Annotated in this window: 48 protein-coding genes (2 of these 48 running past the window's edge); 19 read left to right on the top strand and 29 right to left on the bottom strand. The window is 71.9% G+C overall.

Going from position 1 to position 57,671, the window contains the following annotated elements:
• On the top strand, positions 1-190 hold the end of the coding sequence (locus ACSYGO_RS30170) for a ThiF family adenylyltransferase (RefSeq protein ID WP_432174204.1). It extends 1,031 nt beyond the left edge of the window; only the last 190 of its 1,221 coding nucleotides appear in the window; its start codon lies off the left edge, out of view; the stop codon is at positions 188-190.
• Positions 183-1,571 (top strand): ABC1 kinase family protein, encoded by a 1,389-nt coding sequence (locus tag ACSYGO_RS30165; protein WP_426679779.1) that lies wholly within the window; start codon positions 183-185, stop codon positions 1,569-1,571. The genes ACSYGO_RS30170 and ACSYGO_RS30165 overlap by 8 nt, the downstream gene beginning before the upstream one ends.
• A 58-nt stretch (positions 1,572-1,629) precedes the next feature.
• On the opposite strand, the gene ACSYGO_RS30160 is transcribed toward ACSYGO_RS30165, so the two are convergent.
• From ACSYGO_RS30160 to ACSYGO_RS30140, 5 genes are all read right to left on the bottom strand, one after another.
• On the bottom strand, positions 1,630-1,854 hold the full coding sequence (locus ACSYGO_RS30160) for a hypothetical protein (RefSeq protein ID WP_426679780.1): 225 nt from the start codon (positions 1,852-1,854) through the stop codon (positions 1,630-1,632).
• A 109-nt stretch (positions 1,855-1,963) separates the two neighbouring features.
• Positions 1,964-2,287 carry a hypothetical protein gene (locus ACSYGO_RS30155; protein ID WP_095936511.1) on the bottom strand — a complete coding sequence of 108 codons (324 nt, stop codon included), beginning with the start codon at positions 2,285-2,287 and terminating at the stop codon, positions 1,964-1,966.
• Positions 2,284-2,652: a WhiB family transcriptional regulator gene (locus ACSYGO_RS30150; protein WP_028802016.1), complete on the bottom strand. Its 369-nt coding sequence runs from the start codon at positions 2,650-2,652 to the stop codon at positions 2,284-2,286. Before ACSYGO_RS30150 ends, ACSYGO_RS30155 begins: the two co-directional genes overlap by 4 nt.
• 174 nt (positions 2,653-2,826) lie before the next feature.
• A complete protein-coding gene (locus ACSYGO_RS30145; protein WP_426679781.1) occupies positions 2,827-3,150 on the bottom strand; it encodes a hypothetical protein in 324 nt (107 codons plus the stop codon).
• A gap of 163 nt (positions 3,151-3,313) precedes the next feature.
• Positions 3,314-5,596, bottom strand: coding sequence for an ATP-dependent DNA helicase UvrD2 (locus tag ACSYGO_RS30140; protein ID WP_460388342.1), 2,283 nt, complete (start codon positions 5,594-5,596; stop codon positions 3,314-3,316).
• A gap of 132 nt (positions 5,597-5,728) precedes the next feature.
• Between ACSYGO_RS30140 and ACSYGO_RS30135 the strand changes: the two genes are divergently transcribed.
• Complete coding sequence (locus ACSYGO_RS30135; RefSeq protein ID WP_095936509.1) at positions 5,729-5,971, top strand: mycoredoxin; 243 nt, start codon at positions 5,729-5,731, stop codon at positions 5,969-5,971.
• 6 nt (positions 5,972-5,977) lie between these two features.
• On the opposite strand, the gene nudC is transcribed toward ACSYGO_RS30135, so the two are convergent.
• From nudC to ACSYGO_RS30110, 5 genes are all read right to left on the bottom strand, one after another.
• Positions 5,978-6,934: an NAD(+) diphosphatase gene (nudC, locus tag ACSYGO_RS30130; RefSeq protein ID WP_432174203.1), complete on the bottom strand. Its 957-nt coding sequence runs from the start codon at positions 6,932-6,934 to the stop codon at positions 5,978-5,980.
• An 83-nt stretch (positions 6,935-7,017) separates the two neighbouring features.
• Positions 7,018-8,430, bottom strand: coding sequence for a dipeptidase (locus tag ACSYGO_RS30125; RefSeq protein ID WP_432174202.1), 1,413 nt, complete (start codon positions 8,428-8,430; stop codon positions 7,018-7,020).
• A 10-nt stretch (positions 8,431-8,440) separates the two neighbouring features.
• Positions 8,441-12,163, bottom strand: coding sequence for a UvrD-helicase domain-containing protein (locus ACSYGO_RS30120; protein WP_460388340.1), 3,723 nt, complete (start codon positions 12,161-12,163; stop codon positions 8,441-8,443).
• Between the two features lie 187 nt (positions 12,164-12,350).
• Positions 12,351-16,034: an ATP-dependent helicase gene (locus ACSYGO_RS30115; protein WP_460388338.1), complete on the bottom strand. Its 3,684-nt coding sequence runs from the start codon at positions 16,032-16,034 to the stop codon at positions 12,351-12,353.
• 311 nt (positions 16,035-16,345) lie between these two features.
• Positions 16,346-16,711 carry an MGMT family protein gene (locus tag ACSYGO_RS30110; protein WP_257004945.1) on the bottom strand — a complete coding sequence of 122 codons (366 nt, stop codon included), beginning with the start codon at positions 16,709-16,711 and terminating at the stop codon, positions 16,346-16,348.
• 186 nt (positions 16,712-16,897) lie between these two features.
• On the opposite strand from ACSYGO_RS30110, the gene ACSYGO_RS30105 reads away from it, so the two are divergent.
• The 3 genes from ACSYGO_RS30105 (at position 16,898) to ACSYGO_RS30095 (ending at position 23,108) form a co-directional block, all read left to right on the top strand.
• On the top strand, positions 16,898-19,690 hold the full coding sequence (locus ACSYGO_RS30105; protein WP_426679787.1) for a lysylphosphatidylglycerol synthase domain-containing protein: 2,793 nt from the start codon (positions 16,898-16,900) through the stop codon (positions 19,688-19,690).
• Between the two features lie 190 nt (positions 19,691-19,880).
• Positions 19,881-21,437 carry an alpha/beta hydrolase gene (locus ACSYGO_RS30100; protein ID WP_460388336.1) on the top strand — a complete coding sequence of 519 codons (1,557 nt, stop codon included), beginning with the start codon at positions 19,881-19,883 and terminating at the stop codon, positions 21,435-21,437.
• 114 nt (positions 21,438-21,551) lie between these two features.
• A complete protein-coding gene (locus ACSYGO_RS30095; protein WP_460388334.1) occupies positions 21,552-23,108 on the top strand; it encodes an alpha/beta hydrolase in 1,557 nt (518 codons plus the stop codon).
• Positions 23,109-23,206: 98 nt separating this feature from the next.
• Here ACSYGO_RS30095 and moeZ read toward each other — a convergent pair whose 3' ends face one another.
• The 12 genes from moeZ to ACSYGO_RS30035 form a co-directional block, all read right to left on the bottom strand.
• Positions 23,207-24,385: an adenylyltransferase/sulfurtransferase MoeZ gene (gene moeZ, locus ACSYGO_RS30090; RefSeq protein ID WP_426679790.1), complete on the bottom strand. Its 1,179-nt coding sequence runs from the start codon at positions 24,383-24,385 to the stop codon at positions 23,207-23,209.
• 63 nt (positions 24,386-24,448) lie between these two features.
• Positions 24,449-25,198: a spherulation-specific family 4 protein gene (locus tag ACSYGO_RS30085; protein ID WP_460388332.1), complete on the bottom strand. Its 750-nt coding sequence runs from the start codon at positions 25,196-25,198 to the stop codon at positions 24,449-24,451.
• Positions 25,186-26,145: an NAD-dependent epimerase/dehydratase family protein gene (locus ACSYGO_RS30080; RefSeq protein WP_426679792.1), complete on the bottom strand. Its 960-nt coding sequence runs from the start codon at positions 26,143-26,145 to the stop codon at positions 25,186-25,188. Before ACSYGO_RS30080 ends, ACSYGO_RS30085 begins: the two co-directional genes overlap by 13 nt.
• Positions 26,146-26,294: 149 nt before the next feature.
• A complete protein-coding gene (locus ACSYGO_RS30075) occupies positions 26,295-27,692 on the bottom strand; it encodes a hypothetical protein (RefSeq protein WP_426679793.1) in 1,398 nt (465 codons plus the stop codon).
• Positions 27,689-29,443: a DUF3492 domain-containing protein gene (locus ACSYGO_RS30070; protein ID WP_460388330.1), complete on the bottom strand. Its 1,755-nt coding sequence runs from the start codon at positions 29,441-29,443 to the stop codon at positions 27,689-27,691. The genes ACSYGO_RS30075 and ACSYGO_RS30070 overlap by 4 nt, the downstream gene beginning before the upstream one ends.
• Positions 29,444-29,791: 348 nt before the next feature.
• Positions 29,792-31,357 (bottom strand): dipeptide ABC transporter ATP-binding protein, encoded by a 1,566-nt coding sequence (locus ACSYGO_RS30065; protein ID WP_460389780.1) that lies wholly within the window; start codon positions 31,355-31,357, stop codon positions 29,792-29,794.
• Between the two features lie 287 nt (positions 31,358-31,644).
• Entirely contained in the window at positions 31,645-32,673 is a 1,029-nt protein-coding gene (locus tag ACSYGO_RS30060; RefSeq protein ID WP_426682748.1) for an ABC transporter permease, read from the bottom strand.
• Entirely contained in the window at positions 32,670-33,662 is a 993-nt protein-coding gene (locus ACSYGO_RS30055; protein WP_460388328.1) for an ABC transporter permease, read from the bottom strand. The genes ACSYGO_RS30060 and ACSYGO_RS30055 overlap by 4 nt, the downstream gene beginning before the upstream one ends.
• Before the next feature lie 4 nt (positions 33,663-33,666).
• Positions 33,667-35,385, bottom strand: coding sequence for an ABC transporter substrate-binding protein (locus ACSYGO_RS30050; RefSeq protein WP_460388326.1), 1,719 nt, complete (start codon positions 35,383-35,385; stop codon positions 33,667-33,669).
• A 174-nt stretch (positions 35,386-35,559) separates the two neighbouring features.
• Positions 35,560-35,652: an Ms4533A family Cys-rich leader peptide gene (locus ACSYGO_RS30045; protein WP_324608112.1), complete on the bottom strand. Its 93-nt coding sequence runs from the start codon at positions 35,650-35,652 to the stop codon at positions 35,560-35,562.
• Between the two features lie 56 nt (positions 35,653-35,708).
• Entirely contained in the window at positions 35,709-37,292 is a 1,584-nt protein-coding gene (locus ACSYGO_RS30040; protein WP_460388324.1) for a DUF3152 domain-containing protein, read from the bottom strand.
• A gap of 8 nt (positions 37,293-37,300) precedes the next feature.
• Positions 37,301-38,290 (bottom strand): alpha/beta fold hydrolase, encoded by a 990-nt coding sequence (locus tag ACSYGO_RS30035; RefSeq protein WP_460388323.1) that lies wholly within the window; start codon positions 38,288-38,290, stop codon positions 37,301-37,303.
• A 159-nt stretch (positions 38,291-38,449) separates the two neighbouring features.
• Between ACSYGO_RS30035 and ACSYGO_RS30030 the strand changes: the two genes are divergently transcribed.
• From ACSYGO_RS30030 to ACSYGO_RS30015, 4 genes are all read left to right on the top strand, one after another.
• Entirely contained in the window at positions 38,450-38,665 is a 216-nt protein-coding gene (locus ACSYGO_RS30030; RefSeq protein ID WP_426682753.1) for a hypothetical protein, read from the top strand.
• 186 nt (positions 38,666-38,851) lie between these two features.
• Positions 38,852-39,493: a TetR/AcrR family transcriptional regulator gene (locus ACSYGO_RS30025; RefSeq protein WP_426682754.1), complete on the top strand. Its 642-nt coding sequence runs from the start codon at positions 38,852-38,854 to the stop codon at positions 39,491-39,493.
• Between the two features lie 135 nt (positions 39,494-39,628).
• Positions 39,629-39,856, top strand: coding sequence for a DUF3107 domain-containing protein (locus tag ACSYGO_RS30020; protein ID WP_028801993.1), 228 nt, complete (start codon positions 39,629-39,631; stop codon positions 39,854-39,856).
• Between the two features lie 256 nt (positions 39,857-40,112).
• On the top strand, positions 40,113-40,382 hold the full coding sequence (locus ACSYGO_RS30015; protein WP_028801992.1) for a hypothetical protein: 270 nt from the start codon (positions 40,113-40,115) through the stop codon (positions 40,380-40,382).
• A 127-nt stretch (positions 40,383-40,509) separates the two neighbouring features.
• Here ACSYGO_RS30015 and ACSYGO_RS30010 read toward each other — a convergent pair whose 3' ends face one another.
• Positions 40,510-41,277, bottom strand: a complete 768-nt coding sequence (locus ACSYGO_RS30010) for a ferritin-like fold-containing protein (protein WP_095936491.1) — start codon at positions 41,275-41,277, stop codon at positions 40,510-40,512.
• A gap of 460 nt (positions 41,278-41,737) precedes the next feature.
• Here ACSYGO_RS30010 and ACSYGO_RS30005 point away from each other — a divergent pair, with 460 nt between their 5' ends.
• Positions 41,738-44,080, top strand: a complete 2,343-nt coding sequence (locus ACSYGO_RS30005; protein WP_460389779.1) for a DEAD/DEAH box helicase — start codon at positions 41,738-41,740, stop codon at positions 44,078-44,080.
• A 235-nt stretch (positions 44,081-44,315) separates the two neighbouring features.
• A complete protein-coding gene (locus ACSYGO_RS30000; protein ID WP_460388320.1) occupies positions 44,316-45,191 on the top strand; it encodes an alpha/beta fold hydrolase in 876 nt (291 codons plus the stop codon).
• Positions 45,192-45,197: 6 nt separating this feature from the next.
• On the opposite strand, the gene ACSYGO_RS29995 is transcribed toward ACSYGO_RS30000, so the two are convergent.
• Positions 45,198-46,094: an NYN domain-containing protein gene (locus tag ACSYGO_RS29995; RefSeq protein ID WP_426680037.1), complete on the bottom strand. Its 897-nt coding sequence runs from the start codon at positions 46,092-46,094 to the stop codon at positions 45,198-45,200.
• 237 nt (positions 46,095-46,331) lie between these two features.
• Here ACSYGO_RS29995 and ACSYGO_RS29990 point away from each other — a divergent pair, with 237 nt between their 5' ends.
• Complete coding sequence (locus ACSYGO_RS29990) at positions 46,332-46,484, top strand: hypothetical protein (protein ID WP_095936476.1); 153 nt, start codon at positions 46,332-46,334, stop codon at positions 46,482-46,484.
• A 110-nt stretch (positions 46,485-46,594) separates the two neighbouring features.
• On the opposite strand, the gene ACSYGO_RS29985 is transcribed toward ACSYGO_RS29990, so the two are convergent.
• From ACSYGO_RS29985 to ACSYGO_RS29975, 3 genes are all read right to left on the bottom strand, one after another.
• Positions 46,595-47,200, bottom strand: coding sequence for a MarC family protein (locus ACSYGO_RS29985; protein WP_028801987.1), 606 nt, complete (start codon positions 47,198-47,200; stop codon positions 46,595-46,597).
• Between the two features lie 312 nt (positions 47,201-47,512).
• Positions 47,513-48,385: a PHP domain-containing protein gene (locus ACSYGO_RS29980; RefSeq protein ID WP_460388318.1), complete on the bottom strand. Its 873-nt coding sequence runs from the start codon at positions 48,383-48,385 to the stop codon at positions 47,513-47,515.
• Positions 48,386-48,815: 430 nt separating this feature from the next.
• Positions 48,816-49,457 carry a DUF6758 family protein gene (locus ACSYGO_RS29975; protein WP_095936473.1) on the bottom strand — a complete coding sequence of 214 codons (642 nt, stop codon included), beginning with the start codon at positions 49,455-49,457 and terminating at the stop codon, positions 48,816-48,818.
• 163 nt (positions 49,458-49,620) lie between these two features.
• On the opposite strand from ACSYGO_RS29975, the gene ACSYGO_RS29970 reads away from it, so the two are divergent.
• On the top strand, positions 49,621-50,874 hold the full coding sequence (locus tag ACSYGO_RS29970; protein WP_460388316.1) for an MFS transporter: 1,254 nt from the start codon (positions 49,621-49,623) through the stop codon (positions 50,872-50,874).
• Positions 50,875-50,902: 28 nt separating this feature from the next.
• On the opposite strand, the gene ACSYGO_RS29965 is transcribed toward ACSYGO_RS29970, so the two are convergent.
• Positions 50,903-51,487 carry a suppressor of fused domain protein gene (locus tag ACSYGO_RS29965; RefSeq protein ID WP_345652782.1) on the bottom strand — a complete coding sequence of 195 codons (585 nt, stop codon included), beginning with the start codon at positions 51,485-51,487 and terminating at the stop codon, positions 50,903-50,905.
• 548 nt (positions 51,488-52,035) lie between these two features.
• Here ACSYGO_RS29965 and ACSYGO_RS29960 point away from each other — a divergent pair.
• Positions 52,036-53,148, top strand: a complete 1,113-nt coding sequence (locus ACSYGO_RS29960) for a magnesium and cobalt transport protein CorA (protein WP_028801982.1) — start codon at positions 52,036-52,038, stop codon at positions 53,146-53,148.
• Positions 53,149-53,231: 83 nt separating this feature from the next.
• Positions 53,232-53,771 (top strand): hypothetical protein, encoded by a 540-nt coding sequence (locus ACSYGO_RS29955; protein WP_432174188.1) that lies wholly within the window; start codon positions 53,232-53,234, stop codon positions 53,769-53,771.
• A 206-nt stretch (positions 53,772-53,977) separates the two neighbouring features.
• On the opposite strand, the gene ACSYGO_RS29950 is transcribed toward ACSYGO_RS29955, so the two are convergent.
• Positions 53,978-54,739, bottom strand: a complete 762-nt coding sequence (locus ACSYGO_RS29950; RefSeq protein WP_426680042.1) for a hypothetical protein — start codon at positions 54,737-54,739, stop codon at positions 53,978-53,980.
• 290 nt (positions 54,740-55,029) lie between these two features.
• Here ACSYGO_RS29950 and ACSYGO_RS29945 point away from each other — a divergent pair, with 290 nt between their 5' ends.
• The 3 genes in view from ACSYGO_RS29945 to ACSYGO_RS29935 are tightly spaced (at most 44 nt apart) and all read left to right on the top strand, a layout consistent with a single transcriptional unit that may run on beyond the window.
• Positions 55,030-56,310: a magnesium transporter MgtE N-terminal domain-containing protein gene (locus ACSYGO_RS29945; RefSeq protein ID WP_426680043.1), complete on the top strand. Its 1,281-nt coding sequence runs from the start codon at positions 55,030-55,032 to the stop codon at positions 56,308-56,310.
• Entirely contained in the window at positions 56,300-56,884 is a 585-nt protein-coding gene (locus ACSYGO_RS29940; protein WP_426680044.1) for a DUF1003 domain-containing protein, read from the top strand. The genes ACSYGO_RS29945 and ACSYGO_RS29940 overlap by 11 nt, the downstream gene beginning before the upstream one ends.
• 44 nt (positions 56,885-56,928) lie before the next feature.
• Positions 56,929-57,671 carry the 5' portion of an Mrp/NBP35 family ATP-binding protein gene (locus tag ACSYGO_RS29935; protein ID WP_426680045.1) on the top strand. Its footprint extends 391 nt past the window's final position, so 743 of the gene's 1,134 nt are visible here — the first part of the coding sequence; its start codon is at positions 56,929-56,931; the stop codon falls past the right edge of the window.

Raw genomic sequence — 57,671 nt, 5'->3', positions numbered from 1 at the left:
CTGGGAGGCGTCGATCCCCGGATTCGACTGGCACGCGAGGCCGGTCTGGGGGCATGCTGCATGCCCCTGCGGCGCCGGCGCGAAAGCCAAGGGGGAGCGCCCCTCGGAGGACGCAGGGCCGCACGAGACAATGGCGGGGCAACAGCCGTACGCGGCACGGCCGTCTGGGACTTGGAGGGCGCATGTCTGATCTTCCCCGGAAGGCGGTCACCCGTACCGCCAAACTCGCCGCGCTACCGCTCGGCTTCGCCGGGCGGGCCACCTGGGGCCTCGGGAAACGGATCGGCGGGAAGTCGGCGGAGATCGTGGGCCGCGAGCTCCAGCAGCGCACGGCGGAGCAGTTGTTCCGTGTGCTCGGCGAGCTGAAGGGCGGCGCGATGAAGTTCGGGCAGGCGCTGTCCGTCTTCGAGTCGGCGCTCCCCGAGGAGGTCGCCGGGCCCTACCGCGCTGCACTGACCAAACTCCAGGAGGCGGCGCCTCCCATGCCGACCCGCACCGTGCACTCCGTGCTTGAGGAGCGGCTCGGCGAGGACTGGTCCGAGTTGTTCCTGGAGTTCGAGGACAAGCCGTCCGCGGCAGCCTCGATCGGCCAGGTGCACCGGGCCGTGTGGCACGACGGACGCGAGGTCGCGGTCAAGGTCCAGTACCCCGGAGCGGGCGAGGCCCTCCTGTCCGATCTGACACAACTGAGCCGATTCGCCCGGCTTCTGGGTCCGCTGATCCCCGGCATGGACATCAAACCGCTCATCGCGGAGCTGCGCGACCGGGTCTCCGAGGAGCTCGACTACGCCCTGGAGGCGCAGGCCCAGACGGCTCACGCGGAGGAGTTCGCGGACGACCCGGACGTTCTCGTGCCGGCCGTGGTCCACCAGTGCGACCAGATCCTGGTGACCGAGTGGATCGACGGAACACCCCTGTCGGAGGTGATCGCCGACGGCAGTCAGGAGCAGCGGGACCGCGCCGGACAGTTGCTGGCACGCTTCCTCTTCTCGGGGCCCGCGCGCACCGGTCTGCTGCACGCCGACCCGCACCCGGGCAATTTCCGTCTCCTCCCGGACGAGGAGAGCGGCTGGCGGCTGGGCGTGCTGGACTTCGGCACGGTGGACCGGCTTCCCGGCGGGCTGCCCCTGCCCATCGGCCACTCCCTGCGCATGACCCTGGACGGCGAGGCCGAGTCGGTCTACGGACTGCTCTGCGAGGAAGGCTTCGTCAAGGAGTCCATAGACCTCGACCCCGACGCGGTCCTGGACTATCTGCTGCCGATCATCGAGCCGGCCCAGGCCGACGAGTTCACCTTCACCCGAGGCTGGATGCGCAGTCAGGCCGCCCGCATCGCCGACCCGCGTTCCCCCGCCTACCAACTGGGCAAGCAGCTCAACCTGCCTCCGTCCTACCTGCTGATACACCGGGTGACGCTCAGCACCATCGGTGTCCTGTGCCAGTTGGGTGCGACGGTCCGTCTGCGCGACGAACTGGAGGAGTGGCTGCCGGGATTCCTGACCGACGAGGAGATCGCGGAGGATCTGGTGGAGGACATGGTGGACGAGGAGGTGTCGGCGGCGGAGGCATGAGCCCGCGAGATGCCCGCCGAGCGGCGAGGCGTCGACGAGCAAGGCCTGAGTCCGGCCACTACCACCAGGCCGAGTCGAGCCGGCCCTCGATGGCCCTGAGGTTGCTGCGGGCGCAGTTGTCGCAGAAGTAGTGGCGGGCGCCGTTCTCCACGGAACAGGTCCATGTCGGCTGAGGACCGTCGGCCGAGGTCCCGCAGCGTGCGCACACGATGCGCTCGTCCTCGCCGCCGTCGGACCGCGGTGCGGAGTCGGTGCTGTCACTGTCCCCGGGAAGACTCGTCACTCGGTGACGATATCCCCGCGACCGGTGCGCGGCCCGGCACAACGCACCGCGGGGGCCGGTCCCTTCGGACCGACCCCCGCGAGGAGTTGCTGACTGCGACTGCTTCGGCTTACTGCATGACCGCCATGGCCAGCGCGCGCCGGGCTCGCATCGAAGCGCGCTCGGCCCGACGCTGCATCCGGCGGGCGGTCGCCAGGCGCACGGCCCTGCGTTCCTGCTCGGCCTCGTGCAGTCGCTCGTGCATATGCGCACGAGCCAAGGCTTCTGGGATGAGTTGCATCTCTCGGGTCCTGTTCTGACGCGAGTCGTTCGCGCCGGTGGTGGTGAAGTCTGGGATGGCGGAGCCGGCGGGCTCGCTGGTGGACGGCTTCATCGGGGCCTGCTTCTTGGGGTCGTGCGTCAGGGGGCGATCAATGGTTCCGCGGATGTTCATGCCGCGACCGGGTTCTTGCGCGGGCGGCCACGCGGCCGCTTGCGGGCCACGACGACACCCTGGACGAAGAGCTCGCCACCCCAGACGCCCCAGGGCTCACGCCGCTCCTTGGCGCCGGCGAGGCAGGCCTCCATCAGCGGGCAGGTGCGGCAGAGGGACTTGGCGTACTCGACGTCGGCCGGCGACTCGGCGAAGAAGACCTCCGGGTCGTAGGAGCGGCACGGGACGGGTACGCCGAGGTTCTCGATGGCGTCGTCGAGCGCGGTGAGCGCGGTGAGCGGGATCAAGGTGGAGTCCTCCGTGAGGCCGGGCGGGGGGATCGTTTCGGAAGGCGGTACGGACGGGGCGTGCGCTTCGAGTTGCACGGTTCGTCTTCCTCGTCTGGTCGTGCCGGCCTGTTGGCCGGTTGGCGGCTGGTACCGGGTTCTTTTCTTGTCCCGAGGCCCCTTCGCTCTGCTGTCCCTGGTCGGGGACAAACAGAAGGGCCGCGGATCCCGGGTGGGGTTCCGCGGCCCTGAAGGCGCCGGCCTGATCGGGGATCAGGCTGGATCACTCCAGGGTTCAGGCCCACGGAAGGCCCACATCGTGTGGTGCTGCGTCGTCTGCTTCAGGGCTCCGGCACCGGCCGCCGCAAAGGCATAGGCCTGCGCCTCTGCCACTACTGCCGCTTCCAGTGCCTGGGTCGGTCGCTCATTGCGCTCACGGACGGGAAGGCCCGCGAGAGACAGGGAGGACATCGGCCGGGCGGCACGGATGCCGGACAGACCGGTGCCCAGGTTCGAGACGCCGAGCGCGCACGTGGAGACGACCGAGCGATCGGTCATTTTGACGGTGCTGATGGAGCTGGCGTTGATGCTGATCACTGGAATCGCCTCCTCTCGGCGTCTTGGGGGACCAGGGTGAGCCGGTCCGACGGTTATTAAGTACAGCACGGAAGCGGGGCCTTGGAGAAGGCCGCCGTTTCCGTGCTTAGAACCTATGGGGATTGCTGGGGCATGCGCAAACTATTTTTTCGACGAGTTTGCATCAGTCACCCTCGTCTTCCCCCTCGGGCTCCTGACCTGCACAGATGGCCAGAACGTCGGCTCCGAAGCGGTTGAGCTTGCGTACTCCGACGCCGGGGATCCGGGCGAGCTCTCCCTCGTCCTCGGGCACGGTCTCGGCGATCGCCATGAGCGTCTTGTCGGTGAAGACGCAGAACGCGGGCTGTCCGCTGCGCTCCGCCTGCACGGCACGCCACTCGCGCAACCGCTCGTAGAGGCCCTCGTCCATGTCGGAGGGGCAGTCCTCGCAGCGCATCAGCTTCATCTCACCGGCGTCGGTGAGGGTGCGGCCGCAGACCCGGCAGCGAGCCGGAGTCCGGCCGGTACGCCGCACGGCCGGGCCGCCACTGCTCCCGACACCGCGCTCGACACCTCCCGCGCCGCCGAACCCGGTGCGGCCCGCGGTTCTGACGGAGCCGGGGCGCAGGCCGTCCAGAAATCGGCTGGGGCGCCGGCTGGCGCGTCCGCCGGGCGAGCGGGACAACGCCCAGGAGACGAAGAGGTGCTCTCTGGCGCGGGTGACACCCACGTAGAGGAGGCGGCGCTCCTCCTCGATCTGTTCGTCGGTCTTTGCGTAGGTGATCGGCATCATGCCCTCGGCCACACCGACCAGAAAGACGACGTCCCACTCCAGTCCCTTGGCGGAGTGGAGGGAGGCGAGGGTGACACCCTGCACGGTCGGTGCGTGCTGCGCGCTCGCCCGCTCGTCGAGCTCGGCGACGAGGTCACCGAGCGTGGCGGCGGGCTTGGCCGCGGCGAAGTCCTGCGCGAGGTTCACCAGGGCGGCGAGCGACTCCCAGCGCTCCCTGACCGCGCCGGAACCGGCGGGCGGCCGGCTGGTCCAGCCCTCGCCCGACAACACGGCACGGACCTGCGAGGGCAGGTCGACAGTGTCGTCGAGCAGTGCGTCGTTGCCGCCGAACCGGGCCGCGGCGCGCAGCGCGGCACCCGCTTTGCGCACCTCGGGACGGTCGAAGAACCGCTCGGCACCACGCAGCTGATAGGGCACACCGGCGTCGGCGAGGGCCTGCTCGTAGATCTCCGACTGGGAGTTCGTACGGAAGAGGATGGCGATCTCGCCCGCGGGGACGCCGGAGGCGACGAGGTCACGGATGCGGCGCGCGGCTCCTTCGGCCTCGGCGGGCTCGTCCGTGTACTCCGCGTACACGGGCTCGGGGCCGGGGGCGCGCTGCGAGATCAGTTCGAGGCGGTGTTCGGCGGCCCGGCCACGGGCCTGGGCGAGCAGGCCGTTGGCCAGATGGACGACCTGGGGCGAGGAGCGGTAGTCGCGGACGAGCTTGACGACGGTGGCCGAGGGGTGGCGGGTGCGGAAGTCGAGAAGATGGTCGGGAGTTGCACCGGTGAACGAATAGATCGTCTGGCTGGCGTCGCCGACCACGCAGAGGCTGTCGCGCTCACCGAGCCACAGTTCGAGCAGGCGCTGCTGGAGCGGGCTGACGTCCTGGTACTCGTCGACCACGAAGTGCTGGTACTGGGAGCGCACCTGCTCGGCGATGTCGTGCCGGTCCTGAAGGATGGCGACCGTCAGCAGCAGGACGTCCTCGAAGTCGATGACCGCGCGGTCCCGCTTGAGGTCCTCGTACGCCGCGTAGAGCTGGGCGATCTCGGCCGGGTCGCGAGGGGCCTCGCGTCCGGCCTTGGCGGCGGCTGCCGCGTAGTCGGCGGGGATGGTCTGGGTGACCTTGGACCATTCGATCTCACCGGAGACGTCCCGCAGCTCGCCCCGGTCGAGGCGGATGCGGCAGGCGGCCGCCGCGTCCGCGACGAGCTGGATCTTGCGGTCGACGAGCCGGGGCAGGCCGCCGCCGACCGCCTTCGGCCAGAAGTACTGGAGCTGGCGCAGGGCGGCGGAGTGGAAGGTGCGGGCCTGGACTCCCCCGGCGCCGAGCTGGCGCAGCCGGCCGCGCATCTCGCCGGCGGCGCGGTTGGTGAAGGTGACGGCCAGCACGCTGGAGGGGTGGAGTATCCCCGCCCGGACTCCGTAGGCGATGCGGTGGGTGATCGCCCGCGTCTTGCCGGTGCCCGCCCCCGCCAGCACGCACACCGGACCGTGCAGCGCGGTGGCGACCTCGCGCTGCTCCGGGTCGAGCCCGTCGAGCACCGCGTCGGCCGTGTCCGGAACCTGCGGGAAGAGGGTGGAGTGCGTTGCTGCTGTCACCCCGCCATGCTGCCAGGTCGCCGGAGGCGGATGAGCCGGTTGTCCACAGGGAGGCGTCCGCAGTCGTACTAATGCGACAGGCGTCACGCGCCTGATCCGACGGGAGGGCCGGATCAGGAGCGACGTATCGCATACCCCCGGTGGGAATGCCGGGCAGGTCACTTGCGTTCCACTGGCAGCTACGACGCACCCCCCGAGCCGTGAAGGAGCGCAAACGACATGCAGGGCACTGTGACGATGTACAGCACCACGTGGTGCGGTTACTGCCGTCGGCTGAAGAGCCAGATGGACCGCGAGGGCATCGCGTACACGGAGATCAACATCGAGCAGGACCCGCAGTCCGCGGCGTTCGTGGAGAAGGCGAACGGCGGAAACCAGACGGTTCCCACCGTTCTCTTCCCGGACGGTTCGACGCTCACGAACCCTTCGCTGGCGCAGGTCAAGCAGAAGATCGGCGTCTGAGCCGGATCAAGCGACCGCCCGCGTGGGCAGGGGCTTGCCGTACCAGAGTTCGATGAGGCGGGCCGCGATCGAGATTCCGTAGGGAGGCAGCACCTCCCCGGACTCGAAAGCGGCCCGCAGCTCGTCCCGGGAGAACCAGCGGGCTTCGTGGATCTCCTCGCCGTCGACGTCGATCTCCGACGAGGTGGCACGGGCCATGAAGCCGAGCATGAGGCTGGAGGGGAAGGGCCAGGGCTGGCTGGCGACGTACTCGACCTCGCCGACCGTGACGCCGACCTCCTCGAAGACCTCGCGGCGCACGGAATGCTCGATGGACTCACCGGGCTCGACGAAGCCGGCGAGCGTGGAGAAGCGTCCCTCGGGCCAGTGCACCTGGCGGCCGAGCAGGATGCGGTCGGTGTCGTCCGTCACCGCCATGATCACGGCCGGGTCGGTGCGGGGGTAGTGCTCGGCCCCGCAGGCGGGGCAGCGGCGGATGTGCCCGGCGGCGGCGATGACCGTGCGTTCCCCGCAGCGCGAGCAGAACCGGTGCAGTCGCTGCCAGTTCTCCAGGGCGACCGCGTGCACCATGAGGCCCGAGTCGCGCGGCGAGAGCAGGAGTCCGGCCTCGCGCAGTCCCGCCGGTCGCGCGGACTGGTCGATGCGGCCCGGCAGTGTGTCCTTCTGGAGTGCGAAGTAGCTCACACCGTCGTCGTCCGTGCCGAGGAAGTAGCGGTGTGCCTCGGTGAGCGGGGCTTCGAAGGCGGGCGTCATCACCAGTTCGGTGGTGCCGTCCGCGGTCTCGTCGATGAGTACCTGACCGCCCGAGACCACGAAGACACGGGTCTTGGGGTGGCTCCAGGCCGCCGCGAGCCAGGCCTCGTCGAGGCGGTGGTGGGCGGCGCGGTCGATGCCGCTCGGGGCGGTGAGCGAGATGGGACGGTCGGCGGTGCTGTCGGTCCAGGTGGTCACGGGTGCTTCCAACTCCCCCGGTGTAACGGTTGTTTCGGCGGGCGGTTCAGCAGGACGGATGTGCGGGACGCCCTCCAGGGCGCGGATCGGCTCCTTCAGTGTGCCTCGCGCCAGTTCTCGGCCAGATCGCCCCACAGGTGGGCTGTGGTCTCGACGCCCTTCATGAGGAGATCGAGTTCGACCTTCTCGTTCGGGGCGTGCCAGCCGTCGGACGGGACGGAGATCCCGAGGAAGAGCACGGGGGCCCCGAGGACTTCCTGAAGGTCGGCCGCGGGCCCGGAGCCACCCTCTCGCGTGAAGCGGATCGGCTGCTCGAAGGCGCGGCCCATGGCGCGTGCGACGGACTGGAGCGCCGGGTGGTCCAGGGGCGTGAGGCACGGGCGCGTGGCCGCGCCGAAGGTGATCTCGTACCGGATGCCGGCGGGCAGCTGCCCGGAGGCCCAGGCGCGTACCGCCTTCTCGATGTGGTCCGGGTCCTGCCCCGCGACCAGCCGGAAGGAGAGCTTGACCATGGCCGAGGACGGGATGATCGTCTTGCTGCCGGGACCCTGGTAGCCGCCGCCGATGCCGTTGACCTCCGCGGTCGGCCGGGCCCAGATGCGCTCCAGGGTGGTGTGGCCGGCCTCCCCGTGGGTGGCCGTCGACCTGGCCGTGCGCAGCCACGTCTCCTCGTCGAAGGGCAGCTCGGCGAAGAGCTCGCGCTCGCGGTCGGTGAGTGGGGTGATGCCGTCGTAGAAGCCGGGCACGGCCACGCGCGCGTGCTCGTCGTGCAGGGCGGCGACGAGCCGGGCGGCGGCGGTCGCGGGGTTGGGCACGGCGCCGCCGAAGGAGCCGGAGTGGATGTCCTGGTCGGGGCCGTGCAGCTCGATCTCGCACTCGGCGAGACCGCGCATGCCGGTGCACACCGTGGGGGTGTCCTCGGACCACATGCCGGTGTCGGAGACGATCACCGCGTCGGCGGCGAGCCGGTCCGCGTGCGCCTCTACGAGGTCGCGGAAGTGCGGGGAGCCGGACTCCTCCTCGCCCTCGATCAGGAGCTTGAGGTGCACGGCCGGGGTGGTGCGCCCGGTGGCGGCGAGGTGGGCGCGGACACCGAGTGTGTGGAAGAACACTTGGCCCTTGTCGTCGGCGGCCCCGCGCGCGTGGAGGCGGTTCCCCCGGATCACCGGCTCGAAGGGCTCGCTGTCCCAGCCGTCCTCGCGGGCGGCGGGCTGCACGTCGTGGTGGCCGTAGACGAGGACGGTGGGTGCCTCGGGGTCGTCGGAGGGCCACTCGGCGAAGACGGCCGGGGCGCCGGCGGTCGGCCAGACCTCCGCGGTGGTGAAACCGGTCTCCTGGAGCTTGGCGGCAAGCCAGTCGGCGCTGCGTGCCACGTCCGCGGCATGGTCGGGCTGGGCCGACACGGAGGGGATGCGCAGCCATTCCGCGAGGTCGTCGAGGAAGGCGGCTCGGTGGGTCTGGATGTACGCACGGACGGTGCTGACGGCGTTGTCAACGGGCTTGCTCATGCTCACGAGCCTATCCGCCCTCGGAGGCGTGTCCGCCCGGCGGTTCCACGGGCGTCCCGTCCCCGGGGCCCCGCTCTCCCCCCGGCGTCCCGTCCCGGGAGCCCGTCGGGTCCTCGACGATCAGCCGCTCCAGCGCGGCACGGTCCGCCAGTTCGGGGCGGACGACCTCGCCGCTGCGGACGTACAGGAAGGCGGCCGTGACGGATTCCGGGGGCACGCCCTGCTGCTCGGCCCAGGCGAGGCGGTAGAGCGCGAGCTGGAGCGGGTCGGCCGTGCGGGCCCGGCTGGTCTTCCAGTCGACGATCTCGTACGTCGCCGCCCGGCCGTCGCCCTCCTTGTAGACGGCGTCGATGCGGCCGCGCACGACGCGTCCGGCGATGGCGAGCTGGAACGGCGCCTCGACGCGGTACGGGGTGCGCTGGGCGTACGGAGTGCGTTCGAAGGCTTCCTTGAGGGCTTCCAGGTCACGTTCGTCGGCGATCTCGGCGTCGGTGCCGGGCAGCTCCTCGGGCTCGAGCATCGGCAGCCGCAGCTCCTCGAAACGGGACTCCACCCAGGCGTGGAAGCGTGTGCCCCGGCGCGCCGCGGGCTGCGGGGGGCGTGGCATGGGACGTGCCAGCTCCTGCGCGAAGCCGTCCGGGTCGGCGGCCAGCCGCAGCAGCTGCGACGCGGTGAGCGAAGCCGGCAGGGGGACGTCGGTGACCGTCGCGCGGGCACGCAGCAGTTCCCCGGCCAGCGCGTCCAGGTCGCGGTCCCAGGAGGCGAGGGTGCGGGCCTCCTCGGGGGTGAGCTGCCCAGGGCCCTCGGGATACCGACGGCTTCCCGGGCCGGGCGCCTGCCGGGGAACGACCGGCCGTCCAGCCGGGCGGTCCGCCGTCCACGATTCCCGGTCGGCCTGATCGTCCTCGAACGGATCGGCGCCGGAGTGCTGGTCGCCGCCGGCGAACCGATCTCCGTCGGAGTGCTGATCGCCGGCGGCGAGCCGATCGCCGTCCGGCACCGGAGCGTGGTCCAGGAACGGATCGTCGTCGGAGAAGGGATCTCCGTCGGCGAAGTCGCCCTCTTCATAAGGCGGCTCGTCGAGCGGCCTTGAGGGCTCGTCGGGCGGTCCGTAGAGGGATTCGTCGTCGTCCGGCGGAGGCGGCCAGTCGGGGTCGTCGTAGGAGACCGGGTCGTGTGCCGCCCGCGGCCCTGTCTGCCAGGTCCCGGGGCCGGCCTGCTCGTGCGACGCGACCCGCTCCAGGTGGGCGAGTACGGTCTCCGCGGCGGCGCGACGGCGGGCGAGTGCCGCGTCGTCGAGCGGGAGCGGCCACGCGTGGTCGGCGGCCGCCTCGTGGAGGGCGGGATTCTCCTCGTCCTCGGCCGGCTCGTCGGCCCAGGCCTCGATCTCGCCGTGTCCGGCCGCGCAGTGCTCGTACAGAGCGTGCAGGAAGTCCGAGGGGCCCCGCGGCCGCTTCTGGGAGGGGCCCCACCAGTGGCCGGAGCCGAGCAGGAGGGAGCGGGGGCGGGTGAAGGTGACGTAGCCGAGGCGGAGTTCCTCGGTGTGCTGGTGGTCCTTCATGGCCTCGTGGAAGCCCTTGAGGCCCTTGGCGTCCCAGGCCTCGACGTCGGGCAGTGTGTCGGCGTCACCGCGCAGCTCGTGCGGCAGGACCTTGCCCTGGGCGGTCCACTTCTCCCGACCCTGGCTGCTGGGGAAGGTCCCGGTGACGAGGCCGGGAACCGCGACGACGTCCCACTCCAGGCCCTTGGACTTGTGCGCGGTCAGCACCTTGACGGTGTTCTCGCCGCCCGGGAGGGCGTTGTCGAGGCCCTTCTCGTACTGCGCGGCGGTGCGCAGGAAGCCGAGGAAGGCCAGCAGCGTCGCCTCGCCGTCGCCCGCGGCGAAGGACGCGGCGATGTCCAGGAAGTTCGACAGGGTCTCGCGGCGGCGGGCGGCGAGGGCGTGCGGGGAGGCCGAGAGCTCGACCTCCAGGCCCGTGACGGCGAGCACCCGGTGCAGGACGTCCATCAGCGGGTCGGCGAGCGAGCGGCGCAGGTCGCGCAGTTCCGCCGCGAGCCGCGCGAAGCGGACGCGCGCGTCCGGCGAGAACGGCAGCCCGTCGTCGTCCCCCTCGGCCTCGATGGGCAGCTCCAGGAACGTGTCGAGGGCGTCCGCGAGCGATATCACCTCGGACGGGTCGACGCCTTCGACGGCCGCGGCGAGCCGGCGCTCCGGGTCGTCGTCGGCTCCCGCGCGCGCGTGGGACACCAGCAGCCGGGCGCGTCGGCCCAGGAGAGCGAGGTCGCGGGGGCCGATGCGCCAGCGCGGACCGGTGAGCAGCCGTACCAAGGAGGCGTTGGCTCCGGGGTCTTGGAGCACCTCGCAGACGGCGACGAGGTCGGCGACCTCGGGCAGGTGCAGCAGGCCGGAGAGGCCCACTACTTCGACGGGGATGTCGCGGGCGACGAGGGCGCCCTGGATCTCGGCGAAGTCCCCGGCCGTACGGCACAGGACCGCGATCTCGCCGGGCGCCTTGCCGGTGCGTACGAGATGGGCGAGGGAGTCGGCGAGCCAGTCGATCTCCTCGGCGTGGGTGCGCAGCAGTGCGCAGCGGACCAGGCCGTCGCGCTCGGCTCCGGGGGCGGGGCGCAGCGCCTCCACGCCCGCGTGCATGGCGCGCAGGGGCTCCGCCAGGCCGTTGGCGAGGTCGAGGAGGCGGCCACCGCTGCGGCGGTTCTCGCTGAGCGCCTGACGGGTGGCGGGGCGGCCGTCGCGGTGGGCGAAGTGGTCGGGGAAGTCGTCGAGGTTGGCGACGGAGGCGCCGCGCCAGCCGTAGATCGCCTGGCAGGGGTCGCCGACCGCGGTGACCGGGTGTCCGGTGCCGCCGCCGAACAGTCCGGCGAGCAGGACGCGCTGGGCCACCGACGTGTCCTGGTACTCGTCCAGCAGGACGACGCGGAACTCGTCGCGCAGGATCTCCCCCACCTCGGGGCGGGTGCGGGCGAGGGTGGCCGACAGGGCGATCTGGTCGCCGAAGTCGAGGAGGTCGCGCTCGCGTTTGGCCGCGCGGTAGCGCCCGACCAGTTCGGCGAGTTCACGCCGGGCGGCCGCCGCCTCGGGGACCTTGCGCAGGTCGGCGTTGGTGAGTTTGGCGCCGGCGAGCTCGCGCAGCAGCCCGGCGTCGTACGCGCGCAGGTCCTCGGGGCGTACGAGGTGTTCGGCGAGCTCGGAGTCGAGGGTGAGGAGGTCGCCGACCAGATCGGCGAACGAGCGGGTCAGTGCCGGGAACGGCCCCGGTGCCTCGCGCAGCACGCGCGCGGCGAGCTGGTAGCGCGTGGCGTCGGCCAGCAGCCGGGAGGTGGGTTCGAGTCCGATGCGCAGGCCGTGGTCGGTCAGCAGGCGGCCGGCGAAGGCGTGGTACGTGGAGATGACCGGCTCGCCCGGCGGGTTGTCCGGGTCGATGACGTCGGGGTCGGTGACGCCCGCCTTGACCAGTGCCTTGCGGACGCGCTCGGCGAGTTCGCCGGCGGCCTTGTTGGTGAAGGTCAGGCCGAGGACCTGCTCGGGGGCGACCTGGCCGGTGCCGACCAGCCACACCACACGCGCGGCCATCACCGTGGTCTTGCCCGAGCCGGCTCCGGCCACGATCACCTGCGGGGCGGGCGGTGCGGTGATGCAGGCCGTCTGCTCCGGGGTGAACGGGATCCCGAGGAGCTCTTTGAGCTGCTCGGGATCGGTGATACGGGCGGACACGTCAGAGAGGCTAGCGGCGCCCACTGACAGCGGGGGCCACATCGGCCGTCGGGGCGGAAGAACCGCAGGTCAGCACGTGTGGTGCCGTACGTCACTCGCTGACGCGGCGCTGGGGCCGCGGGTCACCCGACGACGCGGTCCCAGGGCGGCGGCCCACTCGCTGACGCGGCGGCCCCAGGCCCGCGGCTCACTCGACGACGTGCCGTCCCTCCGGCCGGGCGCTGCAGGACGCCCGGAAGGCGCAGTGCGTGCAGTGCTGTCCGGCGGTCGGCGAGAACCGTTCGTCGAGGACCTTCCCGGCGGCGGTGGCCAGCAGGTCGCCGACCCACTCGCCCTCCAGCGGCTCCTGGGCCTGCACCTTGGGAAGCGTCTCCCCGCCGTTCTTCTTGGCGGCGCCCTGGCGCAGCTGGACCAGTTCGGCACCGCCCGGCTCGGGACGCACACCGTCGAAGACGTCGTCGACGGCGCCCTCCCGGACGGCGAGCTGGTAGACGGCGAGCTGCGGGTGGTGGGCGACCTCGGCGGCGGTCGGCGCCTGCTTGCCGGTCTTGAAGTCGACCACGTAGGCGCGGCCCTCGGTGTCCGCCTCGACGCGGTCCATGGAGCCGCGGATGCGCACTTCGTAGGAGCCCGCGTCGAGCGTGACGTCGAAGTCGTGCTCGCTGGCCACCGGAGTACGGCCGGTGCGGTCCATGACGTGCCACTCCAGGAAGCGTTCGAGCGCCACGCGCGCGTGCTCCTTCTCCTGGGCGGACTTCCAGGGCGCGTCGAAGGCGAGCGCGTTCCACACGGAGTCGAGGCGCTCCATGAGGACGGCGAGGTCGGCGGGGGTGTGCCCGGAGGCGACCTCGTCGGCGAGGACGTGCACCACGTTGCCGAAGCCCTGGGCGGCGGTGGCGGGTGCGTCGGCCTTCACCTCGCGGCCCAGGAACCATTGGAGGGCACAGGTGTTGGCGAGCTGGTCGAGGGCGCTGCCGGACAGCACGACGGGCTGGTCACGGTCGCGCAGCGGCACCTTGCTCTCGGTCGGCTCGTACATGCCCCACCAGCGGTAGGGGTGCGCCGACGGGACCAGCGGGCGCCCGTCCTCGTCCGCGAGCGCGGCGAGCCGGGCGAGGCGCTGGGCCGCGGCCTGCCTGAGGGTGTCCGAGACGCGCGGGTCGACGGTCGTGGCGCGCAGTTCGGCGACGAGCGCGGCGACGGACAGGGGACGGCGCGGGCGGCCGGTCACGTCCTTCGGCTCCACGCCCAGTTCGGTCAGGAACCGGGAGGGCTGGTCGCCGTCGTCGGCGGGGGCCTTCACGGCGGTGACGACGAGGCGTTCACGCGCGCGCGTGGCGGCCACGTAGAACAGTCGCCGCTCCTCGGAGAGCAGGGCGCCGGGGGTGAGGGGCTCGGCGAGCCCGTCACGGCCGATGCGGTCCGCCTCCAGCAGCGAGCCACGGCGGCGCAGGTCGGGCCAGAGACCCTCCTGGACCCCGGCCACGACGACCAGGCGCCATTCCAGGCCCTTGGAGCGGTGTGCGGTCATCAGGCGCACGGCGTCGGGGCGCACGGCCCTGCGGGTGAGGGTGTCGGCGGCGATGTCCTCGGCCTCGATCTCCTCCAGGAAGTTGAGGGCGCCCCGGCCGCCGGTGCGCTCCTCGGCGCGCGCCGCGGTCGCGAAGAGCGCGCAGACGGCGTCCAGGTCACGGTCGGCGTTGCGCCCGGCCGCCCCGCCGCGGCGGGCGGCCCGCTCCAGGCGCTGCGGCCACGGCGTGCCTTCCCACAGGTCCCAGAGCGCCTCCTCGGCGGTCCCGCCGCCGGCGAGGCGCTCGCGTGCCTTGCGCAGCAGGGCGCCCAGCCGCTGTGCCCCGCGGGCATACGCGGGGTCGTGCGCGACGAGCCGCTCCGGCTCGGCGAGCGCGCGGGCGAGCAGTTCGTCGGACGGCGGCGGTACGAGATTCCCGGCGGCGCGCTCCTCCTCGCGCAGCGCGCGGCCCAGGCGGCGCAGATCGGCGGCGTCCATGCTCGCCAGGGGGGAGGCGAGCAGGGCGAGCGCGGTCTCGGTGTCGAGCCAGGACGACGCGGTCGCCGTCATGTCGCCGGTGCCTGCGTCTCCGGCTTCCGCGTCACCGCTGACTGCGTCCCCGGCTTCCGCGTCACCGCTGTCTGCGTCCCCGGCCTCCGCGTCACCGCTGTCCGCGTCTCCGGCCTCCGCGTCACCGCTGTCCGCGTCTCCGGCCTCCGCGCCACCGCTGTCCGTGTCCCCGGCCTCCGCGCCACCGGCAGTCGCGTCACCCCCCGCGTCGCCGACCTCCGCGCCACCGGCAGCCGCGTCACCCGCCGCGTCGCCGGCTTCGGCACCATCAGCGCCCGCGTGACCGCTGTCGACGTCAAAGGCCTCCGCACCATCGGCACCGGCGCCCCCATCGGCCCCGGTGATCTCGGCGTCCGAGGGCTCGCCCGCCGCCGGGCCGGCGTCCTCCGGGCCGGCGTCCTCCGCGCGGGCCACCGCCCGCAAGGCCGCGAGCAGGGGTGCGACGGCCGGTTCGTGCCGCAGCGGCAGGTCGTCGCCGTCGATGTCGAGGGGGACCCCCGCCGCCGTGAGGGCCCGCCGGATCGTCGGGATCGTGCGGGCACCCGCGCGCACCAGGACGGCCATCTCGCCCCAGGGGACGCCGTCCTCCAGGTGGGCGCGGCGCAGCAGGTCCGCGATGTTGTCGAGTTCCGTACCCGGCGTCGGGTACGTGTGGACCTCCACGCGGCCCCCGTCCCGGACCGGCGACAGTTCGCGGTGGGCGCGCACCTTCTCCGCCGGCAGGCGGGTCAACGGCATGCGCTGGGTGAGCAGGCGGGTGGCGGACAGCAGGGCCGCGCCGGAGCGGCGGGACGTCCGCAGCACCTCGACCGGTGCCGGACGGCCGTCGGCGCTCGGGAAGGCGTCGGGGAAGTCCAGGATGCCGTTGACGTCGGCGCCGCGGAACGCGTAGATCGACTGGTCGGGGTCACCGAACGCGACGAGGGTGCGTCCGCCGCCCGCGAGGGCGTGCAGCAGCCGTACCTGCGCGGGATCGGTGTCCTGGTACTCGTCCACGTAGACCGCGTCGTACCGCGCGGCGAGCTGCCGGGCGACCTCGGGGCGCCGGGCGAGGAGCACCGCGCGGTGGACCAGTTCCGCGTAGTCGAGCACCCCTTGCATGTCGAGTACGTCGAGGTACTCGGCGAGGAAGGCCGCCGCCGCGCCCCAGTCGGGACGGCCGATGCGGCGCGCGAAGGCGTCCAGGGCGTCGGGGCCGAGGCCCAGTTCACGGCTGCGGGCGAGGACGGCGCGGACCTCGTCGGCGAAGCCGCGCGTGGTGAGGCAGGCGCGCAGTTCGTCGGGCCAGCGCACATGCGCGAGGCCGAGCCGCTCCAGGTCGGGCTGCCCGGCGAGCAGCTCACGCACGGCCACGTCCTGTTCAGGGCCGGACAGCAGCCTGAGCGGCTCCGCGAACAGGTCGCTGTCCTGCTGCGCGCGGACGAGGGCGTAACAGAAGGAGTGGAAGGTGGTGGCCTGGGGTGCACGGGCGGCCCCTATGCGCAGCGCCATGCGGTCGCGCAGCTCGACGGCGGCCTTTCTGCTGAACGTCAGCACGAGCACCCGCTCCGGGTCGCCGTGGCGGGCGATCCGGGCGGCCACGGACTCGACGAGCGTGGTCGTCTTGCCGGTGCCCGGACCTGCGAGGACGAGCAGCGGACCGCTCCTGTGGTCAACCACCGCGCGCTGCCCCGCGTCAAGACGAGGGGGGTCCACCCGGGCCGGCGGGGTACGCACCAGCCGGTACGCGCCGCGGGCCCCCTGACGCACCGGGGGGTGCGTCAGGCGCCTGGTGGAGGAAGAGGAGCTCACGTGGTTCGCCGGTCCTGGTGGTTGTGCGGTTCGTCACTGCCGGCGCGGGGCGCCGGCATCGGGGGACGGTGGTCGGGAGACGGACGGGAGGACCGCCGCGCGTGGGGCGCGGTGGCCGCGGGGTGAGGAAGGTGCGCGCCGAAGACGCTACGCCGGTGGGCTTCGCGGAAGCAGGGCTTCCCCTTCTTCCCTCACATCACCCGCGCCGCTCACGCCCCCCGCACCACGAACGTACGGCATGTCACGGATGTGCCTCGTTTCCCTCGTACGGGCCACAGGCGCCCCGTCCGCCCCTCGGATGGCGGAAGCTGTCAGGTGTGACCTTCCGCGTGCTCGCCGCCGTCCCATCGCGCTCGTCTCATGTCGACGCGCGGCACATGTCCCTCGGAGGACCGGCCCGCCTCCCTCAGCGGCGTGCCCTCCTCGCGGTAGCGCGCGAGCGCCTCCAGCTCGTGGCCGGGCAGCAGCACGCCGTCGGCGCGTATGACACGCCACCACGGAACCGCTCCTCCGTAGAGGGCCATCACGCGGCCCACCTGGCGCGGCCCGCCCTCCTCCAGCCATTCCGCGACGTCGCCGTACGTCATCACACGTCCGGGCGGGATCGACTCGGCGACGTCGAGGACCCGCTCCGCATACTCCGGCAGCGCGTCCGCCGGAAGGCTCTCCTCGCTCATCCGTCCCATCCTGCCCCACCCCACCGACAGTGCGACGCGGCGACCACTGTGCGTACCGCTCGCCCCGGCCGCCGTGCTTCGGGCAGACTGTGCGCCCCCGTATTGCACCCTGATGCCCCCGTGTGTCGGTCGGGCATGCCACCATCGTCCGGGCGGTGACCGGTGATACGAGATCAAGAAGAGACCATGAGGCAGCAGAGCGTGCACCCCGAAGACGCAGAGGGCACCTCCGAGGCCTCGTCACGCCCGGACACCGGCGGCGCCGAGGGGAACGACGCGGGCAAGAAGAACCACGGATCCGTCCCCACGGCCGCCGACGAGACCGCCGCTGAAGCACGCGAGAGCGCGGAAACGCCGGCCGAGGCGGGCACGGACGACGGTCACACGGACGAGGTCGAGGGCGACGAGCCCCTGCTCCCCGCGCGCGTGCACCGTCCGTCCGACCTGATGCGGCTTCTGGTCGGGGTCCTCGCGATCGTCGTGCTGCTCGCCATCGCCGCGTTCGCGCACGGCACCACCTCGGGGCTCGAACAGGACATCAACAAGGGCACCGGCCAGGCGCCCGACCTGCTCATCAAGATCGCGGGTCTGGCGTCGAGCATCGCGATCCTCCTGGTGCCGGTCGCCTTCGCGATCGAGCGGCTGATCAAACGGGACGGATTGCGCATCGCCGACGGCGTGCTCGCCGCGGTCCTCGCGCACGGGGTGACTCTCGCCACCGACCTGTGGGTGGCGAAGGCGGCGCCGGACTCCATCCAGGAAGCCCTCACCCAGCCGTCCCCCGGTGACATCCACGCCCTCACCGACCCGGTGCACGGCTATCTCGCACCCGTCATCGCGTACATGACGGCCGTCGGCATGTCCCGCAGACCGCGCTGGCGCGCGGTGCTCTGGGTGGTGCTCCTCCTGGACGCCTTCTCCATGCTGGTCACCGGCTACACGACGCCGTTCTCGATCATCCTGACGGTGCTCATCGGCTGGACCGTCGCCTACGGGACGCTGTACGCGGTCGGCTCACCGAACGTGCGGCCCACCGGTCGGACGCTCATGGCGGGCCTGCGACACGTCGGCTTCCACCCGGTGAGCGCGGCCCGCGAGGAAGCTCCGGACGCCACGGAGAACGGCGACCGCGGCAGGCGCTACTTCGTCACCCTGGAGGACGGCCGGCCCCTGGACGTCACGGTCGTCGACCGTGAGCAGCAGGCACAGGGGTTCTTCTACCGCGTGTGGCGACGCCTGACACTGCGCGGCATCACCACCCGCCGCAGCCTGCAGTCACTGCGCCAGGCACTGGAGCAGGAGGCGCTCCTCGCGTACGCGGCCATCGCCGCCGGCGCCAACGCGCCCAAGCTGATCGCGACCTCCGAGCTGGGCCCGGACGCCGTGATGCTCGTCTACGAGCACACCGGCGGGCGCACCCTCGACGCGGTTCCCGACGAACTCATCACCGACGACCTGCTGCGCGACACCTGGCACCAGGTACAGGCCCTCCAGTCCCGCCGCATCGCGCACCGCAGGCTCGCGGGCGACGCGATTCTGGTGGATCGTTCCGGCACGGTGATCCTCACCGATCTGCGCGGCGGCGAGATCGCGGCCGGCGACCTGCTGCTGCGCATGGACATCGCCCAGCTGGTCACCACGCTCGGACTGCGGGTGGGCGCCGAGCGCGCGGTGGCGTCGGCGGTCGGCGTGCTCGGCCCGGACGCGGTCGCGGACTGTCTGCCGATGCTCCAGCCGATCGCCCTGACACGCTCCACGCGCGCGACGCTGCGCAAGCTCGCCCGGGAGCGTGCGCACCGGGAGCGCGAGGCCGTCCTCGAGGCCTCCCGGCAGGACAAGCTCGCCCGCGCGGAGGAGGCCCGGCAGAACACCACATCCGTGCAGGAGAAGCCCGGCAAGAAGGCGGTGCGGGCGGAGCAGCGCGCCGAGAAGCGGGCGATGGACGAAGCCCTGGACGAGGCGCGCGAGGAGGACCTGCTCACCCAGATCCGCCACCAGGTGCTGCTGATCAGGCCGCAGGCACCGGTCGAACCCGCCCGCCTGGAACGGGTCAGACCGCGCACGCTGATCAGTTTCATCGCCGGAGCGATCGGCGCGTACTTCCTGCTGACGCAGCTGACCCACATCGAGTTCGGGACCCTCTTCGACAACGCCGAGTGGGGCTGGGTCGCCGCGGCGGTGCTGTTCTCGGCGCTCAGTTACGTCGCGGCGGCGATGAGCCTGCTGGGCTTCGTGCCCGAGCGGGTGCCGTTCGCGCGGACCGTGGCGGCGCAGGTCGCGGGCTCGTTCGTGAAGATCGTGGCGCCCGCCGCGGTCGGCGGTGTGGCGCTCAACACGCGCTTCCTCCAGCGCGCCGGGGTGCGGCCCGGTCTCGCGGTGGCGAGCGTCGGCGCCTCCCAGTTGTTCGGCCTCGGCTGCCACATCCTGATGCTGCTCTCCTTCGGCTATCTGACCGGCACCGAGAAGACACCGTCCCTGTCGCCGTCCCGCACGGTCATCGCGGGCCTGCTGACGGTGGCGGTACTGGTCCTGGTGGTGACGTCGGTCCCGTTCCTGCGCAAGTTCGTCGTCACGCGCGTGCGGTCGCTGTTCGCCGGCGTGGTGCCGCGCATGCTCGACGTGCTCCAGAGGCCGCAGAAGCTGGTCACCGGTATCGGCGGCATGCTGCTGCTGACCGCCTGCTTCGTGATGTGCCTGGACGCGTCGATCCGGGCGTTCGGCCACGAGGAGTCGACCACGCTGAGCCTCGCCAGCGTCGCCGTCGTCTTCCTCGCGGGCAACGCGCTGGGATCCGCGGCGCCGACCCCTGGCGGCGTGGGCGCCGTCGAGGCCACCCTCACGGTCGGCCTGATCGCCGTCGGGCTCCCCAAGGAGGTCGCGGCACCCGCGGTCCTGCTGTACCGGCTGCTGACGCTGTGGCTGCCCGTGCTGCCGGGTTGGCTGTTCTTCAACCACTTGACGCGCAAGGGCGCGCTCTAGCCGGAAGGCGCGGGCGCACCGTCGCGCGCATCGCGCCGCGCATTGCCTGCCGGGCGCGCCGCCTCGCGCGCCGCCGCCCACGCTGTCGCGCGCACCGCCCTGGGTACTGCCTGGTCCGAGCGCTGCGGCGCACTCACCCACACGGCCCGCGCCCCGCGCGCACCGCCCCGTACGACCGCACGATGGGGACATGCCGAACCCCTCCCAGTCGCGCGCCGCTGCCCTGACCCTGACCGCCGTTGTACTGATCTCCTTGCTCGCGGGTTGCAGCGACGGGTCGAAGGACAAGGACGGGGACGGGGATCTGACAGCTCAGAAGCTGAGCTGGAAGGAGTGCCCGGCACCCTCCGAGTCCGAGGGCGGGGGCAACGCTCCGTCACCTCTGCCGGGCGGTACGGAGTGGGAGTGCGCCACGATGAAGGCGCCCCTCGACTGGGCCGATCCCAAGGGCGACACGATCGGGCTGGCGCTGATCCGTGCGAAGACGAGCGGCGAACCCAGCAAGCGGATCGGCTCGCTCATCTTCAACTTCGGCGGCCCGGGCGGCTCGGGCGTCACCACGCTCCCCGCCTTCGGTGAGGACTACGCCGCCCTGCGCACCCGCTACGACCTGGTGAGCTTCGACCCGCGCGGCGTGGGCCGCAGCGCGGGCGTGAAATGCGAGGACGACCAGCAGCTCGACGAGTTCTTCCAGCAGGACGCCACGCCGGACGACGCCGCGGAGCAAAAGGAGTTCCTGCAGAACACCAGGAACTTCAACGCGGCCTGCGAGAAGAACTCCGGCACGATCCTTCCCCATGTGCGCACCACCGACGCGGCCCGCGACATGGACCTGATGCGCCAGATCCTCGGCGACGCGAAGCTGCACTACTTCGGCATCTCCTACGGGACCGAACTGGGCGGCGTCTACGCCCATCTGTTCCCGAAGAACGTGGGACGCGCGGTGTTCGACGCGGTCGTGGACCCGACGCAGAACCCCGAGCAGAGTTCGCTCGGGCAGGCCAAGGGGTTCCAGCTCGCGCTCGACAACTTCGCCGAGGACTGCACCTCCAAGGTCGAGGACTGCCCGATCGGCGACACGCCTCAGGACGTGAAGGACCGCATCGCCAAGCTGCTCAAGGACCTCGAAGTGAAGCCGATCCCCGGCGTCTTCCCCCGCGAGCTCACACAGACCGCGGCGACCAGCGGCATCGCCCAGGCGCTGTACTCCAAGGACTTCTGGGAGTACCTGACCGAGGGTCTCGAGCAGGCCTACGACGGCGACGGCAAGGTGCTCATGCTGCTGGCGGACTCCATGAACGGACGCGACGCGAACGGCCAGTACAGCAATCTCGTCCCGGCGAACATCTCCATCAACTGCGCGGACGACAAGCCGCGCTACACCCCGGACTTCGTGGTGTCGAGGCTGCCGCAGTTCCGGGCCGCCTCACCGCTGTTCGGCGACTATCTGGCCTGGGGCATGGTCAGCTGCACGGACTGGGCCGTGGCGGGCGCCGCCGACCACCCGAACGTCGCCGCCGCCGGCGCGGCACCCATCCTCGTCGTCGGCAACACCGGCGATCCGGCCACGCCGTACGAGGGCGCGCGGAAGATGGTGGAGGCGCTGGGCAAGGGGGTCGGCGTCGAACTGACGTACAAGGGCCAGGGGCACGGGGCCTACGACAGCAAGAACAAGTGCGTGCAAGGCGCCGTGAACGGCTATCTGCTGGAGGGAACCATCCCGCCCGCTGGAACCGTCTGTTCGTAGAAAACCGCAGGTCAATGAGTTATCCACAGGCTGTGACGGCTTCGGACGCCGCCGCCTACTATTGCCTGCATGTGATCCGCGGATCGGGCGGACCACGGGTGAGGGGGGAAGCACATGGCACGTTTCGCACGGTGGACGGCCGCGGCCGCCGCCGCGTTGCTGGTGGCCGGTTGCAGCAGTGGGTCGTCCGGTGACGGCACGGACGAGGGGAAGGGCGGCGACAAGTCGTCGGCCACAGCGCCTTCTTCGGGCACACCGTCGGGGCTGCCCGCCAAACTCACCTCGCAGAAGCTGGACTGGGGCCGCTGCAAGGGCACGTCCGACTCCCCCGCGCCGGGCAGCGACTGGCAGTGCGCCACGCTCAAGGTCCCGCTGGACTACGCGAAGCCGGACGGCGAGACGATCGGCCTCGCGGTGATCCGCTCGAAGGCGACGGGCGGCTCGGGCAAGCGCATCGGCTCGCTCCTGTTCAACTTCGGCGGGCCCGGCGGCTCGGGCATCTCCACCATGCCGTCGTACGGCTCGATCGTCGGCTCCCTCCACGACCGGTACGACCTGGTGAGCTGGGACCCGCGCGGCGTGGCGGCGAGCGAAGGGGTGCGCTGCCGCAGCGACAAGGACATCCAGGCGGCCGAGTCGGTGGACGCCACACCGGACGACGCCACCGAGGAAGCCGCGTACTTCAAGGACGCCACGGACTTCGGCAAGGGCTGCGAGAAGGCCGCGGGCAAGCTCATGTCCCATGTGTCGACCACGGACACGGCACGCGACATGGATCTGATGCGCGAGGTCCTCGGCGACCGCAAGATGCACTACTTCGGCATCTCGTACGGCACCGAACTGGGCGGGGTGTACGCCCACCTGTTCCCGAAGAACGTGGGGCGCCTGGTGCTGGACGCCGTCGTCGACCCGAGTGCCGACACCGTCGGCCACGCCAAGAACCAGACGCTCGGCTTCCAGCGGGCCCTGGACGACTATCTGAAGTCCACCGGCCAGGACCCGAAGCAGGGCTCGCAGAAGATCGTGGACCTGCTGAAGCGCATCGACGCCCGGCCGCTGCCCGCCTCGGGCGGACGCAAGCTCACTCAGACGCTGGCCCTCACCGGCATCGTCCTGCCGCTCTACAGCAAGCAGGGCTGGCCCAGCCTCACCAGCGCGCTCAAGGCGGCCGAGGACGGGGACGGTTCGGAGCTGCTGACGCTCGCCGACGGTTACAACGAACGCGACCCCTCGGGGCGCTACGGCACGACGACGCACTCGCAGCGGGTCATATCGTGCCTGGACGACAAGCAGCGGCCGACTCCCGAGGAGACGAGGAAGCTGCTGCCCGAGTTCGAGAAGATCTCGCCCGTCTTCGGCGACTTCATGGGCTGGGACACGGCGGGCTGGTGCCACGACTGGCCGGTGGCGGGCCAGTTCGACAACCCGGAGGTCAGCGCACCGGGTGCGGAGCCGGTCCTGGTCGTCGGCAACACCGGCGACCCCGCGACACCGTACGAGGGCGCCCGCAGGATGGCCGACGAGCTGGGCAAGGACGTCGGTGTGGAGCTCACCTGGAAGGGCGAGGGCCATGGCGCGTACGGCAGCGGGAGCGACTGCGTGGACTCGACCGTGAACAGGTATCTGCTGGACGGGACCGTGCCGAAGGACGGCAAGGTCTGCGCCTCCTAGGCCGCATGCTCCGAGGGCCCCGGTTCGGGTGCCCTCGGACCACGGCAAGGGGCCCGGCACACATGGTGCCGGGCCCCACCTCCGAAGAGGGCGTATGCCTAGTAGACCGGCTTGTCCGGCTCGATCTGGTTGACCCAGCCGATCACGCCGCCGCCGACGTGGACCGCGTCGGCGAAGCCGGCGGACTTCAGGACGGCGAGGACTTCCGCACTGCGGACACCCGTCTTGCAGTGCAGGACGATCTTCTTGTCCTGCGGCAGGGACTCCAGGGCCGTGCCCATGAGGAACTCGTTCTTCGGGATCAGCTTGGCGCCGGGGATCGAGACGATCTCGTACTCGTTGACCTCACGGACGTCGATGATCTCGATGTTCTCGCCGTCGTCGATCCACTCCTTGAGCTGCTTGGGAGTGATCGTCGAACCGGCCGCCGCCTCCTGGGCCTCCTCGGACACGACGCCGCAGAAGGCCTCGTAGTCGATGAGCTCGGTGACGGTGGGGTTCTCGCCGCAGACGGCGCAGTTCGGGTCCTTGCGGACCTTGACCTGGCGGTACTGCATCTCCAGGGCGTCGTAGATCATCAGTCGGCCGACGAGGGGCTCGCCGGTGCCGGTGAGGACCTTGATCGCCTCGGTGACCTGGATGGAGCCGATGGACGCGCACAGCACGCCCAGCACGCCACCCTCGGCGCAGGAGGGGACCATGCCCGGCGGCGGGGGCTCCGGGTAGAGGCAGCGGTAGCAGGGGCCGTGCTCCGACCAGAAGACGGAGGCCTGGCCGTCGAACCGGTAGATCGAACCCCACACGTACGGCTTGTTGAGGAGCACGCACGCGTCGTTGACCAGGTAGCGGGTGGCGAAGTTGTCCGTGCCGTCGACGATCAGGTCGTACTGGCTGAAGATGTCCATCACGTTCTCGGCTTCGAGCCGCTCTTCGTGAAGGATCACGTTCACGTACGGGTTGATGCCCAGCACGGAGTCGCGGGCCGATTCGGCCTTGGAGCGGCCGATGTCCGCCTGGCTGTGGATGATCTGGCGCTGCAGGTTCGACTCGTCGACCTCGTCGAACTCCACGATGCCGAGCGTGCCCACGCCCGCCGCGGCCAGGTACATCAGTGCCGGCGATCCGAGGCCGCCGGCGCCGACACACAGCACCTTGGCGTTCTTCAGCCGCTTCTGCCCGTCCATGCCCACGTCGGGGATGATCAGGTGGCGGGAGTACCTGCGGACCTCGTCTACGGTGAGCTCGGAAGCCGGCTCGACCAGGGGTGGCAGCGACACGGGGGCTCCGTTGGTCGGTCAATCACTACAGTTGTTCTCCCCGTAACACTGCCACGCCCTTCTTCATTCCGAGACACCCGTTCCGATCCGCGAGACGATTTCGTCCCAGTAGCCGGGCATCGTCTCCCAGGGGTCCGCCCGCCCACCGAAATCGGTGCGATCGGTGAAGTAGATCGTCGAGGCGCCCTGCCAGCGGGCGATGCGCAGTGCTTCGTCGAGATGACCGCGCGGCACGCTGTGCACCAAGTGGCAGAACCGCTCGGGCGGGTAGTCGGCGGTCCACTCGGCGACCTGGGACCACCGGTAGTCGCTCCAGGAGCCGGAGAAGGTGACCAGCTGGTCGGCGTTCTCCGCGTAGCCGGGATACGGGTGGGCGCCGTGCCCGAGCACGATGTGCGCATCCTCACGGAGCGTGCGGAGTGTGCCGACCGTCCGGCGGACCTCGGCGAGCGCGGTGCGTTCGGTGGGACAGCGGTCGAGGAGGTAGCCGTCGACCCGGTACCAGTCGAGGTAGCGCTGGGCGTCGGAGACCAGTTCGCCGAAGACACGCGCGCCGTACGTCGCGTCCAGGCGCCCGAGCACGCGTACGCCCGTGTTGCGCAGCCGCCCGACGGCCTCCAGACAGTGCGGGTCGGGACGGGTGCCGGGTCCGTTGGAGACGTTCAGGGCGACCCAGTGCAAAGGGGCGCCGGGCCGCGTGAGTTCGGCCCACTCCAGTGGAGCGACGAGGGGGTGTGCATAGCCGGGGATGCCGAAGCCGACCTTGAGGTCGGTGCTCGCGGTGCCGGCTGCGGTGCTGGTCAGATACGGCATGCCGCCTCCATCCAGATGTCTGCCAGGGATTCCTCGAGGTTGATGCGGGGCCGCCAGCCGAGCCGGTCGCGTGCGGTGCGCACGTCGGCCTGCTGCCAGCTGCCGCAGCCGTCCGGGTACGGGTACGCGACCGGGGCCGCGTGGTCCGGTTCGTTGCGGGGGTGGCCGATGGATGTCCTGAGGGGGCCGGGAGGGCCGTCCAGTTCGTGCAGGGCGCCGCCGTAGCCGGCGACCCGGGCGAGGACCGCGGCCGCGTCGCGGAGCCGTACGGAACGTCCCGAGCCGATGTTGATCACGCCCTGTGCGGCGGAGAGCGAGGCCGCGTGGACGGCTCGGGCGACATCGCGTACGTCGATGAAGTCGCGCTGGACACCGAGTCCGCCGAGTTTGAGTTCGCCGTCGCCGGACTGCATGGCCCGGCGGAGGGCTTCGGCGAGGCGGCCCAGTGGGGATCCGGCGGGTGTGCCTGGACCGGCGGGCGAGAAGACCCGAAGGACCACGGCGTCCAGGCCGGAGCCGAGGACCAGTTCGGTGGCGGCGAGCTTGCTGACGCCGTACGGGCCGCCGGGGCGCGGCACGGCGTCCTCGGCGGTGGAGGAGCCGGGCTGGCTGGGCCCGTACTCGGCGCCGCAGCCGATCTGGACGAGCCGTGCCCCGCAGCCGCTGCGTCGGAGGGCCTCGCAGACGGTGGCGACGGCGACGGTGTTGTGCCGGGTCAGTTCGCGGGCGCCTCCCCGGGTGGCGCCCGCGCAGTTGATGACGACTCCGGGGTGCACCGCGTCCAGGAAGCGGGTGAGTGCGCCGGGACTGCCCGAGGCGAGGTCGAAGCGGACGTCGGCGTCGTCGCCCCGGCCGAGCGCGGTGAGCTGCACGGCCGGGTCGGCGAGCAGCCGGTCGGCCACGAAGCGGCCGAGGTATCCGTTGGCTCCGATCAGCAGGACCCTCATCGGGCGGCTCCCGGGGCGGATTCTCCGGTTCGGGAGGTGATCATCTGGCTTTCTCCTTCAGGTGATGCCGTGGGTCGGGAGAGGGCCCGCGGTGTCGGCCCCGCGGGAGAAATGGGTCCGTGCCCGGGTGCCGGGCGCGGAAGCGCGGTTCACACCGCCTCGCTGGGCAGTGCGTGGGCGGAGGCCCTGGTCAGGGTGCGCGTCGAGTGGACGAGCAGGACGAACGCCGCCGTGCCGCACACCAGAGCCGGTACGGCGCCGGGCCCCCAGGCGTCGACGACGGTCTCGACGGGTGTGGTGAGGAAGGAGCAGCCGGGCAGGCGGCCCGCGAAGACGGTGGCGAGCGCGATCGCCTCGGTGGCTCCGGCGCCGGCGAGCATCACGGCGGGCGCGTGGGTGAAGCCGCGCGCCGTCAGCAGACGGGCGAGCAGGAGCAGTGCGCCGAGGGCACCGGCCCCGGTGTAGGCGGGGGGCTCGTCGAGCACCGCCGCGCTCAGGGCGAGCAGCCCGCCGAGGGAGCACAGGAACAGGGTGAACACGCCGAGGAGCAGGGGGCGGACGGTGGTGGCGAACTCGTCGAGGCCGCGGCTGGCGGTCAGTCTGCGGCGGGCGCTCACCACGAAGAGCTGCGCGCACCAGGCCGCCGGGGCACACGCCGTCGAGAGGGCCAGCACGGGTGCCGTGGCGAGCGGCCAGGGACCGTCGGGTCCGCCGTCGAGCGCGGCGCTGAGCAGTCCGTCACCGAGGAGGGCGTAGGCGACGAGCCAGCACATCCAGCCGCGGGCGGCGCCGGTCGTGCGCTGACCGGCGCTCAGGGGGCCGCGGCGCAGGGCGTACCGCAGACCGAGGGTCACGGCGAGGACGCCGGCCGCAGCCACCGCGAGGCGCGGCCTGCCGTCGGTGACGCGCAGTCCGAGCGTGGCCGCCAGGCAGAGGACGCCGGGCAGCAGGGCGAGCACCGCCCAGTCGGCACGCGCACCGGGGCGTTCCGGCTCCTCCGGGCGCGGGGTGTGCTCGCCGTCGCGCGAGGCGCGGGCGTACATCTCCTCGGCGAGGGAGAACACGTCGCGGTGGCGGAATCGGGTGGCCGTCCGGTCGGTCACACCGTGGGCCTCCAGACCGGCGGCGATCTCCAGCGGATCGACCGCGCGCTCGCAGAGTTCGCGGTGTCGGTGCATGAGCGCTTTCACGGGGTCGGCGGCGCCACGGCGTGCGGTGGGCCTGCGCGCGCCGTCGGCACGACTCGCACTCCCCTCGCTGCCGCTCGCACCACCTTTGCGTTTTCGTTCACCGGCGCCGCCGCCGGCCCGGCCGGCGGCCTCACCGACGCGGCCCACGCCGCCGCCGTCTCCCCGGCTCGCGCCACGCGCGTCTCCCCCGCTCACGCCACCCGCGTCCCGGCCGCTCGCGCCGCCCGAGTTCTCGACGTCCTCGACGTCCTCCCCGCCCAAGCCTCCGCCGCCCAGGGCACCTAGGCCGGCCAGATCGTCCAGCTCGTGCAGGGTGTGTGGTCCGCCCGGTGCGCGCGGTCCGGTCGTCTCGCTCATCGGGCTCCCTCCCCCGCGGGAACGGGAACCGTGGCGCGCACGGGCGCCCCCGCCGCCCAACGCGGCCGGCTCGCGACCATGGGACGGACCTCGGTCCAGCGGCCCGGCACGTGGGCCTCCGCGGGAACTCCGAAGGGCAACGGCTCGCCCTCGTCGTCCACGACCACCCGCCGGACGGGGGAATGCGAGACGATCTCCAGGTAGATGCCGTGGAAGGCGGCGACGTTCTGCTCGACGGTGAACAGTTCGAGGGCGCGTGCGCGCGCGGCCGCGCCCAGGCGCTCACGACGCTCGGGATCACGCAGCAGCGTCACGCACGCCTCCGCGAGCGCCCGCGGATTGCGGGGCGGCACCACCAGCCCCGTACCGCCGATGACTTCGACGACCGCGCCCACGTCCGTGGAGACGGTCGCGCGACCGCAGAACATGGCCTCGACAAGACTGATCGGAAAGCCCTCGACGACGCTGGAGAGCACGACGACGGCTCCGGAGGCGTACGCCTCCGCCAGGCTGGGGACCTCGGGACCGCCGATCTCCTCGAAGGACACCGGGTTGTCGCCGACCGCGTGCACGCCCTCCGCCTCGTCGGGGAAGAGCTGGGCGGCCAGGGCCCGGCAGTGGGCCAGATAGGTCGTGCCTTCGGGGCCGTCGGCGGGCGCGCCGACGATCCGCAGCCGCGTCTTCGGTTCCTCCTTGCGGATCTCCGCGAAGGAGTGCAGCAGCGAGATCAGATCCTTGGCGGGTTCGATGCGGCCGACCCACACCAGGGTGTCCGGGTCGGCGCATCCGCTGCCCTCCGCGCTCTCCCCCACGTCAGCGAAGCGGGACGCCTCCATGCCGGGGTAGACGGTGCGCAGTTTGGCGCGGTCGGCGCCACAGCGCTCCTGCCAGCGACGGGCGTGCGTGTTGCCGGGCGTGATGAGCGCGGCGGTGCGGTAGACCTCGGCGGCGAGCCTGCCGTGGAACCCGGCGAGCAGGGCGCGTACGGCCGGGCTCTCGCCGACGGTGGCGGACGCCAGGTAGTGCGCGCGCAGTTGCACCCCGTACTCGGTGACCAGCAGGGGCACGCCGGCGAAGTGCCGGGCGAGGAGACCGGGCAGGGCCGCGGTGCCGCCCGCCGTGGCGTGGCACAGGTCCACGGAGTCGAGTCCGTCGCCCTCGTACCAGTCGAGCGACAGGGGCCGCAGGGCGCGTTCGACATGGGAGGCGAAGGCGAGCAGGTCGGGCACGCGCGCCGTGCGGGCGGTGCGCGGCGCGCCGGGCGCACGGCAGGCGCGCTCCAGTGCGCGCACGGCACCCTCCGAACGCAGGGCGCCGGCGAGACCGCCCTCGTCCCGGGCGAGCTCCGCGAGGGCGTAGAGCGCGCTGCCGAAACGGTCCGCCTCTACACCGCCGGAGGCCGTCGGGCCGTCGTGGGCTCCCGCGCCGCCGCCGAGCGCCGGGCCGTCGAGAGCCCCCGGCCCCTCGCACACGGCCGCCGCCAGCTCTCCGTACGCGTCGGCGAAGCGTCGCCGCGCCCGGCGTCCGTACACCACCCCGTCGTCCTCGACGGTCCACAGAGGTGCCGTCCGCACCCTGCTGACCTGCGGAGGCAGCTGGATCCAGCCCTCGTCCTCCTGGCGCTCGCTGCGGCTGAGCGCGTAGATGTCGAACGCGTGCTGCCCGAGCCCGCGTACGAGCCGGTCGCACCAGAGTCTGGCGTCACCGCTCACATACGGATAGCCACCCTCCGTAAGCAGTCCGATGCGCACGACCACACCCCCGATCTCCCGTATGGGGAGCCGCCGTTGACCCGGCGGCTCGCAGCGGGAAGAACGTATGCGGACATGACGGTGGCGCGACGGACGGTTGTCCATCGCACCACCAAAAGGGGTGAACGGTCGTAACTTTCCCGCGCAGGCCGCGTTCTGTCGCGCTACGAGATCATGCGACTACACATCGTCGTCACGCACGCCTGGCCGTACGTGCCGACGGCGCCGCTCAGCACGCGCCGACTGCACCACCCGGACCGCACCGCGCGTGCCGACGGCACCGCCCGGACCGCACCGCGCGCGCCGACGGCACCGCTCGAACCGCACCGCGCATACCGCCCCTGCGGCTCAGGCCGTCGCCAGCTCCCCACGGGCGGCACGGCGCCGTGCCGCGACCTCCGGGTCGAGCGACGGCACGGCGGCGAGCAGTTGCTCGGTGTAGGGGTCCCGGGGGGACTCGTACACCTCGTCGGCGGGCCCGTACTCGACGATCCGGCCGCGTCGCATCACCGCCACCCGGTCGCTGACCTGGCGCACGACCGCGAGGTCGTGCGCCACGAAGACCAGCGCGAGCCCCAGTTCGCGCTGAAGCTCCCCGAGCAGGGCGACCACCTGGGCCTGGGTGGTGACGTCGAGCGCGGAAACGGGTTCGTCGCACACGATGGCGCGCGGCTCCGCGGCGAGGGCCCGCGCGATGCCGACCCGTTGCCGCTGCCCGCCGCTGAACTCGTGCGGGTACCGGTGGTACTGGTCCGGGTCGAGGCCCACGCGTTCCAGCAACTCCCGCACGCGCCCCCTGATCCGGCCCTCGTCGCGTTCGCCGCGGGCCCGCAGCGGGTCGGCGATCGACTCGCCCACGCTGCGCCGGGGGTTGAGGGAGGACACCGGGTCCTGGAAGACCATCTGCACCGAAGGGCTCACGCCGGTCTGCTCGCGCCCTTCGTGGCGGACCGTGCCGGCGGTGGGCTCCAGGAGCCCGACCAGCATCCGTCCCAGCGTGGTCTTCCCGCTGCCGCTCTCGCCGACGACGCCGAGGGTCTCGCCCCGGCGGACCGTCAGCGACACGTCGTCGACGGCGGCGAACCGCCGCTTCCCCGTGCCGAACTCGCGCCGCAGCCCCACCGCTTCGAGGACGGTCTCGTCGCCGACATCGCCCTCGGTGACGCGTGGAGCGTCCACCCGTGGGACGGCACCGAGCAGTTCACGCGTGTACGTGTCGCGGGGTGCCCCGAGGACGGTTCCGACCGGGCCGTGCTCGACGGCGCGCCCGTGGCGCATGACGAGGATCTCGTCCACGCTCTCGGCCGCGACCCCGACGTCGTGCGTGACGAGCAGCAGCCCCATGCCGGTCTCCTCGCGCAGGGTGTGCAGCAGGTCGAGGATCTGGGCCTGGACGGTCACGTCGAGGGCCGTGGTCGGCTCGTCGGCGATCAGCAGGTCGGGCCGGCAGGCCAGGGCCATGGCGATCAGGGTGCGCTGGCGCATGCCGCCGCTGAACTCGTGCGGGCGCGAACGGGCGCGACGGGCCGCGTCCGGTATGCCGACGCGGTCGAGCACCTCGACGGCACGCGCGCGTGCCGCTCGCCGTGACGCCCTGGTGTGCACGCGGTACACCTCGGCGATCTGGTCGCCGACCGCGTGGTACGGGTCGAGGGACGACAGCGGGTCCTGGAAGACCATGGCGGCCTTCCCGCCCCGCAGCCGCCGCAGTTCGTGGTCGGAGGCCGCCTGTACGTCCACGCCGGCCACCCGGACCGTGCCGCCGACCCGCGCTCCCGTGCCCCGGTGCAGCGCCAGCAGGGCCGACGCCACGGTGGACTTGCCGGACCCGGACTCGCCGACGAGTCCCAGCGCGGCTCCCCGTTCCAGCCGGAAGGAGAGCCCGTCGACGGCGCGCAGGTCCCCGAACGCCACGGAGAGGTCGGTGACCTCGACAAGGCTCCCGCCGGCCGGAGCGGCGGGACCGGATCCGTCACCGGCTTCGGCGAGACCGCCCCGGCCCGCACCACGGCCGTCACCGACGGCACCCGGCCCACCGGCACCGACGGCACCCGGCCCACCCTCACGGGCAGCAGGCAGCACACCGTCACCGACGGCACCCGGCCCACCGTCACGAACGGCACCCGACCCACCCTCACGGGCAGCAGGCAACACACCGTCACCGACGCCACGCACGACGCCGTCGTCGGCTTCCGCAGGACTCACGACAGCACCACCCGTCGGTCGGCCACCGCGAACAGCACGTCCGCGACGGCATTGGCCAGGACCACGAAGAAGCCGGTGACCAGCACCATGCCGACCACCACCGGCAGGTCGACGACGGTCACCGCGTGCACGAGTTCGCGCCCGAGCCCCGGAAGACCGAACAACGTCTCGGAGAGCACGGCACCGCCGATCGCCGACCCGAAGTCGTTGGCGCTCAGCGCGATGACCGGCGCGACGGCGCCCCGCAGGGCGTGCCGCCCGATGATCGAACGCTCCCCCACTCCGTACGCACGGAAGGTGCGGACGTGGTCCTCCGCGAGCGTCTCCAGCATGGAGGCCCGGGTCAGACGGGCGTACTTGGCGGACTCGATCAGCGCCAGCGACAGCCAGGGCAGCAGCAGGTTCCACGCCCACTGCTCGGGGTCCTCGGTGAAGGGCACGTACTGCGGGAAGGGGAGCAGCTGCAACTGCCCGCAGACGACGATCATCAGCACCAGGCCGATGACGAAGACGGGGGTGGCCGTGCCGGCGAGGGTGACGGCGGTCAGCGCCCGCTCGGTGAACCGGCCGCGCCGCCAGGCGGACAGCACACCGGTGCCGACGCCGAGGATCAGCCACAGCACCGTCGCGCCGAGCACGAGCGAGAAGGTGACCGGCAGCTTCGCCCAGATCAGCTGGGTGACCTGCTGGCCGCTCTGGTAGGAGACGCCGAGGCAGGGCGCGCCGCAGTGCTGCACGGAGGTGCCGGTCGAGTAGTCCTGGCCGGCGAAGACGCCCTGGAGGAAGTGCCAGTAACGCACGTACAGCGGGTCGTCGAGCCTCAACTGCTCGGCGACCTGGTGCACCTGGGCGGGCGAGCAGCGCGGGCCGCAGGTGATCTGCGCGACGTCGCCGGGCGCGACGTAGAAGACGAGGTAGATGATCACGGAGATCGCGAACAGGGTGACGACGGCCCCGGCCAGGCGCCGCAGCGCGAAGCCCGGGAACCCGGCGAGCGAACCGCTCAGCCCTTTGAGGGCGCTCATGCCTTGGCCTCCCGCCTGCGTCCCGTGCCGATGCGCAGCCGTGAGGCGGCGCGCGGGTCGAGTGCGGTGCGCACTCCGTCGCCGAGCACGGTCAGCGCGAGCACGGTGACGAACAGCGCGCCGGCCGGGAGCAGCAGGTACTGAGGGGCCGCCTGGTACCAGATGTCGGCCGCGGTGAGCATCTGCCCCCAGGACGGCGTCGGCGGCTTCACGCCGACGCCGAGGAAGCTGAGCGCCGCCTCGACGGTGATGTTCGTGGGGACGAGCAGGGCGGCGTACGTGATGACGGGCGCGGCCAGCGCGGGCAGCAGCTCGCGGCGGGCGACGCGCCAGGCACCCCAGCCGCTGAGCCGGGCGGCGGCCACGTAGTCGAGCTCCTTGAGGGTCAGCGTGTGGGCGCGGACGATCTTCGCGATCGAACCCCACGCCACCAGACCGATGATGAGCGCGACGAGTACGGGCCGCTGGAAGCTGCTGGGGACGATCGCGAGCAGCGCGAGGGACATGATCATCAGCGGCATGGCGATGATGACGTCCGTGGCCCGGCTGAGCAGCTGGTCGACCCAGCGGTTCCCCAGGCCGGCCGCGACCCCCACCACGATGCCGATGAGGACCTGGACGAGCGTGGCGGCGAGCGCGACGCCGAGCGAGACGCGGGCGCCGTACACGAGGCGGGCGAAGAGGTCGCGGCCGGTCTGCGGCTCGACGCCGAGCCAGTGGTCGCCGCCGATGCCGCCGAGCGGGCCGACGGGCACACCGCCGCGCGCGGAGTCCACGAGTGAGGGGTGGTAGGTGGTCGGGTCCTGGCCCTCGACCGCGGTGAGCAGCGGCGCGGCGAGTGCGATCAGGACGAGCAGCGCGACGACGCCCGCCGCGACGAGGGCGGCGCGCTGCGCTCGCAGCCGCCGCCAGAACTGACGGGCCCCCGAGGCCCCCGGGACGGAGGGGTCCGTCCCGGGGGCCCGGGAGGCGACAAGTGCCTCGCTCACGGTGCTACTTCACCGAGACCTGGGAGATGTCCAGCACGCCGGTCCAGTCGCTGATCACGATGTTCTTGACGTCCTTGCCGTACAGGCGCTTGTAGACGGGGTGGAACAGCGGCACGGTCAGCGCCTGCTCGCCGATCTTCTTGTCCAGGGCGCCCCAGCGCTGGGCGGCCTGGTCGAGGTCGGTCAGCTTGTTGATCGCGTCGATCTCGGCGTTGACCGACTTGTCGTCGAGGAAGCCGGTGTTGAAGTTGGCGCCGTCCTTGACGATCTGGCGGCCGTCGAAGATGGGGGCCAGGAAGGGGCCGCCGGAGGGCCAGTCGGCGCCCCAGTGGGCGAGGAAGAGGCCGGGCTCGGTCTTGGCGCCGTGGATCTTGTCGCTGTAGTCGTTGTCCTCCAGGCCCTGGAGCTTGACGGTGATCCCGGCCTTCTTCAGGGCGTCCTGGAGGGCCGTGGCGATCTCGGGGCTGGTCTCGAAGTCCTTGCTGTTGGAGTGCGTGAGCGTGATGGTCAGGCCGTTCTTGTAGCCCGCCTCCTTCAGCAGCTCCTCGGCCTTGGCCGGGTTGCCCGACTTGCCCGCCGGGAAGTGGTCGTACGGCGTGTAGCCGAAGGACTTCTGGTCGGGCAGGTAGGTGGTCGCAGGCTCGGCGAGCGACGAGCCGCCGGCCGCGTTGATCACCGAGGTGCGGTCGACGGCGTACGAGATCGCCTGGCGGACCTTCGGGTTGTCGAACGGCTTCACCTTCGGGTTGAAGGCGAGGTAGTTGGTGTAGCCGAAGTGGCCGGTGCCGACGCGCGCGGCGAGGGCCTTGTCGCCGGACACCTTGGCGAGTTCGGCGGGGCCGAGGTTGGTGTCCGTGGTGACGGCGGCGGCATCCGCTCCCTGGGACGCGGAGAGCCGCTGGTTGATCACGGACGAGTCCAGGCCGGACCGTACGTCGATCTTGTCCGGGTAGGCCTTGCGCTCGGCGTCGGTCGACGCGGACCAGTGGGTGTTGCGATCCAGGACGAGCCGCTCGCCGTCGTTCTCGTTCTTGACGACCTTGTACGGGCCGGAGGAGACGGGGTGCTCCTCGTACTTCGTGCCGGTGTCCTTGGCCTTCGGGACGGGCGTGAACTGTGTCTGCGTGGCGAGGTAGGGGAACTCGCCCTCGGGCTTGTTCAGGTGGAAGACGATCGTCAGGTCGTCGGGCGTCTCGATCGAGTCGAGGCCCTTCTTGTCCTTGTAGGGGCCCTGGTAGTCGGCGCCGCCGATCAGCCAGTCCCGCAGGTAGGGGGCGCCGCCGGAGAGTTCGGCGGCGAAGGAGCGCTCGATGCCGTACTTGATGTCGGCCGAGGTGATGGGCGTGCCGTCCTCGTACGTGAGGCCCTTCTTCAGGGTGTACGTCCACACGGTCGCGTTCTTGCTCGGGCGGCCGGTGTCGGTGGCGAGGTCGGGGACGACCTGGGCGCCGGCCGCACCGTTCTCGCGGTTGCGCGTGGTGAGCGTGCGGAAGACGAGCGAGGGGACGTTGCCGCCGCCGGAGGTGTAGAGCCGCGCCGGGTCGAAGTCCTCCTGCGGGTTGGCGTTCAGGACGGTGAGGGTGCCGCCCTTCTGCGGCTTGGAGTCGGCACCGGCGCTGTTGGCATCGTTGTCCTTCGGCCCGCACGCGGCGGCGCCCGCTGCCACGACCAGGCTGACGGATGCCGCGGCCACGCGGCGCGCTATGACGGACGGATGACGCATCGGAAGACGACCTCTCGAATGGTGAGACTGATTGACGCAATGTGAGACGGAAGAGCGCAGAGCTCGCCCAGGGCGTCAGGCGTCGGCATCCGACCGGACCGCGCGCGTCACAGAAGACGGCACACGGAGAAGGAGTAACGAGAGGGAAAGCGACGCACTCGCCGGGGGCGGGCGTCAGCGACAGTGAATGTCGGCCACGCAGAGAGCGGTCACGCCGATCAGCGCCAGCTCAATGGCGGCGCGAGCGGAGACGTGACGAGGCGACATGCGGAGAAATATGAACGAACTTTCCCCGCATGTCAATGTGACCTGTGGGCCTGCTGTCAACTCCCGGGGTAAGCCCAGGGGTTGGCCTTGCAGTGGATTCCGTCGTGGTCGAGGAACTTGGTCTGCTGCTGCATCACGGGGGCGAGTTCGCCGTCCTTGTCGCAGCTGACGTGGCCGTATCCGAGCCGGTGGCCGACCTCGTGGTTGATCAGCATCTGCCGGTAGGAGTGAATTCGGTCACCGTAGGTCTCGGAGCCCTGCGCCCAGCGATAGGCGTTGATCATGACGCGCTCGGTCGAGGCCGAGTCGCACGACACGTTGTCCTCGGTCGTGTCGAGCCCGGACTTCGCGCACCACGTGGCGGTGGTGCCCGGGCTCGCGAGCGTGATGACGAAGTCGGGCTTGCCGGACGAGATCCGCTCGAAGGTGCGGGCGCCTCCGTGCGCCCAACTCCGTTTGTCGTTCAGGGTCTTCTGCACGGCCTGCGCGAAGAGCTCGGCGTCGAGGCCGAGGCCCCGCTCGACGTCGACGCGATAGGTGTACTTGCGCCCCTTGCCCGGCGCCCTGTCGAAGCCGGGGACGGTGTCGAACTTCCCCGAGCCCTTGAGCGTCGCGCCGAGCGCGTACGTCCTGGCCATCTTCTGGTCGTACGTCAGCGCCACCGCGCTCGGTGCCCCGGCCGGGGTCGGCCGTTTGTCGCCGCGCGAGGCGGAGTCGTGCGTCTGGCGGTCTCCACCGGTGGACCGGGCGTGCGCACTGGCGTCCTGCCGACCGGAGACGACCTGTCCGGCCACCACGACGGCCAGCACGGTGGTGACGGCTGCCGCCGCGATCCCGGTGAACGCGCGCCCCTTGCCGCCCTTGCCCGGCGCCTTCTCCTCGGTGTCCGGCAGCGGGCTCTGGCCGGTCTCCGCGTCCGGCGCGTCCCAGTCGGTGACGGAGCCGTACGGGTCGGCGCGGTGGGCTTCCTCGCCACGGGACGGGAAGGCGCCGGCGCGCGGCGCGAAGACGTCGCGGTCCTCGTCCTCGGCGGCGTCGAACGCGTCGATGTACGCCTGGCGGGGCGTGGAGCCCGACTCCTGGCGCTGACGGGGGATCCGGGGACCCACGGAACCGGGCGGCGCGCCGTGGGGCGCACCCTGCGGTGCCCCGCCCGGGGCACCGGACGTCCCGGCGCTCCCGAACTCGCCCCAGCCACCGCCGCCTTCACGCTGCTCGGGATGACCACCGCGCACCCGGGGGACGCCGTGGGCGGGGGTCCCGTCGGAGAACCGCGGCACACCGTGCGCGGGAGTCCCGTCCGGAAAACGCGGCACACCGTGCGCAGGCGTCCCGTCCGGAAAACGCGGCACACCGCGCGCAGGCGTCCCGTCCGAGAACCGCGGCACACCGCGCGCAGGCGTCCCGTCCGAGAACCCCGGCACACCACGCGCAGGCGTCCCGTCCGTCGCGGACCGTGGGCCCGGTGCCCCCTGCGGCGGAATCGCCCCGCGGCGGGCGGACGGGAATCCGGAGCCCGCGGCCGGTGCCGGCGCGGCCCCCCGTGCGCGCCCCGTCTCCTGCGCGGGATCCGCGGGTATCGCAGGTATCTCGGAGGTGTCGGTCTTGCCGTTCCGCCCCCGACGACTGTGACGTCCCACGCCCCGCCTCAGCCTTCCGCGCCGGTGCCGGACGGGGAGGCCTGCTCGCCCCCGTCGGCGAGAAGTTCACGGAACGCGGCGGCCACCGCCTCCGGGTACTCCATCATCGCCACGTGCCCCGCGTCCGGCAGGGACAGCAGCCGGGAGTCACGGAAGGCGCGGGCCGCGCGCTGGGCCATGCGGTAGCCGACGAGCTGGTCCCGGCCCCCGTAGACGAGGAGGGTCGGCGCGAGCACCCGCTCGGCCTGACGCCACAGTCCGTGCTGGCCGCCGAGCGTGTACGCGTTCACGAGCCCGCGGGACGAGCGGGCCATGGCGTCCCAGAAATAAGGGAGAGCGAGTCTCCGCTCCATCTCCTCCACCGCGTGCCGGAACCCCTCCGGCGTCACGATGCTGGGGTCGCCGTAACAGAGGGCCATCACCCCCCGGACGCGCTGCTCGGCGCTCCAGTCCTTGGTGAGCCTGGTGAAGAGCCCCGCCACGCCGGGCAGGGCCAGCAGCGCGGTCGGCCACGCGGTGCGCTGCGCGCGGAGCTCCGGCAGCGCGGGCGAGACCAGGGTGAGCGTGCGGACGAGGTCGGGGCGTACGGCCGCGACGCGTGTCGTGACCGCGCCGCCGAGCGAGTTGCCGAAGAGGTGCACGGGGCCGCGCTCGGCCGCGTCCAGATAGCGGATCACGGCGCGTGCGTGCGCCGTGACCGAGTAGTTCCCGTCGTCCGGCGGCGGGGAGTCGCCGAACCCGGGCAGGTCGAGGGCCTCGCTGTCCACGAGCCCGTCGAGGAGCGGCATCAGCGCCGACCAGTTCTGCGAGGAACCGCCGAGGCCGTGCACGTACAGCGCGGGAAGCAGGCCCTCGCGTGTCGCCGGTCTCGACCGCACGGTCAGGGTGATGCCCGGAAGGCCGACCGATCGCAGCCGCTCCCCGTCCGCAACCCTGACGGCGCCGACCCGGGGCGTGACGGTGGTGGCCAGCGCGGGCGGCAGCTCGGTCGAAGACATGCGGGCAATGTTACGAGACGATCACGCAGTGGTTCATGTGTTCGCCGTCACAGATGGCGTGCGGATCGCATAGCGTCCGGATCTCGTGTCTCCTAGGCTTCAGTCGAGGGCACTCGTACGCGTACGGCAACGCACGCGCACCGTTCGGGAAGAGGAATCATGACAGTCGACCCGACAGACCCCGGGACGTTCGACGACCAGTTCCGGGAGATCCTCGACGAGGAAGCCCCGGAGGCCGACACCGCCGAGCAGCGCACCGAGCTGGACCCTGTGGAAGAGGTGGCCGTACCCCCGGGCGACCCCCTCAACGCCAACGAGGCCGATCTCGCGGAACAGGCCAGGGTCGTACGGCTGAACGAGGACGACTACCGGTGACGGGACGCCGCTGACCAGGCACGTCGCGGTGAGATGGAGTGCATCTCACCCGATTCGGGCCGCTCTGCGCGCTATCGGTGGCGTCCGGTCCGTGAAATTCTGCGCTCGCACCGCGCACAGCACGGTTACCGAAAAGTACGATGGCCGCGCGGCGCACACCGCATGTGGACGATTTTGGGAGGCGGCGTGACAGCCATCGAGCAGACAGAGGCGGCACGCCCGCGGGGCACTCGGCTGCCGCGCCGGGCACGGCGCAACCAGCTCCTCGGCGCCGCCCAGGAAGTGTTCGTTGCGCAGGGGTACCACTCGGCCGCGATGGACGACATCGCGGAGCGCGCGGGCGTCAGCAAGCCGGTCCTCTACCAGCACTTCCCGGGCAAGCTCGACCTTTACCTCGCTCTGCTGGACCAGCACTGCGAGTCGCTGCTCCAGGCCGTGCGTGCGGCGCTCGCGTCGACGACGGACAACAAGCTGCGCGTGCGCGCCACGATGGACGCCTACTTCGCGTACGTCGAGGACGACGGCGGCGCCTTCCGGCTGGTCTTCGAGTCGGACCTGACCAACGAGCCCGCGGTCCGCGAGCGCGTGGACAAGGTCACGCACGAGTGCGCGGAGGCGATCTGCGAGGTCATCGCCGAGGACACCGGTCTCTCGCGCGCCGAGTCGATGCTCCTCGCCTCGGGTCTCGGCGGACTCGCCCAGGTGGTGGCCCGCTCCTGGCTGCACAGCGACCGCAGCGTTCCGCGCGACCAGGCGGTCCAGCTGCTGACCTCGCTGGCCTGGCGGGGCATCGCGGGCTTCCCGCTGCACGGCACCGATCATCACTGACCGCCACTTTGTTCCCGTCCCCTGTTCGCTCCTGGCGTTCTCGGGCGGAGCGTGTACGTCCCCTCACCGGGCTAATGTGTGCTGCGTACGGCGCGTACGGACGCGCACATCACTGACCGTCGGAGGGACATAGCCGTGGAGGTCAAGATCGGCGTGCAGCACGCGCCCCGCGAGATCGTTCTGGAGAGCGGTCAGACCCCGGAAGAGGTCGAGCGCGCGGTGTCCGAGGCGCTGGCCGGCAAGTCGCAGCTGCTCAGCCTCGTGGACGACCACGGCCGCAAGGTCCTGGTTCCGGCAGACCGCCTCGCGTACGTGGAGCTCGGCGAGCCCACCCAGCGCAAGGTGGGATTCAGCGCGCTGTAGTTCGGCGAGCGGAAGCATGAAGGGCCCGGTGACGATGTCACCGGGCCCTTGCTCGTGCCGCCGCCGGACCCGCTCCGCCTGCTCCGCTCCGCCGACGACGCCCTGGTCGCGACAGGTGTGCGCGGTGGTGCGGGCACGGTCGTGACCGCCCCGCCCGGAGCACGGATCGATCATTGAGGAGGATTGCATTCCGCACGTCACGGGTAAGACCGCCTACGACCGATTTGCACCCGGCCGTGCGGGAGGGACCCCCACCATGCTGTTGGAAACGCTCGGCTCCGCGTTGCTCGGTTTCGCACTCGCGTGGGCGGCCGCGTACCGCCTGCCGCACCGGCTGCCCGCCCGCAGCCTGGTCCTCTCGACCGGAGTGGCCGGAGCCCTGTTCGGTGCCTTCCTGACGCACACCGCTCTGGGCGCCGGCCACTTCCTGGTGATCCTGCTCGGCGCGGCCGCCGTCTCCGCGGCCCTGCTGTCCCTGCTGCTCCGTCCGGCGGAAAGATTTCGGCGCCGCTCGGCGACGGCGTGACCCCCTGCGCAAGGCTCTGAGCGACGCGCTGGGCCACGTCCGGGACCGGGCACACCGCCGACCGCACGACCACAGCTGACCGGGCCGGACGGAAGACGGCCCCCGACGGGGGCCTGTCCGACGAGCTCTAGGCGGCGAGGCCGAGCGCGGCCATCCGCTTCGTGTGCGCCTCGGTGATCCGGGAGAACATCCGGCCGACCTCGGCGAGGTCGAAGCCGTCCGCGACACCGCCCACGAGCATCGTCGACAGCGCGTCCCGGTCGGCGACCACACGCTGCGACTGGGACAGCGCCTCGCCCATCAGCCGGCGGGCCCACAGCGCGAGCCGGCCGCCCACACGCGGGTCGGCGTCGATCGCGGCGCGCACCTTCTCGATGGCGAACCCGGCGTGGCCGGTGTCGTCGAGGACGGCGAGGACGAGACCGCGGGTGTCCGAGTCGAGGCGCGCGGCGACCTCACGGTAGAAGTCGCTGGCGATCGAGTCGCCGACGTACGCCTTGACGAGCCCTTCCAGCCAGTCGGAGGGCGCCGTCTGCTTGTGGAAACCGTCGAGGGCGGCGACGAAGGGCTCCATCGCCTGCGTCGGCTCGGCGCCGATCGCCGCGAGCCGGTCGCGCAGCTGCTCGAAGTGGTGGAACTCGGCGGAGGCCATCTTCGCCAGCTCGGCCTTGTCGCTCAGCGTGGGCGCCAGCTTGGCGTCCTCGGCGAGCCGCTCGAACGCCGCGAGCTCGCCGTACGCGAGCGCTCCGAGCAGGTCCACGACCGCGGCGCGGTACTGAGGGTCGGCGGAGGCCGTGTCCCAGTCCTGGGCGGCGACTCCGGTGGCCGCCGGGGCGGCGTCGGTGGCCTCGGCGGGCTTCTCAGCGGCGTTGTCAGGCGTCGTCATGAAGCGCACAATAGCCCGCTCACCGCAGGACGGAAGTCCCTGGTCAACCAGTGTGACGCCGACGACGTGACCGAATCGGCCATCGCATGTGCGCGATTCCAGGGTATGGTGGTAATGCGCCCGGCGAGTATTCGACGGGCCGCACGAATGAGGATGCCCGGTCGGTGGCCCGATCGGCTCCGACCCGACAGCCCTCCTCGTCCGTACGGCACTGTGCGTACGACATCCGGAGGGACACCCTCAGCGGTACGAGCGCTAGAGCGTCGGCAGTGGTCCCATGCCACTCGGCCCGCCTGACAAGCGGCCGACGTCCCCGGCACGGTCCGACACGACCCCCGCGCTCGCCTCGCACCGCGCACACAGAAGAGGCAGCACCCTGACTACGACTTTCCGAGAGCTCGGAATCCTTCCCGAGACGGCCGAGGCCCTGGAGGCCGTCGGCATCATCAACCCCTTCCCCATCCAGGAGATGACGCTCCCCGTTGCCCTCTCCGGCACCGACGTCATCGGCCAGGCCAAGACCGGCACCGGCAAGACGCTGGGCTTCGGCCTTCCGCTCCTCGAGCGCGTCACCGTCCCCGCGGACGTCGAGGCGGGCCGGGCCCAGCCCGAGCAGCTCACCGACGCACCGCAGGCCCTCGTCGTCGTCCCGACGCGCGAGCTGTGCACCCAGGTGACCAACGACCTGCTCACCGCGGGCAAGGTCCGCAACGTACGCGTCCTCGCCATCTACGGCGGCCGTGCCTACGAGCCTCAGGTCGAGGCCCTCAAGAAGGGCGTCGACGTGATCGTCGGCACCCCCGGGCGTCTGCTGGACCTCGCGGGCCAGAAGAAGCTCAACCTCAAGCACATCAAGGCGCTCGTCCTCGACGAGGCCGACGAGATGCTCGACCTGGGCTTCCTGCCCGACGTCGAGAAGATCATCAACATGCTTCCGGCGCGCCGCCAGACGATGCTGTTCTCGGCGACCATGCCGGGCGCGGTCATCGGTCTCGCCCGCCGGTACATGTCGCAGCCCACGCACATCCGCGCCACCGCGCCGGACGACGAGGGCGTGACGGTCGCGAACATCTCGCAGCACGTCTACCGCGCGCACAACATGGACAAGGCCGAGATGGTCGCGCGCATACTGCAGGCCGAGGGCCGCGGTCTGGCGATGATCTTCTGCCGCACCAAGCGGACGGCGGCGGACCTCGCCGACCAGCTCCAGCAGCGCGGCTTCGCCTCCGGCGCGGTCCACGGCGACCTCGGCCAGGGTGCCCGCGAGCAGGCGCTGCGCGCCTTCCGCAACGGCAAGGTCGACGTCCTCGTCTGCACCGATGTCGCCGCGCGCGGCATCGACGTCGAAGGCGTCACCCACGTCATCAACTACCAGTCCCCCGAGGACGAGAAGACGTACCTGCACCGCATCGGCCGTACCGGCCGCGCCGGTGCCTCCGGTACGGCGATCACGCTCGTCGACTGGGACGACATCCCGCGCTGGCAGCTGATCAACAAGGCGCTGGAGCTCAACTTCAACGACCCGCCGGAGACGTACTCCACGTCCCCGCACCTCTTCGAGGAACTCAGCATCCCGGCCGGCACCAAGGGTGTCCTGCCGCGCTCCGAGCGCACCCGCGCGGGGCTCGCGGCCGAGGAGGTCGAGGACCTGGGCGAGACCGGTGGCCGCGGAGCGCGCGGTCGCGGTGGGCGCTCCTCCGGGCCCTCGTCCGCCGAGCGCGAGCGCCCGGCGCGCACGCCGCGCCGCCGTCGGCGCACGCGCAACGGCGCGCCGCTGGACGAGGCAACCGCCTCCCCTGCGGCCACGCCCGAGTCCGCTCCCGCGGACGCGGAGGTCTCCGAGCCCCGCACGCCGCGCCGTCGCCGGCGTACGCGTGCCGGTGCCGCGGAGCCGGTCGCGGCCACGCCCGCGGCGACCTTCGTGGAGCCCGCGGCGGCCGAGGCCGCTCAGGATGCCGTGACGACCGCCGAGAGCGTCGTCGCGGAGCCCGCGAAGCCCCGTCGCCGGCGGACCCGCAAGGCCGTCGAGTCCGTCACGGCCGTGGAGTCCGCGGTCGTGGAGTCGTCGCCGGCGGCCGAGGCCGTCGTCGAGACCGTCGCCGCGGAGGTCACCGAGGCTCCCGCCCGGCGCCGGACGCGCAAGGCCGCGACCACTGCCGTCGAGACGGCCGAGGCCGTTGCCGAGGCTCCGGCCGCACCGGTCAAGGCGCGGCGCACCCGCAAGGCAGCGGAGACCGCCGTCGCCACGGTCGAGGCCGCTTCGGCCGAGACCGCGGGCGAGGTCGCCGAGGCCAAGCCGCGGCGCACCCGGGCCAAGGCCACGACCACCGCTGCCGCCGAGGCCGCCGAGGCCGCCGAGGCCAAGCCCGTCCGCCGACGCACCCGCAAGGCCGTCGACGCCGAGATCCCGGCCCAGACCGCCGCCGACGACACCGACGCCAAGCCCGTCCGCCGCCGGACGCGCAAGGCCACGACCGCTGCCGTCGAGACGGCCGAGGCCGTTGCCGAGGCTCCGGCCGCACCGGCCAAGGCGCGGCGCACCCGCAAGGCCGCTGCCGCTCCGGAGGCGGCGGGCGAGGTCGCCGAGGCCAAGCCGCGCCGTACCCGGGCCAAGGCCACGACCACCGCTGCCGCCGAGGCCGCCGTGGACACCGCCGAAGCCGCCGAGGCCAAGCCCGTCCGCCGACGCACCCGCAAGGCCGTCGACGCCGAGATCCCGGCCCAGACCGCCGCCGACGACACCGACGCCAAGCCCGTCCGCCGCCGGACGCGCAAGGCCACGACGGCTGCCGCGGAGCCCGCGGAGAGCTGAGTCGCCGACCCTGAGCGGCCCGGTCCCACCCGAGGTGGGGCCGGGCCGTTCGTCTTGCGCTCCCCCGGTCCCCGGTCCGCCCGGGGTCTCTCCCCGCGTCCCCTGATTCGCCCGAACAGCGGGGTCCCCCTCCCGGAGCTCCGCCCCGGTCCCCGCCCCGCGCAGGCCGTGTGACCGTCGTCGCGTTCGCGGGCGGGCGCGCGCGGCCCCTTGCGGGTGCCGATAGCCTCGGCTCATGAGTCGGCCCCCAACGTTCGTCCCGCCCGCCGGAGTCCGCGCCTACCGCCTGTCCACCGAGCGCGGCGAGTTCGCCGTGCTCGACGCGGCTCCCCAGGGACGCCCCAAGGGAACCGCCCTGCTGCTGCCCGGGTTCACCGGCAGCAAGGAGGACTTCATCGCGCTGCACGGGCCGTTGGCCGCGGACGGATACCGGACGGTGGCCGTCGACGGGCGCGGCCAGTACGAGACCGAGGGCCCCAAGGACGACGAAACGCCGTACGCACAGGAGGAGTTGGCGCGGGACGTGCTCGCGCAGGCGGCCGCGCTCGGCGCTCCGCTGCATCTCGTCGGGCACTCCCTGGGCGGCCAGATCTCGCGCACCGCGGTGCTGCTGGACCCGTCCCCGTTCGTCTCACTGACGCTCATCGCCTCCGGCCCCGCCCAGATCTCCTCCTCCCAGCAGGCGCGCGTCAAGCTGCTGCGGGACGCGCTGGCCGTGATGGGCATGGCCCAGGTGTGGGAGGCGATCCAGGCGATGGAGCCGCCGGAGGAGACCGACACCGGCGGTGTCGACTCGGGGCTCGACGACATCGCCGCGCTGCGCAGGCGCTGGCTCGCCAACAGTCCCGCTCAACTCGTGGCGACGGGACGCCAGCTGTGCACGGAGCCCGACCGTGTCGCCGAACTGGCCGCTCTCCCCCTGCCGAAGCACGTGCTCTCCGGTGCGCACGACGACACCTGGCCGGTGACGCTGCTGGACGAGATGGCCGTCCGGCTCGGCGCCCGCCGCACGGTCATACCCGGAGCCGAGCACTCCCCCAACACGGACCAGCCCCTCCTGACGGCCCGCGCCCTGGCCGGGTTCTGGAACGACAACCCGGACGCCGGGTAGCCGAGGCTAGTACTGCGTCTGCAGGTGCTCCCAGAAGCCGTCGCGCAGGGCACGGCGCAGATCGGACTGCCCCCGCAGGGAGTACTGGAGCATCCCCTCGGCCTCGACCAGCAGGTCCTGGTCGACCAGGCCGGGAAGGTACGGATGTCCGGGCAGGAGCTCCACGAGTGACTCACGGCCCCGCGCTGCCAGCCATTTCGCCGCGATCTGGGCGCCCACGAACCGCACGTCCTCGCGGCTGGGCCGGCTCGCCGCCGTCGCGTCGTACGTGAGGGCGGTCCGCCGCGACACGTACGGCTTGAAGAAGTCGAGATCGAGGGTGCGCTGGCTGTCGACCTCCCACAGAAGGGGCTCCGCCTGGTTGCGTCCCTCGGGTGCCTCGATCCCCCAGAGGTGGACGCGCGCCCCGTACCCCTGGGCCGCCTCGACCGCCGACACCAGGTCCTCGTCGCCGCCGAGCAGCGCGGCGTCGCTGATGGCGCGGTGCCGGGCAAGGGACTCCAGGTCGGACCTGATGAGTGAATCGACGCCCTTCTGCTGGTTGTTGGCGTTCAGGTTGCCCAGCCGGACCTTGACGTCGGGCAGTTCGGCGATCGACTGCTGCTCGCTGGTGTGGATGCGGCGGCGCGCCCCGTCGTACCAGTAGACGCGGAGCAGCCTGCTGTCGGCGAAGATCGTGCGGGCCCGGTCGATGAGGGCCTCGATGAGGCCCTCGGTGTCCAGATCGAAGGAACGCCGGTCCTCCGTGCCGACGGCGAGCCGTCCCGCCGCCGCGTACAGGTATCCCGCGTCGACGAAGATCGCGTGCGTGGACGGTGTCTTCGCCACCTCGGCGAGCATGCGCTGCAGGAGCTCGTTCGTGCGGTCGATGCGGGCGCCGAGCGCCAGGAGGTCGTCGTTCATCGCCACTATTGTCCCGGCGGTCACGCTGCGAACACAACTGGTCCCGTTCAGTCCCCGAACAGTCTCCGCCACATCGCTTACCAGCCGATAATTAGGTTCTCGAAAATTTTCCTTAGCGTAGGGAATGTTTGTAACACGCACCCCGTTGAATACGTACGGATGCGGGCGCACTGTCGCCTTGCATGCCTCACACGAGTAGTTCTCCTCAGGAGGATGACCAGACGAAGGGAGAAGCCCATGCGCTTCGAAATCATGCGACTCGACGATGTCGACGGCACCCCCGTGGACAGCACCGTCGTGGACGCCGCCTCCGTCAACCGGATCGTTCAGCAGGCCGCGGCCATCGGGCAGCGACTGTGGATCCGCCCGGCCGAATCGTCCGCCTCGTAGGACGAGGACGCGCTTCGTCACGCGGACGTCATCGGTTCACCGACTTCGGAGCCCCGCACGGCATCGGCCGTGCGGGGCTCCGCGTGCGTGTGGACCCGGGGCGCCGCGTCTCAGCTCGCCCGGATCACCTGGGTGACGCCGTTGATGATCTGCTGCACGGCGATCGCGGAGAGCATCATGCCCGCGAGGCGGGTGACCAGCACGACACCGCCGTCCTTGATGACTCGGATGATCACCAGGGAGTACCGCATCACGACCCACAGCACGACGTGGATCGCGAGGATCGCGGTCCACACCGACACCTGCGTGGCGACCGTGTCGGCCTTCTGCACGGCCAGGATCACGGACACGATCGCGCCCGGACCGGCCAGCAACGGCATGCCCAGCGGCACGAGGGCGACGTTCACGTCCTTGGTCTGCTTGGGCTCGTCGGTCTTGCCGGTGAGCAGGTCGAGGGCGATCAGCAGGAGCAGCAGGCCGCCCGCGATCATCAGGGCGGGCACGGAGACATGAAGGTAGTCGAGGATCTGGTGCCCGAGCAGCCCGAAGACCGCGATCACGCCCCCGGCCACGCAGACGGCCTGGAAGGCCATCCGCCGCTGCACCTTGGCGGGGCGTCCCGCGGTGAGCGCGAGGAAGATCGGAGTGATCCCGGGGGGATCCATGATGACGAAGAGGGTGAGGAACAGGGAGCCGAAGACGGCGACGTCGAACACGGTGAATGGCCTTGCGAACGTGGTGAGAGCGGGTGTGCCGCTGGGGCGGGCGTTCCGCGCGGCACGTGACCGCGGCGGAACAGGACAGGTGGAGGCAGAAGGGCGGGAGGCGCCGGCCGGACCCGCCGGACCGAACCGCTCGGCCCGGCGGGCCTGCGGGTACGGGGCACACGGACGGGCCGTCGCGGGACGCGACGGGCCACGGAGTGCCGCGGGGATCCGGCGGGACGACCGGCTGAGTCCTCGGCCGGACGACCGGCTACGGCCCCGGTGGGACCGGGCGCCGGACGGCGCCGGCGGAGACGGCTGCGGTCAGCCCTGGGCGGTCAGGGGTCCACCGGTGCCGGGCACGGGAAACGCGCCGGTGGCCCGGCGGGTGATCTCCCCGTACACCTCGGGATCGGTGGTGAATTCGCCGAGCACGCAGGTCTTGCGGCTGCCGTGGTAGTCGGACGAGCCGGTGGCCAGCAGCCCCAGCTCGGCCGCCAGACCGCGCAGCCGCGCACGTGTCTCGGGCTCGTGGTCCATGTGGTCGACCTCGATGCCGTCCAGGCCCGCCGCGGCGAGCTCGGCGATCGCGGACTCCGGCACCGTCCGGCCCCGCTTGGCGGCGGCCGGGTGCGCGAAGACGGCGACACCGCCGGCACCCTTGACCAGCCTCAGCGCCTCGAAGGGGTCGGTCTCGTGCTTGGGGATGTACGCGCGGCCGCCGTCGGCGAGCCACTGCTCGGTGAACGCGTCGGAGACGCTGTCCACGACCCCCAGCTCGACCAGCGCGGACGCGACGTGCGGGCGCCCCACGGATCCCTCGCCGGCGATCCGGGCGACCTGCTCCCAGGTGATCGGCACACCGAGCTCCCGGAGCTTGGCGATCATGCCCTGGGCGCGCGGTACGCGGTCGTCGCGGACGAGCTCGCGCTCGGCGAGCAGCGCGGGCTCCTCGGGATCGAAGAGGTACGCCAGCATGTGCATGCTGATCCCGTCGATGCGGCAGGAGAGCTCGGCGCCGGTGACGAGGGTGAGCCCCTCGGGGAGCGCGGCGATCGCCTCGGCGTATCCACGGGTGGTGTCGTGGTCGGTGAGGGCGACCACGTCCAGTCCGGCCGCGGCGGCGTTGCGCACCAGCTCGGCCGGCGTGTCCGTGCCGTCGGACGCCGTGGAGTGGGCGTGCAGGTCGATGCGCACTACGCGGGCTCCAGGCGGTGACGGGACGGGCGGGGACACTCAAGGATAACGGGCATCCGGGGCCCCTCTGTCACACCCTCTCCCCAGGTGCGCCCCCTACGCGCTTTCTGTGAGCCGCACCTGCCGGGGCGTCCGCACGGGCTTCCGACGCACCCCGCCCGCGACCGCGCCACTCGACCGCCGAGCCCCCCGGCCCGTCACTCCGATGGAGCAACGCCGGAGACCGCGATGCGCGCACACGCCCTGCGCGACCGGCACTCCGGTGGTAGGGACCGGCCACGACGACCGTCCCTGGATCCACGCGGCCGGCCCACGGCGACCCGCGCCCGCCCAGGCCCCCGTCTGGTTCCACGGAGCACCCGCCCCACGCCTGCGCTCCGACGTACGGAGAAGGCACCCTGCGTACGGAGAAGGCACCCGGACGGTCGCCTCACGGCTCCAGAATGCGCGGCGACAGCGCCCCGCACGGCAGCAGGTCCACCTCCGCACCCGCGTCCCGGAGATCGGTGAGCACCATCTCGTCGTACATCAGCAGCCCGGTCTGCTCGGGCCAGACGACGGCCCACAGCCACAGCCCGAGCGCCTCGCCCGCGAAGACGGCGCGGTCGTCGGGGGTGCCGGAGACATGCCACAGCGGGGTGGGGCGGCCTGCCGCGAGGACCTTGGCCTGGGGTGGTTTCTCGACGCTCATATAGGGGCCCGGGTCGGGCCCGTCGACACCGGCGTACCGAGCGCCGAGGCCGACGCCGAGCTCCTCGGCGACCAGCAGCAACTCCCCGACCCCGCCGAGCGGTCCGGGTCCGGAGCAGGCGACGACGGTCGCGCGTCCACCGCTGCGGTCGTCACCGGCGAAGGCCGCGCCGGTGAACAGCCAGCCGACGGGCAGCGGCCACGGCATCCACACCGGTACCCGGGCGCGGTGCACGACCACGTCCAGGGCCTCGACGCTGGGTGGGATCACGGGCTGCAGCGGGTGCACCGTCCCGTGCACGTCGCACTGCCAGGTGTCGGCAAAGAGGCCGGGAGCCCTGACCCGGCCACCACACTTCGGGCAACTGGGTTCGCCCCTCATAGGGCCCAACGGTCCTCCCCGAGGTTCGCCACGTCAAGGACGATCACCCGTCCGGCGTGTGCCTGTCACACCAAGGGAGTAGATGTAGCTTGCATTAATTAGCTCAGCTAACTTATTATGTGTATACGACAACGATCCCATCGCACGCAGTGAAGGAGCGGGCATGATCAGCAGCACGGGAGACCCCGCCGAAGGGGGCACACTGGACGCGGGCGCCGCCGGCCTGCTGCGCCAGCCGAAGGCCGTCTGGGCCACCGCCGGCGCCTCCGTCGTCGCGTTCATGGGCATCGGCCTCGTCGACCCGATCCTGCCGTCCATCGCCAAGGGCCTGGACGCCACGCCCAGCCAGGTGTCCCTGCTGTTCACCTCGTACTTCCTCATCACCGCCTTCGCGATGCTGCTGACCGGATTCGTCTCCAGCCGCATCGGCGGCCGCAGGACCCTGCTGCTGGGCCTGGCCCTCGTCGTCGTCTTCGCGGGCCTGGCGGGCACCTCGGGATCGGTCGGCGAACTCGTCGGGTTCCGGGCGGGCTGGGGCCTGGGCAACGCCCTGTTCGTCTCGACGGCCCTCGCCGTCATCGTCGGCGCGGCGGCGGGCGGAAGCGCCGCGGCCATCCTCCTGTACGAGTCGGCGCTCGGCCTCGGCATGGCCTGCGGCCCGCTGCTCGGCGCCCTGCTCGGCGACGCCAGCTGGCGCTACCCGTTCTTCGGCACCGCGTTCCTGATGGCGGTCGGCTTCCTGTGCATCGCCGCGTTCCTGAAGGAACAGCCCAGGCCCGCGCGGAAGACCTCGCCGCTCGACCCGATCAGGGCGCTCGGCCACGGCGGTCTCGCCTCGGCGGCCGTCTCCGCGTTCTTCTACAACTACACGTTCTTCACCGTGCTGGCCTTCACCCCGTTCGTGCTGAACATGACCCCCTACAAGTCCGGCGCGGTGTTCTTCTGCTGGGGTGTGCTGCTCGCCGTCTTCTCGGTGATCGTGGCACCGCGCATGCAGGCACGGTTCGGCTCGCTGAAGGTGCTGGGCGGCTCACTGGTGCTGCTCGCCGTCGACGTACTCGTCCTCGGCTACGGCGACCACACCACCGCCGTCGTCTGCACGATCCTGTCCGGCGCCTTCATCGGCGTGAACAACACGGTGTACACGGAGCTGGCCCTCGGCGTGTCGGACGCTCCGCGCCCGGTGGCGAGCGCCGGGTACAACTTCGTGCGGTGGTTCGCGGCAGCCGCCGCCCCGTACTTCGCGCCGAAGATCGAGGAGTGGACCGACGTCCACATCCCGTTCGTGGTCGCCGCGGTGACGGCCGCGGCGGGCGCCGTCGTGGTCCTCGTACGGCGCAAGGCGCTCACCCACGAGGCGGAGGAGCTCCGGCCCCGGCACGTCACCGAGGACAGCGTCACGGTTTTTGCCAACTGACGCTTTTCGGCCAGGTACTGAGCCGGTCTCAGTCCAGCGGAACGGACTTGCGCAGCGGATCGCGCAGGTCCGTTCCGCCGTTCAGCCAGCGCTCCTGGAGGGCCGCCGCGCCGTGCACGCGCTTCCACGCGGCCTCGTTGGGCGTCATCGGCAGCAGCGGCAGGAACCGCACCGGATCGGCCGGCGCGTCGAGCTCCAGGTCCTCGATCAGGCCGCCGGACTCCGCGACCAGGACCGAGGTGAACGGCGCGCCCGGCCACAGCGGTTCACCCACGTCGAGCGAGGCGCCCGGGGACACGATCAGGCCTTCGACCTGGGGGGAGGCGCCGAGCACGGCGAGCGGGCGGAGCACCTTGTCGGTGTCGGCGCCGCCCGCGCGCACCGAGAGGACCAGTTCGGCGCGCGGGCCCTTCACCGGGTCGGCGACGACCGCCGTCGGGTCCGCCATCGGCTGGGCGGACATACCGAGCGTCGCGTAGCGGACGACATCGCCCTCTGTGAAGCGCAGCACTTCGATACGGTCGGTGCCGAGGAAGGTGACCGCGGCCCGCGCGTCGGGTTCGCCCAGCGCAGAGCGCAACCGGGCCTCGACCAGAGGAAGAACATCAGCCATGCCGTGAGCATAGAACTCGTCAGGAGCGGGCAAAGCGGCGCGTTGATGCTTCAGTGCGCTGATAGTCTTGGCCGCCGGTCGGAGCAGCACGCAGAAGCGTCGCTCTCAAGCTCCGAGCGCGACGCACTGACGCCGACTCCCCCGGGGAGTCGGACTCCCCTACGGGGGATGGATCGTCCCTCACGGGGGACCGACCGGAGGAGGTGGGGCTGCAATGGACCGAAGTCGACCGTGCAGTACCACCCGCTCTTCCGGTCGCTGAGTTCTGTAGCTGGATCGCCCCCATCGGCCCTGCCGGCTGCTGCCTCCCGCAAGCGTGTGCATACCTGTCAGCGTTGCCCGGTGCACCACGGAAGAGCGCTTCGATTCCGCATGATCCGTCTGATCTGCATCACCCGATCCGTCTGATCTGAATCAGTAGCGAAGCTGCCACCGCGACGGTGCGGTGCTCCCCGCTTTGTGGACGTGCCAAACATCCGCAGTCTGGACGTCCCCATTCCGGGCAGTTCCAACCGTCGTCGACGGCCTCCGGTGAAAAGGAGCCTGCCATGTCGATGATCCGTGACCTGCGTGCCGCGGTCCGCCCCCGTCCCTCGCTGCGCAAGGACGGCGGGACGTACGACACCACCCGCGACCCCGCCACCCCGTCCGCGGTGGTCGACTGCGCCGTCTACCGCGACGGCGCCCGCGTCGAGACGCGCGAGCCGCTCACCCCGCACGAGGCGATGCGCCAGGTGCACCGCGACGGCGGCTTCGTGTGGATCGGCCTGCACGAGCCGACGGAGGCCGAATTCTCGGGCATCGCCCGGGAGTTCGGGCTGCACCCGCTGGCCGTCGAGGACGCCGTCCAGGCCCACCAGCGGCCCAAGCTGGAGCGCTACGACGACTCCCTGTTCACCGTCTTCAAGACCATCCACTACGTCGAGCACGACCGGCTGACCGCCACCAGCGAAGTCGTGGAGACCGGCGAGGTCATGTGCTTCACCGGGCGGGACTTCTTCATCACCGTCCGGCACGGCGGGCAGGGCTCGCTGCGGGCCCTGCGGCACCGGCTCCAGGACGACCCGGAGCTGCTCGCCAAGGGCCCCTCCGCGGTGCTGCACGCGATCGCCGACCACGTCGTCGACGGGTACATCGCCGTCGCGGACGCCGTGCAGGACGACATCGACGAGGTCGAGACCCAGGTGTTCTCGCCGGGCCGCAAGGGCACTCCGCGCGGCACCGACGCCGGGCAGATCTACCAGCTCAAGCGCGAGGTGCTGGAGTTCAAGCGGGCGGTGTCCCCGCTGCTGCGCCCCATGCAGCTGCTGAGCGAGCGGCCGATGCGGCTGATCGACCCGGACATCCAGAAGTACTTCCGCGACGTCGCCGACCACCTCGCCCGCGTGCAGGAGCAGGTCCTCGGCTTCGACGAACTGCTCAACTCGATCCTCCAGGCCAACCTCGCGCAGGCCTCCGTCGCGCAGAACGAGGACATGCGCAAGATCACCTCCTGGGCGGCCATCATCGCCGTACCCACGATGGTCTGCGGCGTGTACGGGATGAACTTCCAGCACATGCCGGAGCTGCACTGGCGCTACGGCTACCCGGTGGTCATGGGCATCACGGTCGGCCTGTGTCTCTCGATCCACCGCATCCTGAAGCGCAACGGCTGGCTGTGAGGGCGGGCCGGCCGGACGGGTCCGCGCGCCGGCCGTGAGGCGGGCCGACCGGGCAGGTCCCCGCGCTGGCTAGGCTTGCCCCCATGACGGAACAGCTGCTCGACCGGGCCCTCGTCGAGGAGGCCACCAAGAAGTCCGGGCTGATCTGGGTGCGCGCCGCCGACGGGCCGGCTCACGCGGGGAGCCAGGACGGGCCCTCCCGCGCCCTGTGGCACGTGTGGCACGACGGCGCGGCCTGTCTCGTCGGCGACGGGCCGGGCGAGCAGCCGCTGCCGGACCTGGTCGACGGGGGCACCGCGGTCGTCACCGTGCGCAGCAAGGACAAGGGCGGGCGGCTCGTCTCCTGGATCGCGAAGGTCGTGGAGCTGAGGCCCTCCTCGCCCGAGTGGGAGGCGGCCGTCGGCGAGCTCAAGGGCAAGCGCCTGAACGCTCCCGACGGCGAGGCGATGCCGGAGCGCTGGGCCCGCGAGTGCCGGGTGCTGCGCCTGGAGCCGTCGGGCGCCACCCGGGAGCTTCCCGACGGGTCCCTGTCGGCGGTGCCGCTGCCGACCCCGGCGACCACGCGCCGGCCCATTCCGTCGGCCCTGCCGCGGCTCCTGCTCAAGAAGCGCAAGCGCGGCTGAGGCCGGGTCCCGGTCAAGGGCTGTCCCGTGATCCCCGGTGGATCGGCGCGCGGCGTCGGATGCGGTGCGTCGCAAGGCGGTGAGGGTCCCCCCGCCGAAGGCAGGGGGCCGCCGTCCTCGTACTGGGCGCATTCGGGCGGCCCTCCAACGCGGCGAGGTGCCGTAGAGCTGTCGTCGTGTGCCCGCCGGGGATCACGGGGCGGCCTTCAGGACGTGGGCAGCTGCTGCCCGTAGTCCACCGTCTCCTTCTTCGTCGGCTCCTCGAGGGCGAAGTCCTTGCCCCAGTCGGTCAGCCGGAGGGTGCCGGCGTTGCCCGCTCGGACCAGGCGGACCGGGTACGGGGTGCCCTTCAGGGAGACGTCGAGCGTGCCGCCGGAACCCTTGTCGCCGGTGATGCGGATGGTGCGGATGCCCGCCTGCTCGTGGTGTCCGTCCGTGGCGAGCTTGCCGTGCAGGGTGAGCAGGCCGTCGAGGAGGACGTTCTTGTCGGTGAAGCCGCTGAAGCGCTTGTAGGCGGGGTCTCCGGTCGGCACCTTGACGTACATGCCCTCCAGCTTCTTGGCCGCCGCGCTGTCCGCCGAGGAGTCGCCGCCCTTGGCGTTCTGCTGGGTCCAGAACTCGGCGTCGGCCTTCAGGAACAGGTGCTCGCCCACCCGCAGCAGCCGGAACGTCGCGCCCTTCGCGGTCACCGAGCCGGTGCCGCCGTCGGACTTGAGGCGCATGTCGAGCGTGTACGTCGTCCCGCCCGACACCACGCTTCCGGAGAGCCGCACGGTCTCGGCCGTCTCGGCCGCCTTCCGCGTCTTCGCCTGAATGGTGGCGGCGGGCAGCTTGCCGACCCCGTTCGTGCCCGCGTCCGGGTCCTCAGCGCCGCCGCACCCCGTCAGCCCCATGCCCGACACGGCCAGTGCGCACGCGGCGCTCACCAGTGCGGCCCTGCGGGTGCGGCCCTGGGGAATTGCAGTCACAGGTGCGGTGCCTCTCGTGCGGGGTCCTTCGCGGCGTACGGCAGCGTACCGGTGCCGTACGCCGCGGGCGGAGGCAGTCCGTCCGGACCGCTCACCAGGGCGTATCCGACCGGGACGGGCTAGCCTGAAGCCCACCAGCGGGGACAGAACGGGACGGAACAGGCGTACGCGGGCGCACGGAGACCGGGTACGTGCGCGCAGACCGCCCGCGCGGCCGCCCCGGGACCGCCGCGCGAAGGAGCCGGCCGGAGATCGCGTACGCCCCCGTACGCAGACAAGGAGGCGCGGGCATGGCCGCAGGCGCCCCGCGGATCTTCGTCTCGCACCTCGCAGGCGTCGCCGTCTTCGACCCGAACGGCGACCAGGTGGGCCGGGTGCGGGAACTCGTCGCCATGCTGCGCGTCGGGCGGCGCCCGCCCAGGCTGCTGGGCCTCGTCGTCGAGCTGTCCACCCGCCGCCGCATCTTCCTGCCCATGACACGGGTGACCGGCATCGAGTCCGGCCAGGTCATCACCACCGGCGTCCTCAACGTACGGCGCTTCGAGCAGCGGCCCACCGAACGGCTCATCTTCGGCGAACTGCTCGACCGGCGCGTGCGTCTGGAGGAGACCGGCGAGGAGGTGACCGTGCTCGACGTGTCGATCCAGCAATTGCCCGCCCGGCGGGAGTGGCAGATCGACCGGGTCTTCGTGCGCAGGGGCCGTGTCGGCGCCTTCCGGCGCAGCAAGGGCGAGACGATGACCGTCGAGTGGTCCGCCGTCACCGGCTTCTCCCTGGAGGAGCACGGACAGGGCGCCGAGAGTCTGCTCGCCACCTTCGAACAGCTGCGGCCCGCCGACCTGGCCAATGTGCTGCACCACCTGTCCCCGAAGCGGCGCGGCGAGGTCGCCGCGGCGCTGGACGACGACCGCCTCGCCGACGTGCTGGAGGAGCTCCCCGAGGACGACCAGATCGAGATCCTCGGCAAACTCAAGGAGGAGCGCGCGGCCGACGTGCTGGAGGCGATGGACCCGGACGACGCCGCCGACCTGCTCGCCGAGCTGCCCGCGGAGGACGTGGAACGGCTGCTCGCGCTGATGCGGCCCGGCGACGCGGCCGACGTGCGGCGCCTGATGGCGTACGCCGAGCGGACCGCGGGCGGCCTCATGACGACCGAGCCCATCGTGCTGCGGCCCGACGCCACCGTCGCCGACGCGCTCGCCCGGGTCCGCAACCCCGACCTGTCCCCCGCGCTCGCCGCCCAGGTCTACGTGTGCCGCCCGCCGGACGAGACCCCCACCGGCAAGTACCTGGGCACCGTCCACTTCCAGCGGCTGCTGCGCGACCCGCCGTTCACCCTCGTCGGCTCCCTCGTCGACGACGGCCTCCAGCCGCTGGACCCGGACGCCGCGCTGCCCGTCGTCGCCGGCTTCTTCGCGACGTACGACATGGTCGCTGCGCCGGTCGTCGACGAGAGCGGTTCGCTCCTCGGCGCGGTGACCGTGGACGACGTGCTGGACCACATGCTGCCGGACGACTGGCGGGAGACGGAGTTCCACCTCACGGACGAGGGGACCCCCCATGGCGCCTGAGCGCGAGAACCGCGAGCGGGTCGTCTCCGGGGCCACCGCCACCACCCGGCCCCGCACGCGGCTCGACCAGCCGCTGCCGCCGCGCCGCCGGCTGGTGCCCGAATGGGACCCGGAGGCCTTCGGACGCCTCTCGGAGCGCATCGCCCGCTTCCTCGGCACCGGACGGTTCATCGTCTGGATGACCGTCGTCATCATCATGTGGGTGGCATGGAACGTCCTCGCCCCGACCGACCTGCGCTTCGACACCTACCCGTTCATCTTCCTGACGCTCATGCTGTCGCTCCAGGCGTCCTACGCCGCCCCGCTGATCCTGCTCGCCCAGAACCGGCAGGACGACCGCGACCGGGTCAATCTCGAACAGGACCGCAAGCAGAACGAACGGTCCATCGCGGACACCGAATACCTCACACGGGAGATCGCCTCGCTGCGTGTGGGCCTCGGCGAGGTGGCCACCCGCGACTGGATCCGCTCGGAACTCCAGGACCTGATGAAGGACCTGGAGGAGCATCACGGCGACGGGCAGGTCGTATTCCCGGCAGAACGGTCCGGCGGACGTGACGTAGACGACCGGTGACGGGGCTTTCCGGGCCCCGGGCCCGTCGCCGTACCATCATGTCTATGGCTACGGAAGACGCGGTGCGCGAAGCACTGGCGACGGTGAACGACCCCGAGATCCAGCGACCCATCACCGAACTGGGGATGGTCAAATCGGTGGAGATCGGTGCGGATGGCGCGGTCGCGGTCACCGTGTACCTGACCGTCTCCGGTTGCCCGATGCGCGAGACCATCACGAAGAGCGTGACGGATGCGGTCTCGGCGGTCGAGGGCGTCACGCGCGTCGACGTGACCCTGGACGTGATGAGCGACGAGCAGCGCCGCGAGCTGGCGTCCGCACTGCGCGGCGGCCAGGCCGAGCGCGAGGTGCCGTTCGCCAAGCCGGGCTCGCTGACCCGCGTGTACGCGGTCGCCTCCGGCAAGGGCGGCGTCGGCAAGTCCTCGGTGACCGTGAACCTGGCGGCGGCGATGGCGGCCGACGGCCTCAAGGTCGGTGTCGTCGACGCCGACATCTACGGCCACTCGGTGCCCCGCATGCTCGGCGCGGACGGCCGTCCCACCCAGGTCGAGAACATGATCATGCCGCCGTCGGCGAACGGCGTGAAGGTCATCTCGATCGGCATGTTCACCCCGGGCAACGCGCCGGTGGTCTGGCGCGGCCCGATGCTCCACCGCGCCCTCCAGCAGTTCCTGGCGGACGTGTTCTGGGGCGACCTGGACGTGCTGCTCCTGGACCTCCCGCCGGGCACCGGCGACATCGCGATCTCCGTCGCCCAGCTGGTCCCGAACGCGGAGATCCTGGTCGT

The sequence above is a fragment of the Streptomyces krungchingensis genome, from assembly GCF_054729265.1.
Note: the sequence above shows the minus strand (reverse complement) of the source record. Positions and strands in the feature narration are given on the sequence as shown.

Coding starts and splice junctions, on each gene's coding strand:
- ACSYGO_RS30050 (WP_460388326.1), bottom strand. CDS start 35,385: ATGCGTCATCCGTCCGTCATAGCGCGCCGCGTGGCCGCGGCATCCGTC.
- ACSYGO_RS30030 (WP_426682753.1), top strand. CDS start 38,450: ATGACAGTCGACCCGACAGACCCCGGGACGTTCGACGACCAGTTCCGG.
- ACSYGO_RS29975 (WP_095936473.1), bottom strand. CDS start 49,457: ATGAGGGGCGAACCCAGTTGCCCGAAGTGTGGTGGCCGGGTCAGGGCT.
- ACSYGO_RS29965 (WP_345652782.1), bottom strand. CDS start 51,487: ATGGCTGATGTTCTTCCTCTGGTCGAGGCCCGGTTGCGCTCTGCGCTG.
- ACSYGO_RS30125 (WP_432174202.1), bottom strand. CDS start 8,430: ATGAGCAAGCCCGTTGACAACGCCGTCAGCACCGTCCGTGCGTACATC.
- ACSYGO_RS29945 (WP_426680043.1), top strand. CDS start 55,030: ATGGCCGCAGGCGCCCCGCGGATCTTCGTCTCGCACCTCGCAGGCGTC.
- ACSYGO_RS30100 (WP_460388336.1), top strand. CDS start 19,881: ATGCCGAACCCCTCCCAGTCGCGCGCCGCTGCCCTGACCCTGACCGCC.
- ACSYGO_RS29940 (WP_426680044.1), top strand. CDS start 56,300: ATGGCGCCTGAGCGCGAGAACCGCGAGCGGGTCGTCTCCGGGGCCACC.
- ACSYGO_RS30000 (WP_460388320.1), top strand. CDS start 44,316: ATGAGTCGGCCCCCAACGTTCGTCCCGCCCGCCGGAGTCCGCGCCTAC.
- ACSYGO_RS29990 (WP_095936476.1), top strand. CDS start 46,332: ATGCGCTTCGAAATCATGCGACTCGACGATGTCGACGGCACCCCCGTG.
- ACSYGO_RS30005 (WP_460389779.1), top strand. CDS start 41,738: ATGACGCTCCCCGTTGCCCTCTCCGGCACCGACGTCATCGGCCAGGCC.
- ACSYGO_RS30155 (WP_095936511.1), bottom strand. CDS start 2,287: ATGAACATCCGCGGAACCATTGATCGCCCCCTGACGCACGACCCCAAG.
- ACSYGO_RS30015 (WP_028801992.1), top strand. CDS start 40,113: ATGCTGTTGGAAACGCTCGGCTCCGCGTTGCTCGGTTTCGCACTCGCG.
- ACSYGO_RS29955 (WP_432174188.1), top strand. CDS start 53,232: ATGACGGAACAGCTGCTCGACCGGGCCCTCGTCGAGGAGGCCACCAAG.
- ACSYGO_RS30060 (WP_426682748.1), bottom strand. CDS start 32,673: ATGAGCGCCCTCAAAGGGCTGAGCGGTTCGCTCGCCGGGTTCCCGGGC.
- ACSYGO_RS30085 (WP_460388332.1), bottom strand. CDS start 25,198: ATGCCGTATCTGACCAGCACCGCAGCCGGCACCGCGAGCACCGACCTC.
- ACSYGO_RS30110 (WP_257004945.1), bottom strand. CDS start 16,711: ATGAGCGAGGAGAGCCTTCCGGCGGACGCGCTGCCGGAGTATGCGGAG.
- ACSYGO_RS30080 (WP_426679792.1), bottom strand. CDS start 26,145: ATGAGGGTCCTGCTGATCGGAGCCAACGGATACCTCGGCCGCTTCGTG.
- ACSYGO_RS29960 (WP_028801982.1), top strand. CDS start 52,036: ATGTCGATGATCCGTGACCTGCGTGCCGCGGTCCGCCCCCGTCCCTCG.
- ACSYGO_RS29995 (WP_426680037.1), bottom strand. CDS start 46,094: ATGAACGACGACCTCCTGGCGCTCGGCGCCCGCATCGACCGCACGAAC.
- ACSYGO_RS30035 (WP_460388323.1), bottom strand. CDS start 38,290: ATGTCTTCGACCGAGCTGCCGCCCGCGCTGGCCACCACCGTCACGCCC.
- ACSYGO_RS30095 (WP_460388334.1), top strand. CDS start 21,552: ATGGCACGTTTCGCACGGTGGACGGCCGCGGCCGCCGCCGCGTTGCTG.
- ACSYGO_RS30075 (WP_426679793.1), bottom strand. CDS start 27,692: ATGAGCGAGACGACCGGACCGCGCGCACCGGGCGGACCACACACCCTG.
- ACSYGO_RS30165 (WP_426679779.1), top strand. CDS start 183: ATGTCTGATCTTCCCCGGAAGGCGGTCACCCGTACCGCCAAACTCGCC.
- ACSYGO_RS29970 (WP_460388316.1), top strand. CDS start 49,621: ATGATCAGCAGCACGGGAGACCCCGCCGAAGGGGGCACACTGGACGCG.
- ACSYGO_RS30135 (WP_095936509.1), top strand. CDS start 5,729: ATGCAGGGCACTGTGACGATGTACAGCACCACGTGGTGCGGTTACTGC.
- ACSYGO_RS30105 (WP_426679787.1), top strand. CDS start 16,898: ATGAGGCAGCAGAGCGTGCACCCCGAAGACGCAGAGGGCACCTCCGAG.
- ACSYGO_RS30045 (WP_324608112.1), bottom strand. CDS start 35,652: ATGTCGCCTCGTCACGTCTCCGCTCGCGCCGCCATTGAGCTGGCGCTG.